We start from the raw sequence: 51,889 nt of genomic DNA, 5'->3' as shown, positions 1-51,889 counted from the left end.
GGCGCGGCCGGTCCGGGTCGGGAGCATCGGGGCGATCAACTCCCATTGGGTGTCAGAGAGCATCTGGAACCGGGACATGTCCCCAGGGTCTCAGCTGACTCGTGCATCTATTCTCAGACACGCCCTAAGTCCCTCGCGGCCCTCCACTCCCTCGCGGACCGCTGGTGGGACCACTCATTGCCCGCATTGCGAGCCGCCGATGACGAACACGCCTTGCCCTATGCGAGCGTAACGAGCGACTACAAGGCCGCGAACGTGATCTTCAGCGCCAGCGGCCCCACGGTAGTTGACCCAGACAACGGGGGCTGGGAACCGCGACTCTTCGACCTGGCCATGGCAGTAGTGCTTCTCCACAACGAGTCACCGTCAGCTCCGGCTCGGATGATGACCGCACAGGAGTGGAACGACTTCTACTCTTCCTATGCTCGACACATCTCACTCACCTCAACCGAACGGAAGCTCTGGCCCGCAGCGCTAGACCACATGGCCTGGGAAGAAGGCACCTGGGCGCTCGAGGACAACGAGGACGCGGCCTACGCAGACGCACGACAGGGCGGGTATCTCCGCGACCTGGCCACCATGCCCATGGAGCGATTCCAACTACCTGCTGCCTGACAGGCTCATCCGAACCGCCTTGCGCGCGGGCGGAATAGAGATGCGCGCCCGCGGCACATTCGGTCGTTTTCGGCCAGATGAATCTCTGCCACAACGCTCGACACCACGCCGGGCCCCTTCCCCGTTTCCCGAGCGCGTAGAAGTCGTGCCCGCAATGCCAACCGACACCCACACAGCGCTCCGAGACGCCGTCATCCTGCGCCTAGCCGACCCTCATACTGACGCCATGGCAATAGACGACTACACGCCCCTCGACCCCGAGCTGACGTCCTACGATCACGGCCTCGCCGAACTACGCGTCGACGGCCAGCTCCGCGCCTATCTGGCAGGCAGGATCACGGGGCGAGCGGGGTTCCGCGGACGCGGTGAGCCGCGACCCTCGTTCATCATGGTCTGGCCAGACGGTCGCAAGGAACCAACAGAGCACGACTACGGCCCGGGGTGGATGACTGTTCGAGAGCTGGACGCGGGAACCTTCACGGGCCCCGTCAACCCAGCACGCAAGCGTCAACTTCGGATTTTCGGCCTCTTTCCCATCACCGTAGTGGAGTTCGGCGGAGACACGATCGGGTACGACGTCTCCTGGCTTGAACCCGATCAGGCTGCGGAGTTGTGGGTACGGCTTGAGCTAACGGACTCAGACTTCTGAGCACGTGATCTGACGCCGTCAGGCGTCCGTCGCACTACCGACGAAGCGCACAATCGGTCGTTTGGGCCGCGCCCCAATCGAAGTCACAACTCTCACCAGGACAACGTCGTCCGGTTAGCGATGTCGGGATAGACGCCAGCCGTCCTCCCAGCCGTACCCCGTTAGATGAATTGCGCCACGAGGGGCACCGAGCGATGTACCTGCTCAGCGCACCCGAGGGTCAGAGCGTGGGCTTCTGTCCCCAACAAACGGCGAGCATCCCCCCGAGGTAGGACTTGGAACCGCATCCCTCGAAGCCGACTTCTTCCAGGGCCCGGGCAATCACCGCTGGAGAGTGAAACGCCAGCGAGGAGTCCTGCAAGAACTGGTAGTCCTCGGCCGTCTGCCCAATGAACCGTCCGACCAATCGCGGCCAGAAGGTTGTGGCTGATGACGCGATGCGGCCTATGATCCCGGCCGCGCCCGGTGAGGTATCCAGAGCGACCAGGCGACCACCTGGGGTAAGGACTCGGAACTGCTCGGCCAGCCCAGCATGCAAGTCCAGGTAGCGCAGGAGATAGCCGTGGGTGATGACGTCCACTGTGCTGTCGTCAAACGGAAGGGCATGGGCATCCAGACAGACCCACGCGATTGAGCTGCCCGGATGACGCTGTTTCGCGATGTCCAGCATGGCTGGCGTCAGGTCCGCTCCGATAACTTGGGCTGAGGGCTGGGCGCGCAACGCATCGACGGCCAGTTGCCCGGTCCCCGTGGCCAGGTCCAACACCACGTTGCCGGGCATCACGCGGGCTCGCCGTTGGATCTCTCGGCGCCACCGTCCGCTCATCCCAAGGGTCATCAACGCGTTTCCGACGTCGTAGCGTTTCGCCACCCGCGTGAACATCTCACGCACGCCGCTTTCATCCACAGGTCGCCCATGGGTGTACTGAGCCTTCATCTGCTGCCTACCTCTCGCTTGGATGCCACTGGGCCTCGGCCACCAACATCTTCTTTGCACAGCATCTCAGGTGCCCCGGAGATGCAGACCCACCTACTGCTCTGGCCTCATCTCACGCATAGGGAAGGAAGCCACCCAGCCTCATCCTCGGGGGCCGCGCAATCGGTCGTTTGTGGCGAGGGACCCCGCCATGCGCCGTGCGCGCCACATCCGACCCTGTCCGCCCGCCACATGACTCGCCACAACCGACCCGCCAGAGCGGCAGCCGCCCGTACGTTTCTGGCGGGCCCTGGGGCGCGCGGGAGCGCCCACCGGGACACCCAGATTTCACGCCGACCGGATCCCGCCTGATATGCGAAGAGTTCACCGCGCGTCGTGTGAACTCTTCGCTGCATCTCGACATCGGCGCTCCCCACGGCGGGAGCGGCGGTGGGCGTGTCCGCGGTCTTCGGGGTGCGCAGCGAGAGCCGGCGGGCGAGGCCGAAGCGGGGCAGCAGCAGGGCCAGCACCACGAGGGCGGCCGAGATGAGCTTCATGTCATTCGGGTTCAGGCCGGCGTTCAGAGCGAGCTGGATGATGAGGCGGTAGACCACGGCGCCCACGATCACGGCGAGGGTGGCGAGGAACACCGTGCGGCGGCCGAAGATCGCCTGTCCCACGATCACCGAGGCCAGGCCCACGAGGATCAGGCCGATGCCCATGCTGATGTCCGCGAAGCCCTGGTACATCGCCATGAGGGAGCCGCACAGGCCCACGAGGCCGTTCGAGAGCATGAGGCCGAGGATCTTCATGCGGTCCGTGGAGACGCCGTACGAGCGGATCATCTCCTCGTTGTCGCCGGTGGCCTGCAGCGCCAGCCCCAGGTCCGTGTGCAGGAACCAGTCCAGCACCAGCTTGATGAGCACGACGCCGGCGAGCAGCACGAGCACAGAGCCCAGGTTCCTGGCCAGGCCCAGGTCTGCAAGGGAGCGGAACAGCGTGTCCTCGCCCAGCAGCGGCACGTTCGCCCTGCCCATGATGCGCAGGTTGACGGAGTACAGCGCGATCATCGTCAGGATGCCCGCGAGGAGGCCGTCGATCCGGCCCTTGGTGTGCAGCAGGCCCGTGACGAGGCCCGCGAGGCAGCCCACCACGAACGCGGCCAGCATCGCCGCGGCCACGGGGACGCCGTTCGTGATGAGCACGGCGGCCGTGGCGGCGCCGGTGGTGAACGAGCCGTCCACCGTGAGGTCGGGGAAGTCGAGGATGCGGAAGGTGAGGTAGACGCCGAGCGCCATCACGGCGTAGATGAGGCCGAGCTCCACAGCGGTGATCATGGGGGTCCTTTCAGGCGGCCCGCGGGCCGGGACGAGGAGGCGGGCCGTGGACCGGCCCCGGACGCGGCGGCGTCCGGGGCCGGTGCGGCACGGCGGGAGGGGGACGACGACGGCGCCCGCCGGGGTCGTCCGGGGCGGGTCAGTCGCCGATGACCTCGTCGGCGCGGTCGACGAGCTCCTGCGGCAGCTCGACGCCGTACTTGCCCGCGGCCTCCTGGTTCAGCACCAGCTCGAGGGAGTCCTCCGCGGCGAAGCCGACGGGGATGTCGCCCGGGTTCTGGCCGTCCTTGAGGATCTTCACGGCCATCTCGCCGGCCTGGCGGCCGTGCTCCTCGTAGTCGATGCCGTAGGTGCCCAGCGCGCCGCGCTCCACCGAGTCGGTGTCCGCGGAGACGACGGGCACCTGGTTGGCCTCGCCGAAGGCGATCACGGACTCGAGGGCGGACACCACGGCGTTGTCCGTGGGCACGTAGATGCCGTCCACGCCCTTCAGGGACTCGACGCCCTGCTGGACCTCGGAGGAGTTGGTGATCGTGGCCTCCTTGATCTCCAGTCCCAGCTCCTCGCCGGCCTCCTTCGCCTGGTCCACCTGGACCTTCGAGTTGGACTCGCCGGAGTTCCAGACGATGCCGACGGTGGTCGCCTCGGGGTCCACGTCCTTGAGCAGCTGCAGCTGCTCCTTGACCGGGTTGCGGTCCGACATACCGGTGACGTTGCCGCCCGGCTTCTCCTCCGAGTCCACGAGCTGTGCGCCGACCGGGTCGGTCACGGCCATGAACACGACCGGCTTGTCGGTCACCGCGGTGGCGGTCGCCTGACCGGCGGGGGTGGCGATGGCGGCCACGAGGTCCACGTCCTAGGACGCGAAGGTGGAGGCGATCGAGGTGGCGGTGCCCTGGTCGCCCTGGGCGTTCTGCTCGTCGAAGGTCACCGTCAGACCGGCGTCCTCGAAGGCGGACTGGAATCCCGTGCGGGCGCCGTCGAGGGCCGGGTGGGAGATCAGCTGGTTGATGCCGACCGTGTACTCCTTGCCCTCTCCGCCGCCGGCGGCGGAGGAGGAGGCTCCTCCGGCGGAGCCGCCGTCACCGCATGCGGTGAGGCCGAGGAGGGCGACGGCGAGGCCGGCGGTGAGACGGAGGGTGCGGTGCTTCTGGGGTACCTCTGTGGTCCTGGTGCGGGATGCGGTCCACGGGGGCGCGAGGCCCCGTGCGATGCGCACCAGTGTGCGACGTGACGTGCACCACCCACAATTGTGACGCAGGCATCACGGAGGAACGGACTCCCCGGTCCCACCCCGGCAGACGAACTGCCGCCGAGGCGGTCGGTCAGGGCCCCGCCCTGGACGAACTGTCGCCGCAGGGCGGAGTCAGCGCCCGCCCGCGCGCCCCACCGCGATCTCGTACAGCGAGATGCCCACGGCCATGGAGGCGTTGAGCGACTCCATCTCCGACTGGATCGGGATGGACACGATCTGCTGGCAGTGCTCGCGCACCATGCGCGACAGGCCCTTGCCCTCGGCCCCCACCACGAGCACGAGCGGCTCCGAGGACAGGGCGAGGCCGGGCAGGGAGACGTCCCCGCCGCCGTCGAGCCCGAGGACGAAGTACCCCATCCGGTGCAGGTCCACGAGCGTGGAGTTGAGGTTGCCCGCCTGGGCCACCGGCACGCGCGCAGCGGCACCGGCGGAGGTGCGCCAGGCCGTCGCGGTGACGCCCACGGAGCGGCGCTCGGGGACGATCACGCCGTCCGCGTCGAACGCGGACGCCGAGCGGATGATGGCGCCGAGGTTGCGCGGGTCGGTGATGCCGTCGAGTGCGATCAGCAGGGGCGCGGTGCGCAGATGCCCCTTGGCCTGCTTCTCGATGGTCTCGCGGCCCAGCTCGAGCGCGTCCGCGTACCGGTACGGCGGGATCTGCAGCACCAGGCCCTGGTGCACGGCCTCTCCGGAGAGCCGGTCCAGCTCCGGCTTGGTGGCCTCGAGCACGGGGATGGACCCCTCGGCGCACAGACGCAGGACCTCCTTGACGCGGTCGTCCACCTCGATGCGCACGGCCACGTGCAGGGTCTTGGCCGGGATGCCGGCGCGCAGGGCCTCCAGCACGGGGTTGCGGCCCGAGACCGTCTCGTCCGTGAGCTTCACGCGGCCGCGCACCTGGTCCCGGACGGGGCCGCGCCGGGCGGCGGAGCGCTCGGCGAGCTGCTTGGCCCGGTGCGCCTTGTGGTAGACGCGGTCCTCGGCCTTGGGCGTGGGGCCCTTGCCCTCGAGCGCCTTGCGGCCGTGGCCGCCGGTGCCCTTGGAGGGGCCCTTCTTCCCCTTGGGCTTGCGGGAACCGCCGGAGCGGGGTGCGGTGGACATGGGAGGACTCCTGAGGTCAGGGGGCGAGGGGGCGGGGCGTCGGCACGACGACGTCGGCCGCTCCGCGGATCGGCCCCAGTCTAGGCGGGCCGCCCGGACGGACGCCGGGCCCCGCCGTCAGTCGGCCAGGTGCCAGGCGGCGCCCGCGGCGCCGTCCTCCACCACCACGCCGGCCGCGGCCAGGGCGTCCCGGATCCGGTCCGCGGTGGCCCAGTCCCTGTCCGCGCGGGCCTGGGCGCGGGCCTCGATCTGGAAGCGGACCAGCGCGTCGAGCGCGGCGGCCTCGGGGCCCCCGCCGGCGGCACCGGGCTCGGGGACGTCGTCGAGGCCCAGGACCGCCGTCATGGCGGCGACCTCGGCCAGGCGGGCCCGGGCGGCGTCGTCGTCCCCGGCCGCGAGCGCGGAGTTGCCAGCCCGGACGGCCTCGTGCAGGGCCGCGAGCGCCTGGGGGACGGCGAGGTCGTCCTCCAGGGCGGCACGGAAGGCGGCGGGGACGTGCTCGGCCAGCGGGGACGTGAGCTCGGGGACGCCGTGGGCGGCCGTGGCGCGCGCCACGAAGCCCTCGATGCGCTCGACGGCCGCCGCCGCCTCGTCCAGGGCGCCGGGACGGTAGTCCAGCTGCGAGCGGTAGTGGGCCTGGCCCAGGAAGTAGCGGACGGCCTTGGGGCGGGCCAGCTGGAGCATCTCCTCCGGGGAGATGGTGTTGCCCACGGACTTGGACATCTTCTCCCCGCCGTAGGTGACCAGGCCGTTGTGCAGCCAGAACCGGGCGAAGCCGTCCCCGGCGGCCGCGGACTGGGCCAGCTCGTTCTCGTGGTGCGGGAAGCGCAGGTCCAGCCCGCCGCCGTGGATGTCGAACTCCGCGCCGAGGTACTTGGTGGACATGGCCGAGCACTCGAGGTGCCAGCCGGGACGGCCCGCGCCCCACGGGGAGGTCCACACGGCGGTGGCGGGCTCGCCGTCCTTGGCCCCCTTCCACAGGGCGAAGTCGCGGGGGTCGCGCTTGCCGCGCGGGTCCGCGTCCGGGGCGTCCTGCATGTCCTCTACGCGCTGGCGGGTGAGCTCGCCGTAGCGCTCCCAGGAGCGCACGTCGAAGTACACGTCCCCCGAGCCGTCCTGCGCGGGGTAGGCGTGGCCGCGCTCGATCAGACGCTCGATCAGCGCGAACATCTCCGGGACGTGGCCCGTGGCGCGGGGCTCGTAGGTGGGCCGGCGCACGCCCAGGGCGAGGTAGGCGGCGTCGAACGCCTTCTCGAAGCGGAAGGCGAGCGCCCACCACGGCTCCGCGGCGGGGTACAGGTGGCTGGCCTCGAACCCGTCCGCGTGGGAGGCGGCGGAGCGGTCGAGGATCTTGTCGTCGATGTCCGTGACGTTGCGGACCGAGGTGACCCGCAGGCCGGTGGCCTCGAGCCAGCGGATCAGGGTGTCGAAGACGATCGCGCTGCGCACATGCCCCACGTGCGGCATCCCCTGCACCGTGGCCCCGCAGTAGTAGACCGACGCCTGGCCGGGCACGAGCGGCACGAAGTCCCGGATCTCGGCGGTGCGGGTGTCGTAGAAGCGCTGGACCATGGGGGCGCTGTCCTTCCGGACGGTCGTGGGACGGGGTCCCGCCCAGCCTAGTGGCAGGGGTGCGGGGGCGTGCGGGCCGGAGCCGGGCGGGGGCCGCCGGCGCGGGTCAGGGGATCGGGGCCACCAGCGCCGTCGCGAACCCCACGAGCCCCTCGCCCCGGCCGATGAACCCGAGCCCGTCCGTCGTGGCCGCCGAGACGGACACCGGGGCGCCGCCGAGCGCCGCGGACATGGCCGCCTCCATCTCCCCCCGCCGGGTGCCCACCTTGGGCCGCGGCGCCACCACCTGCACGGCCACGTTGCCGATCCGGAAGCCGGCGGCCTCGACCAGGCCCGCGACGTGCGCGAGCATCGCCGCGCCCGTGGCCCCGCGCATCTCGAAGCGGTCCACGCCGAAGACGGCGCCGAGGTCACCCAGGCCGGCGGCGGAGAGCAGGGCGTTGCAGGCGGCGTGCGCGGCGACGTCGCCGTCCGAGGTGGCGGCGACACCGCGCTGGTCCGGCCACTCCACGCACCCGAGCCACAGTGGGCGCGGGGCGTCCTCGGGGGCCCACGCGTGGACGTCCGTGCCGAACCCGGTGCGCGGCAGGGCGGGGACGGGCGCAGCCGCGGCGGGGAGGGCGGACTCCGCGCGCCCGGGGCCGGCGAGCCGCGCCGCGGCCGTCTCGAGGTCGCGGGGCGACGTCACCTTGAACGAGGCCTCGTCCCCGGGGACCACCAGCACCTCGTGGCCGGCGGCCTCCATGGCCATGGCGTCGTCGGTGAGGGCGGACGCGTCTGCCTCCGCCGACGTGCGGGCCAGCTCATGGGCGGCCAGGAGGAGGTCGAGGTCGAAGCCCTGTGGGGTCTGGACGGCACGCAGGGAGGACCGTGCCGGCGTGCCCGAGACGACGGGGCGCCCCGCCGGCCCCGTGACCGTCTTGATCGTGTCCGTCACCGGCAGCCCCGGGACCGCGGCGGGCGCGCCGGCCGCGAGGGCGTCCTGCACCGCGCGGAACACGGCGGGCGGGGTGAAGGCGCGGGCCGCGTCGTGCACCAGGACACGGCGCGGACCGGCCCCGGCGGCGTGGCCGGCGTCGGCCAGGGCGGCGTCCGCGGCGGCCAGGCCGGCGCGGACCGAGTCGGCCCGCTCGGCGCCGCCCGGGACGCACGTCACGGGGACGGCCAGGCCCGCCGCATGGCGCGCGACGATGTCGGCGACCCGCCGCGCGTCGGCCTCGGCGGGCGGGACGAGGACCACCACGGCGTCCAGTGCGACGCCGGCCGCCCGGGCGGCGGCGACCGACTCGAGGCAGTGGTCGAGCAGGGGGCGGCCGTCGGCGAGCGGGGCGAGGGCCTTGGGCACGCCCGCGCCGAGGCGGGTGCCGGCCCCGGCGGCGGCGATCACGAGAGCAGTGGGCATGCGGCCATCCTAGGAAGACGGACGACGGCGGGGCGGACCGTCGCCGGTCCGCCCCGCCGTCGTCACGGGACTGCGCAGCCGGGGCTCAGCCCTCGAGCACCGTGTCCAGCATGCCCTCGGCCTCCTCCTCGGTGACCTTCTTGGCCAGCGCGAGCTCCGAGACGAGCACCTGGCGGGCCTTGGACAGCATGCGCTTCTCCCCCGCGGACAGGCCGCGGTCGTGGTCGCGGCGCCACAGGTCGCGCACGACCTCGGCGACCTTGTTCACGTCCCCGCTCGCCAGCTTCTCCAGGTTGGCCTTGTACCGGCGCGACCAGTTGGTGGGCTCCTCCACGTGCTCGGCCTGCAGCACCTGGATCACGTGCTCCAGGCCCTCCGAGTCCACGACGTCCCGGACGCCGACCAGGTCCACGTTCTCTGCGGGCACCTCGATGGTCAGATCCCCCTGCGCCACCTTCAGCTTGAGGTACATCTTCTCTTCGCCCCTGATGGTGCGCGTCTTGATCTCCTCGATGCGAGCAGCACCGTGATGGGGATAGACGACAGTCTCTCCGACCTCGAAAACCATGTGAAATGCCCCTTTCCAGTCGCCCCATTCTAGCACGGGGCAGGAAACGCCGCGCGTCCGTGCAGGGTCCTCCGGCATGGATGTGGTAGTGGAGACCGTGCGTCTCGCCCCGGGCACCGACCCCCCGATGCGGTAGCCTGTCCCCGGGGTCCCCCGTGGGCCCGCCTCCGTCACCGCATCTGTAGGAGAACCTCCGTGAAGTCCGCCGCCTCCCGGCCCGCCCGGCGCCGCATCGCCGCCGGCGCTCTCGCCCTCACCGCCCTCCTGGGCGCCACCGGCTGCTCCGCCGTGAGCCCGGTGGCCACGGCCATCCCCTACAGCCCCTCGGACGGCATCGTCGTCACCCAGCCGGACCTCGTGGAGGTCCGCAACCTCGCCCTCGTCGGCGAGGGCGCCTCGGGCCCCGCGCGCCTGATCGGCACGCTGAAGAACCCCACGGACGCGGACAAGACGTACACCATCGCGCTGCAGGACGGCGGCCAGGCCACCGTCCAGGTCCCCGCCGGCCAGTCCGTGCGCCTCGAGGACGAGCAGAACAGGCAGGAGATCGAGCGCAACGTCTGGCCGGGCCAGAACGCGCAGGGCACCATCGCCGCCGACGCCGCCACTGTGGACGTCGCCGTCCCGGTCCTGTCCGCCACGCAGGAGCAGTACGCCGAGTACCTGCCCGCCGGCCAGCAGCCCTCCACCGAACACCTCGACCAGGAGACCCTGCACTACGGCGAGGGTCACTGACCCGGACGGGGCGCGCCCCGTCCCCCGCCCCGACGACGTCGGCCCGCCCCTCCCTGCGGAGGCGGCGGGCCGACGTCGTCCGGGGAGGGGCCGGTCAGGCCTCGAACTTGTAGCCCAGGCCGCGGACCGTCACGAGGTGCCGCGGATTCGAGGGGTCCGGCTCGATCTTGGAGCGCAGGCGCTTGACGTGCACGTCGAGGGTCTTCGTGTCCCCCACGTAGTCGGACCCCCACACGCGGTCGATCAGCTGGCCCCGCGTGAGCACACGGCCCGCGTTGCGCAGGAGCATCTCCAGCAGCTCGAACTCCTTGAGCGGCAGGTTCACCTGCTCGCCGCCCACGGCCACCACGTGGCGCTCCACGTCCATGCGGACCGGCCCCGCGGCCACGGTGGAGGCGATCAGCTCCTCGGGCTCTCCGCGGCGGCGCAGCACGGCACGCACGCGGGCCACCAGCTCGCGGGAGGAGTACGGCTTCGTGACGTAGTCGTCCGCGCCCAGCTCGAGCCCCACCACCTTGTCGATCTCGGAGTCCTTGGCGGTGAGCATGATGATCGGGACGTTGGAGCGCTGCCGCACCTGGCGGCACACCTCCGTGCCGGACATCCCCGGGAGCATGAGGTCCAGCAGGATCAGGTCCGCACCGCAGCGGTCGAACTCCTCGAGCCCCTCGTTGCCGTCGGCGGCGACCGCCACCTCGAACCCCTCCTTGGTGAGGAGGTAGGAGAGGGGGTCGCTGAAGGACTCCTCGTCCTCGACGATCAGGATCCGGCTCATGCGCTGTGCTCCTTACGGGACGGGTCCGCGGCGACCGCGGCGCGGCCCCCTCGGCGCTCGGTGGCCGGCGGCTCGACGGGCGCGGCCCCGCGCACGGCGGGCTCCTCCCACTCGGGCAGCCGGATGGTGAAGGTCGAGCCACGGCCGGGCTGGGACCACAGGGTCACCTCGCCGCCGTGGTTGATGACCACGTGCTTGACGATGCTCAGGCCCAGGCCCGTGCCGCCGGTCTGACGGGAACGCGCCCCGTCCACCCGGTAGAACCGCTCGAAGACGCGGGCCTGCTCCTCGGGGCTGATGCCCACGCCCTGGTCCGTGACCGTGATCTGCGCCAGCCCGTCCCTCGAGGACAGGCCGATGCCCACGGTGGTCCCGTCCGGGGAGTACCGCACCGCGTTGTCCACGAGGTTCCGGACCGCCGTCATGAGCTGGTCCGCGTCCCCGTGCACCACGGCGTCCACCCGGCCGCCGGCCTTGAGCCGGATGTCCCGCGCCTCGGCCGTCAGCCGCAGTCGGTCCACGGCCTCGGCCACCACGCGGTTCAGGTCGACGGGCCCGCCCTCGCGGACCACGTCCTTGGCCTGGACGCGGGAGAACTCGATGATGTCCTGCACCAGCGCGGTCAGGCGGGTGGACTCGATGCCCAGGCGCGTGGCGAACCGGCGGACCGCGACCTCGTCGTCGGCGGCGTCGTCGATGGCCTCGGCCAGCAACGAGATGGCGCCCACCGGCGTCTTGAGCTCATGGGACACGTTCACCACGAAGTCGTGCCGCATGGCCTCCGTGCGGGTGGCGTCCGTGCGGTCGTCCGCGAGGATGAGGATGTACTCCTCGTCCAGGGGGGCCACGCGCATCTCGAGCACCAGAGTGGACTGCGCGAGCGGGTCGCGCGGCAGCTCCACGCGGCGCTCCACGATCACCCCGTCCGTCCGCACGGAGCGGGTCAGCTCCCGCAGCGGGTCCAGGACCAGGGTGTGGCCCCGGACGAGGCCGAGGGCGTACGCGGACGGGTTCGCCCGCACCACGCCGTCCACTGCGTCCACCACCACGTACGCGCGGCCGATCACGGAGAGCACCTCGGCGGTGCCCGGCGCGAGGGTGGGCTCCCCGATGGCGAGGTCGACCGTGCGGGAGCGCTCGGACGCGCGGAAGGCCAGCATGGAGGCCACTCCGATGAGCAGTCCGACCGCGCCGCAGAGCAGGCCGATGATGACGGGATCCACGCCCCCAGGGTAGCCCGTGCGACCGCCGCCTCCCGCGGATCCCCGCGCATCAGACGGCGTCGACGCCCCGTTCACGCCGCGTTCACCTGACCCTGCGACGGTGGGATGTCCACCGACCCGGACGGCGGGCGTCGGGGAGCGTGTGAAGACCGAGGGGAGGGACCACCATGCGGGAGCTGTACCGCGCCAACCTGGCCCGACTCGGTCGCGACCTGCTGGAGATCGCCCGCCTCGTCCACCGTGCCGTGATCGACGCGCGGACCGCCCTCGAGACGGCCGATGTGCACGGGGCCGAGGGGGTCATCACGGAAGACGCCCGGATCGACCGGCTGCAGGAGGCCCTCGACGACCAGGCCGCCCGCCTCCTGGTCCTCCAGGCGCCGGTGGCCACGGACCTGCGCACCGTGCTGGCGAGCCTGCGCATGAGCGCCTCGCTCGAACGCATGGGCGACCTTGCCCGACACCTGGCGCAGCTGACCCGCCTGCGGTATCCGGAGCTCGCGATCCCGGAGGACGTGCGCCCCCTGTTCGCCGCCATGGCGGACGCCGCCGTGGAGGTGGCGCACGAGGTGGTGCTCCTGCTGGAGACCCAGGACCTCGCGCACGCGGACCGCATCCATGAACTCAACCAGGTGGTCAACGAGCACCACGTCGCGGTGTTCCGGGCCATCGCCGCCCCCACCTGGTCGGCGACGCCGTCCACCACCACGGACGTCACCCTCGCCTCGCGCTACCTGGAGCGGTTCACGGACCACGGCCTGTCCGTGGCCGCCAAGGTCCGCTACCTCGTGACGGGCGAGCAGACGCGCCGCGGGCCCGAGACCGGCTCCGCCTGAGCCGGGCCCGGGCCCGTCGGGGTCACGGGGCGCCACCGGGCGGCACCCCGTCCCCTCACTTCTTGTCGCCCTGGGCGGCCACGGCGGCGGCGCCGGCGGCGGCGGCCTCCGGGTCCAGGTAGCGGCCGTGCGCGGTGACCGGCTTCAGGTTCTGGTCCAGCTCGTAGTAGAGCGGGATGCCGGTGGGGATGTTCAGGCCGGCGATCTCGTCGTCGGAGATCCCGTCCAGGTGCTTGACCAGGGCGCGCAGCGAGTTGCCGTGCGCGGCCACCAGGACGGTCTTCCCGGCCTTCAGGTCCGGGACGATCTGCTCCTCCCAGTAGGGCAGCAGGCGGTCGATGACCTGCTTGAGGGCCTCGGTGCGCGGCGCGTCCGGGCCGATGTCGGCGTAGCGCTCCTCGCCGGCCTGGGAGAACTCGGAGCCATCGTCCAGCGCGGGCGGCGGGACGTCGAAGGAGCGGCGCCACACCATGAACTGCTCCTCGCCGAACTCCTCCTTGACCTGGGCCTTGTCCTTGCCCTGGAGGGCGCCGTAGTGCCGCTCGTTCAGGCGCCATGAGCGTTTGACCGGGATCCACTGGCGGTCGGCGGCCTCGAGGGCGAGGTTCGCGGTGGTGATGGCGCGCTTCAGGAGGGACGTGTGGAGCACGTCCGGCTCCAGGCCCTCGGCGGCCAGCAGCTCGCCGCCGCGGGTCGCCTCGGCGCGGCCCTTCTCCGTCAGCGGGACGTCCACCCAGCCGGTGAACAGGTTCTTCTCGTTCCAGTCGCTCTGACCGTGCCGCAACAGGATCAGCTTGTAGGTGTCAGCCATGGCCCCATCCTAGGGGCGGCCCCCGTGGCGGGCGCCACGACGGCGGCCTCCCCCGCGCCCTCTGGCTAGGCTGGCGCCCATGGTCCAGAAGGCGCGACGGCTCGAGGGCTCCGCGCCGACCGGCCCGCGGGGCCGGGCCCGGGGCGGCCCCCGCGGGCACGTCACCCGCGGCACCACCGCGGCGCAGCGCATGCGCCGGGTGGACCGCTGGCTCGCCGACGTCCACGGCCCGCTCCTGCGGCACACGGCGGCCCCCCTGGTCGTGGACCTGGGCTTCGGTGCCGAGCCGGTGACCGCCGTCGAGATGTTCACCCGCCTGCGCGCGGTCAACCCGGCACTCGAGCTGCTCGGCCTGGAGATCGACCCGGAGCGCGTGGCCCATGCCCGTGCCACGGCCCCCGCCCTGCCCGGCCTCCACTGGGCCCACGGAGGATTCGAGCTGGACGTGCCGCGCCCGCCCACCGTGGTGCGGGCCTTCAACGTGCTGCGACAGTATCGCGAGGAGGACGTGCCGGAGGTGTGGGCCCTGATGTGCTCGTCCCTCGCCCCGGACGGGGTGCTGGTGGAGGGCACGTGCTCGGAGGACGGCCGCCGCGCCGCGTGGGTGGAGCTGGACCGCACGGGGCCGGTCTCGCTGACGCTGGCGCTGCGGCTGGGCTCCTTCGATCGGCCCTCGGACGTGGCCGAGCGCCTGCCGAAGGCCCTGATCCACCGGCATGTGCCCGGGGAGGCGGTGCACCGCCTCCTGGCCGACGCCGACGCCGCCTGGGACGTGCACGCGCCGCTGGGGGCCTACGGGACGCGCCAGCGGTGGCTCGCCACGGTGCGCTCCCTGCGCGCGCGCGGATGGCCCGTGCTCGGCCGCGAGCGCCGCTGGCGACGCGGCGAGCTCAGTGTCCCCTGGGACACCGTGGCGCCCGGCGCGCCCTGAGCGCGGCCGGGGCGGGGGACGTCAGCGGCGCCCGCCGTAGACGTCGAGATCCGGTCGGGTGCCGGCCAGGTACACGGAGGCGACGCACACGGCGGCCAGGCCGAAGAGCCCGAGTCCGCCGCGACTGGTCAGCACACTCAGCACGCCCACGACGACGGCGATGCCCGTCAGCAGCAGCCAGAAGCTCTTGGGGCGCCCGCCGGCGCGCTCGAAGGCCTGGGGGCTGCGGCGCAGCACGTCCACGAGGGCCCACACCTCCACGAGGAGGGCCAGGACGGCGAGGGCGAGGAACAGCCAGTCACCGGCCATGACGGCGAAGGACATCGGGGAGCTCATGCCCGTCAGTCTAGGGACTCCGGCCGCCGACCGGATGCGGTGTCCGGGGCGGCGTCTACGCTCGAGGGGTGAGCCACTCCCCCCCGTCGCCGCACCGCCCCGTCCCCACCGCCGGCCCTGGCGCGCCCGCGCGTCGAGGGCTGTTCCTCGCCTTCGAGGGCGCGGACGGCACCGGCAAGTCCACCCAGGCCCGCGCCGTCGCCGCCACCCTGCGCGCCGCGGGCCACGAGACGCTCCTGACGCGCGAGCCGGGCGGGTCGCCGCTCGGCGAGGCCGTGCGCGGGCTGCTGCTGGACCCCGCGCACGGGCCCGTGGACGCGCGCACCGAGGCGCTGCTGTTCGCCGCCGCCCGGGCCGCGCACGTGGCGGCCACGGTCCGGCCGGCCCTCGAGGCCGGCGCCGTGGTGGTGACCGACCGCTACGTGGACTCCTCGGTGGCGTACCAGGGCGCGGTGCGCGGCCTGGGGACCGCGCGGGTCGCCGAGCTGAACGCGTGGGCCACCGAGGGGCTCGTACCGGACCTGACCGTGCTGCTGGACGTGGATGCGGACACGGCGGGTCGGCGCCGGGCATCCCGTCAGGCGGGGGCCGGGGACGCCCCCGACCGCATGGAGCAGGAGACCGCGGCGGCGCACGAGACCCTGCGGTCGGCCTTCCGGGCGCGCGCCGCCGCCGAGCCGGAGCGCTATCTGGTGCTCGACGCCGGGGTCGCCCCCGAGGCGCTCACCCGGACCGTCGTCGAGCACGTGCTCCCACGGCTGGGGTGCCCGTGAGCGCCCCCGCCGTCCCGACGCCGGGGCATGACACCTCCCCGGACGCCGACGTCTTCGCGGATCTCGCCGGACAGGACGCCTCCGTGGCACGTCTGCGCCGCGCCGCTGCCGAACCCGGCCCCGCCCACGCCTGGCTCTTCACGGGCCCACCCGGCTCCGGGCGGTCCTCCGCGGCCCGGGCCTTCGCCGCGGCCCTGCAGTGCGCTGAGCCGGACCCCGCACGGCGCGGGTGCGGCCGGTGCCACGCGTGCCGCACCGTGCTGGGAGGGACGCACCCGGACGTCACCGTGCTGGCCACGGAGGCCGTGCACTACCGGATCGAGGACGTGCGCGCCCTCGTGGAGGCCGCCCAGTCCACCCCCGCCACCGGCCGCTGGCGGATCTTCGTGATCGAGGACGCCGACCGCATGACCGAGCGCGCCACCAACGTGCTGCTCAAGGCCATCGAGGAGCCGCCACCGCGGACGGTGTGGATGCTGTGCGCCCCCTCCCCCGCGGACGTGCTGCCCACCATCCGCTCGCGCTGCCGCGTGGAGACCCTGCGGATCCCCCGGGTGGAGGACGTGGCCGCCCTGCTGCGGCGCCGGGACGGCCTGGATCCGGAGACGGCGGAGCTCACCGCACGGATCTCGCAGTCCCATGTGGGCGTGGCCCGGCGGCTGGCCCGGGACCCCGAGGCCCTGGCGCGCCGCGAGGACGTCCTGTCCCTGCCCCTGCAGACCACTGCCGTCTCCGACGCCATGGGCATGGCGGCGCGGCTCGCGGAGGTCTCCCACGCGGAGGCGGAGTCCTCGGCCGCGGCCCGCGACGCCGACGAGCTCGCCGCCCTGCGGCGGCAGCTCGGCCTCGCCGAGGGGGAGGCGGTGCCGCCCAAGCTCCGCCAGCAGGTCAAGCGCCTGGAGGAGGACCAGGCCCGGCGGCGCAAGCGGGTCACCCGGGACGCCCTGGACCGCTCCATGCTGGACCTGATCGGCCTCTTCCGGGACGTGCTGCGCGTGCAGCTGGGCGCGCCCGGGGACCTCGTCAACGAGCACCGCCGCGCCGAGGTGGAGCGCTACGCCGCCGGGGCCGCCGGGTCCCCCGCGGAGGTGGTGGCCCGGATCGACGCGATCGGCACCGCCCGCAAGCGCCTGGCCCAGAACGTGCCGGAGCAGCTGGCCCTGGAGGCCATGATGCTCGCCCTGCTGCCGACTCGCCTCCGCACGCCCCGTCCTCCGCGCTGAGCAGCCCGGGATGCGATTGCCGTACGTGCCCGGGACACGGTAGGGTGGTCAGCCGTGGCCGTCACGGCCGCGTGCCTCCTTAGCTCAGCTGGCCAGAGCAGCTCCCTCGTAAAGAGCAGGTCGCCGGTTCGAATCCGGCAGGGGGCTCCCCCGGACCCCGTCGCACCGTGTGCGGCGGGGTCCTCTCATCTCCGGGTCGCCCCGTGTCCGGCTCCGGGCCTCAGAGCCCGGCGGCCAGCTCGACGGCGCGGTCGACGTGCCGCAGGGTCCGCTCGGCGTGGCGTCCCACGGCCGCCGTCCCCCCGTGGCCCCGCCGAGCCATGGCGACCGCCTGCGCGGTGGCGGCCAGCTCGTGCGCGGCACGGGAGAGCTCACGGTGCACCGCCGCGGTGGCCGGCGGGATGTGCTGGTCGTCGTCGCCGGGATGGGCGGCGTGCAGGCGCACGGCCAGGTCGCGCACCACCGCGAGGCGGTCCGTCAGCTCGTTGCCCGCGTGCACCAGTCCGTTGTGCTCGGCGTCGCTCAGTGATCCCGGGGTGCGCTCGTCCAGCAGGACCTGCCAGTAGCGGTCCAGGGCCCGAGCGAACCGGTCGTGGCTGCGGCGCCAGAGGCCGGAGCCGAGCTCCCGCTCGTCCGCCCGCCGCTGCCGGAGTCGGGCGAAGGGACCCGTCACTGCCCGTCCGCCGGGACGCGCGCGTCGGCGTCGTCCGTGACGAGGAGGACCTTGCCCGTCCGGGAGGACGCCTCGAAGCGCTCCTGCGCCGCGGCGGCCTCCGCGAGCGGGAAGCGCGCGTCCACGGAGTGACGGATGCGGCCGGCGGCCACGAGCGGCCACACGGCGCGCTCCGCCGCGGCCACGACCTCGGCCTTCTCGCGGACGGGACGCGCCCGCAGGAAGGAGCCGGTCAGCCGTCCGCGCCGGGCGATGAGCCGCATGAGGTCGAAGTCCTCGGGGACCGCGCCGCCCTGGGCCGCGATCACCACGATCCGCCCGTCCATCGCCAGGGCGCGGACGTTCGGCGCGAGATAGGGTCCCCCCACGACGTCGAGGATCACGTCCGCCCCGTGGCCGTCCGTGACCTCGCGCACCCAGTCCGCGAAGGCGCCGGGCTCGGCCGCGCGGTAGTCGAAGACGTCCTCGGCCCCGAGGTCGCGCGCGTGCGTCGCCTTCTCCGGGCCTCCGGCCGTGCCGAGTACGCGCACGCCGGTCGCGGTGAGGTACTGGACCGCGAACGAGCCGATTCCGCCGGAGGCCCCGTGGACCAGCGCCACATCGCCCGTCTGGACGCCGGCCAGGCCCACGAGGTTCGCGTGCACCGTGCAGGCGACCTCCGGGAACGCGGCGGCATCCGCGAGGTCGACGCCCTCCGGGACCGCCATGAGCTGCCCCGCGGGCACGGCCACGTACTCCGCGTAGCCGCCGCCCGCCAGCAGGGCGCAGACGCGGTCGCCGACGTCGAAGCGGCCCTCGCCGCGCGCACCGACCGGCTCGCCGACCGCGGCCACGGTGCCGGAGACCTCGAGGCCCGGGATCTCCGAGGCCCCCTTGGGCGGGGGGTAGTTGCCCTTGCGCTGCGCGATGTCCGCGCCGTTGAGGCCGGCGGCGGCCACCTTCACGAGCACCTCGCCGGGGCGCGGCTCCGGGACGGCCTCCTCGCCGACCTGGATGACCTCCGTGCCGCCCGCCCCCGTGTAGCGCACCGCGCGCATCTGCTGCTGATCCATTTCCACTCCATCTCCTCGGGTTGACGTGGCGTGTTCCGGTCCATCCTCCACCCGCGCGGCGGGGCCGGGCCACCCTCGGTGGGCGACGGCGGCGCGGCCGCCGGAGCGTGCGGCCGGCGACGGCGGCGCGGCTCGGTGCCGGCCTCGATGCCGGCCCGGTGCCAGCGGATACAGTGGACCAGCGGATCCGCGCGCCCCCGGGCGCCGCGGGTCCGAGGATGGTTGTCCGAGCGGCCGAAGGAGCCGGTCTTGAAAACCGGTGCGCGGCGACCCCGTGCCGCGGGTTCGAATCCCGCACCATCCGCGTCCGAACCGGCCGGTTTACCCGTCCGGCCATCTCGCGCCCGCGCGGAGTTCACCCGCGGGCCACCCTTCTCTGGTGCAATAGGCCATATCGGGCGCCGCCCTCCGGCGTCGCCCTGTTCCGCACCGCCGCCGGCCGCCCGCGCACCCGCCGGGACCGTTGCGGCGTCGCACCCAGGGGAGTCCCATGTCCAGCCTGTTCCGCCGCCACACCCTCGCCGCCGCCGCGTGCACCACGCTGGTGCTCGCGCCTGCCACGCCGGCCTTCGCCGTCGAGACCGCGGAGGGCACGCAGACCATCTCGATCCTCTCCTTCAACGACTTCCACGGCGCCCTGTCCGCCGACTACGCCGGCACGCAGTTCGCCGACACCGTGGAGGACTACCGCTCCGCGTTCGAGGCCGAGCACGGCGAGGGCACCACGCTGCTCACGAGCGCTGGCGACCTGATCGGCGGCTCCGCCTCCGTGTCCAACGTCCAGCAGGACACCCCGACCATCGACATCATGAACGCCCTGGGGCTGGCCGCGCTGACCGCGGGCAACCACGAGTTCGACCGCGGCCTGGACGACCTGCTCGGCCGCGTCGTGCCGCGCGCCGACTTCCCGGTGATCTCCGCGAACTTCGTGGACCCGGAGTCCAAGAAGCCGATCCTCACCTCCCACGTGGTCTACGAGGTCCAGGGCGTCCGGGTGGCCGTCATCGGCACCTCCCCCAACGACCTCTACTCCTCGACCCGCGCCGCGGGCCTGCAGGGCAACCTCATCACCGACATGGTGGACTCCGTGAACACCGTGGCCGCCGAGCTCACCGCGAACGGCGCCGCCGACGTCATCGTGGCCTCCTACCACGACGGCGCCGCGGGCACCGGCGACCTCGCCGCCGAGCTGGCCGACCGTGCCGAGTTCGAGCGCATGGTCAACGCCACCGACCCGTCCGTGGACGTGATCTTCAACGGCCACACCCACCAGGTGTACCAGTACGAGACGGACAACGACGGCGTCACCCGGCCCGTGCTCCAGGCCGGCGCCTCCGGCAGCCACCTGGCTGCCGTCGAGGTCACCGTGGACGGCGAGGGCAACGTGCTCGGCACGACCTCCCGCCTGCTTGAGCGCTCGATCCAGGATCCGGCGGAGGCCGCCGGGGAGTCGGCCGTGACCGCAGAGGTGTACGAGATCGAGCAGCGCGCCGTGGCCGTCTTCGAGGACCTCCAGACCGAGGTCGTCGCCGACCTGGACGGCGACATCACGACCGACTACCAGAAGCTGCTGGACGCCGGGAAGCCGTGGAAGGCCGGCGGCACCCGCTCGGCGGAGACCACGCTGGGCAACTGGGTGGGCGACGCCATCAAGGCGGCTGCGTCCGAGGTCAACCCAGAGGTGGACCTCGGCGTGACCAACCCCGGTGGCCTGCGTTCCGAGCTGCTGGAGGACCGCCTCACGGACGGCGGCGCCCTCTCCCCGAAGCCGGAGGACCTGGTCGGCCGCCTGAGCCTCGGCGAGCTCCTGGACATGGCACCGTTCGGCAACACCATCACCCACTTCGACATCCCGGGCTCCTCCATCAAGCTGGCCCTCGAGGAGAACTGGCGGGACGGGGAGCGCAAGTACACCCTCGGCTGGTCCGAGAACCTCACCTGGACCTATGACGACTCCCGCCCGCAGGGCGACAAGGTCACCGGCGTGTGGATCGACGGGGAGCCGCTCGACATGGACGCCGTGTACACCGTCGCCTCCCAGTCCTTCCTGGCCGACGGCACGTGGGCCGAGGCCGGCGACCCGACCAAGGCCCCCGACGGCTACACCGCGTTCGCCACCGGCCGCACCGCCTACGTTGACCTCGGCCTGCTGGACTCCACCGCGATCGCCGACTACGCCCAGGCCCAGGACGCCGCCGAGGGCGCCGTGTCCCCGGACTACGCCAAGAAGGGCGTGCCGGTCACCGGCGCCCCCGCCGCCGTCGAGGCCGGCGCGCCGGTCGTCCTCACCCTGGGCGACCTCGTGATCGACTCCGACGGCGCCCCCGCCGCCACCTCCGTGGCGGTCGCCTTCGTGACGGCGGACGGCGAGACCGTCGAGCTGGGCGCCGTGGAGGTCCCGGCCGGCGAGGAGTCCGTCACCCTGTCCGGCATCACGGCCCCGCAGGCCGCCGGCACCGGTGAGCTCGTCATGACCGTGTCCTACGAGGACGGGACGACGACGGTGGTGCGCCACGCCCTGGAGGTCACCGAGGCCGCCGGCGAGGAGCCCGCCGAGCCCACGCAGCCGGCCGAGCCGACCCACCCGGTCCATCCCACGCACCCGGGCCAGCCGGCCGATCCCGCCGACCCCGCGCACCCCGGCCAGGGCCACGGCCCGGACAAGGGTGAGGACCACCCCGGCCAGGGCCACGGCCCGGACAAGGTTGAGGACCACCCCGGCCAGGGCCACGGCCCGGACAAGGGTGAGGACCACCCCGGCCAGGGCCACGGCCCGGACAAGGGTGAGGACCACGCCGACGAGGTGGAGCACACCGTTCCCGTGAAGGTCGAGACCGGCGACCAGGCGGCCTGGCCGCTGGCGTCCCTCGCCACCCTCGGCGCCGGCGCCCTGCTCGTGGCGCGCCGCCGGCTGACCGCCGCGCGCTGACCCGCCCCGTCGGCCACCCCCGGCCGTCGTCGTGCTCCGCCTCCGACCTCGCCCAGCCCCCTCCGAGAGGAACCCCATGCACGCGCCCCGCCTGCGCCTCGTCCGCACTGCCGCCACCGCGGCGGCCCTGACGCTGCTCGCCCCCGCCGTCCTGTCCGCCCCCGCCCAGGCCTCCCCGGCCGGGGACTCCCTCGTCATCAATGAGGCCTACACGAACGGCGGCTCCGCCAACGCGGTCTACACGCACAAGTTCGTGGAGCTGTACAACCCCACGGACCAGCCGATCAGCCTGGACGGCTGGTCGCTGCAGTACCGCTCCGCCACCGGCACGTCCTCTCCGAACAACACGGTGGCGCTCTCGGGTGTGATCCCGGCGAAGGGCTACTACCTGATCTCCGGCGGCTCGAACGGCACCACCGGCGCCGCGCTGCCCGAGGCGGACCTCGTGGCGGGCGGCTCGTTCAACCCGGCCGGGACGAAGGGCACCATCGTGCTCGCCGACCAGGCCGGGACCGTCGCGGGCCTGCCCGTCGGCTCGATCCTGACCGACGACGTCGCCGGGGTCGCGGACGTGCTGGGCTACGGCACCTCGAACACCTACGAGACCGCCCCGGCCGCCGCGCCCTCCGCCAACACGGACCCGAAGTCCATGACCCGCACCGAGGGGGTGGACACGGACGTCAACGCGGCGGACTTCACCCTCACCGGCACCCCGACGCCCACGAACTCCTCCGCCTCGGGCGAGCCGCCGGTGGACCCGGTCGACCCGGTGGACCCGGTGGACCCGGTGGACCCGGCGCCGACGGCCCCGGTGCTGACCGTCGCCGAGATCCAGGGCACGGGCTCCGCGACCCCCTACGACGGCCAGGCCGTCACCACCACGGGCGTGGTCACGGCGGTCTACTCCACCGGCGGATTCAACGGCTACTACATCCAGACCCCCGGCTCCGGCGGGGCCGACGACGCCACCCCCGGCGCCTCCGACGGCGTCTTCGTCTACTCCCCCGACACCGTCGGCTCCGTGACGCTGGGCGAGACCGTCACGGTCACCGGCACGGCCGGCGAGTACTACGGCCTGACCCAGATCACGGTCTCCGCCGGCGACGTGCAGACCGTGGCCGCGGCCGGCGCGGTCACCCCCCGCGCGCTGTCCTTCCCCCTGACCGAGGCGGAGAAGGAGGCCCACGAGGGCGAGCTGCTGGCCCCCGCCGGCGAGTGGACGGTCACGGACAACTACGACGTCAACCGGTACGGCTCCCTCGGCATCGTCCCGGGGACCGACCCGCTGGACAACCCGACGTCCGTGGCCCTGCCCGGCGCCGAGGCGCAGGCGGTCGCGGCCGCCAATGCGCAGAAGCTGATCGTCCTCGACGACGGCGCCTCCACCAACTTCGGCCGCTCCCCCGGCAACCAGGGCACGCTGCCGTACCTGGACGCGGGCGACCCGGTGCGCGTCGGCGCCTCGCTCGACTTCCGCACGCCGGTGATCCTGGACTACCGGTACGACGCCTGGTCATTCCAGCCGCTCGAGCAGCTCACCGACGCGAACGCCGAGCGCGTGGAGCCCGTGGACGTGGAGAACGACCGCGCTGAAGAGGCCGCCCCAGAGGCCGTCGGCGGCAACGTCAGCATGGGCAGCTTCAACGTGCTCAACTACTTCACCACCCTGGGTGAGGAGGTCGCCGGCTGCGGTGCGTACCGCGACCGTGAGGGCGATCCCGTCACCACGAACGGCTGCCTGCCCCGCGGCGCGTACGAGACCGAGGACCTCCTGCGCCAGCAGGAGAAGATCGCCACCGCGATCAACGGCCTCGACACGTCCGTGGTCGCCCTCGAGGAGATCGAGAACTCCGCGAAGTTCGGGCTCGACCGCGACCACTCCCTCGCGCACCTCGTGGACGCCCTGAACGCGCAGGCCGGCGAGGCGAAGTGGGCCTACGTCGCCTCCCCGACGGACCGCCCCGCCGTGGAGGACGAGGACGTCATCCGCAACGCCTTCATCTACCAGCCCTCCGAGGTCACCCCGATCGGCGAGTCCGTCCTCCTGGACGACCAGGTGAACTTCGACAACGCCCGCGAGCCGCTGGCCCAGCACTTCCGCGTCGCGGACGGCACGCCCGAGGGCGTCGAGGGCACCGACGTCGTGGCCATCACCAACCACTTCAAGTCCAAGGGCGGCTCCGGTGCCACCGGCGACAACGTGGACTCCGGGGACGGCCAGGGCGCCTACAACGCGGACCGCGTCGCCCAGGCCGAGGCGCTCGTCGCCTTCGCGGCGGAGATGACGGTGCGGGCCGGCACCGATCGGGTCCTGCTGCTGGGCGACTTCAACGCCTACGAGCAGGAGGACCCGATCCGCGTGATCGAGGCCGCCGGCTACATCTCCCAGGGCGCCAAGACGGACGAGTACTCGTACACGTACGACGGCGCCGTGGGAAGCCTGGACCACATCTTCGCCTCACCCGCTGCGGACGCCACCGTGACCGGCCAGGACATCTGGATGATCAACGCCAACGAGTCGATCGCCCTGGAGTACTCGCGGCACAACTACACGACCGAGGACCTGTACTCGCCCGACCAGTGGCGCTCCTCGGACCACAACCCGATCCTCGTGGGCCTGCAGCTCGACGGGCCCGCCACCGAGCCGGTGGACCCGGTGGACCCCGTGGACCCGGTGACCCCGGCGCCGGGCGAGCAGTGCGACACCGCGTTCAACGCGGCCGCGTGGATGCGCTGCGCCGGCGTCCATCCGGGCCAGGGCCACGGCGGTGACCGTGCGCCGGGCGAGCACCCGGGCCGCGGTCGCGCGCACGCGCCCGGTCAGCAGCGCTGACCGGGCGGGTCGTCCACCCAGCCCGGACGACGACGGCGGGCCGTCGGGAGCGCGTCTCCCGGCGGCCCGCCGTCGTGCCCGGAGCCTCAGCTGCCGAGCAGGACCTGGGCGGCGGCGTCGGCGTCGGCCAGGGACAGGGCGCGGTCCCGGGCGTCGGCGCCGGCCTCCGCGGCGATGGCCGTGCCCCACTGCATGCCGGACAGCTGCAGTCCGAGCACCAGGATCCGCTCGTGGACGGCGCCCTCCGCGGACCGCAGGCGGTGGGGCCGGGCGGTGACGTCGAAGCCGGTGCTGGGGCGCGGGGCGCCCTCCTCGTCCTCCCACGTGCCCGTGGCGGCGACCCCGTCGGCCAGCATCTGCCGGATCAGCGGAGCGGCCGCCGCGTCCACACGGTTGGGCGGCATCATGGCCTCCACCAGCCAGGTGCCCTCCGTGACCGCCGGCTCCACGGCGTCCTCCGCGCCGACGCGCGGACTGCGGACCCGGAAGACGCCGGCCTCGGCGTCCGCGTCCACCTGCGGCGAGGGCCCCGCCCAGGTGAGCAGGCCCGCCCGGTGCAGGGCGAGCATCTGCTCGACCCGCAGGAGCGGGGGACCGGAGGCCAGGCCCTCCACCAACGGCTCGAGCCACCCCTGGACGTCCCGGACGCGGGAGACCTCGGAGACCAGCCCCTGCGCCACCCATGTCTTGATGCGCAGCCGCCCCGCGTGCAGCGCGCCCACCGCCTGCATGAACGGGGAGTCCTCCCCGGCCGCCGCCTCCTCGCAGGCATGGCCCAGCAGCTCGGCGACCGCCCCCTGGTGCTCCGCGGCGCTCGCGAACACGGCGTCCTGGAAGGGGGCGGCCCACGAGCGGATGTCCAGGAGGCGCCGTTCGGGGGCGTAGCCCTGCAGGAGCTCCTCGGCGTGGCGGGCCGTCACGGGGGCGCCGCGGCCGGCGTCCTCGAACATGCCGACCAGCTCCAGCAGGAACCGGCCCGCGGCCACCGGTCCCCCGAGGGCCTCCGGGTGCACGCGAGCGAGCGTCGCGTAGTAGTGGCGCATCACGTCCCGGTGGAGCAGGGGCCACACGTGCTCCGCGACGTCCAGCTCGCCGTGCCGGTCCAGCAGGTCCGCGACCGCCGCGTCCGAGAGGTACTCGAGGCGCACCCTGCGGGGGACGAAGGTCTCCACCTGTGCCTTCGGGAAGTAGGGCACGCCGCGCCGGGACATCAGGTGCAGCCGCGGCTCCCGGCCGGAGGGCGCGTACTCCAGGGCCTCTCCGGGACCGGCCCCGGTGGGACGGAAGACGCCTCCCCGGCCCTCGGTCAGCCGGGCCTGGAGGTCGAACGCGTTCAACCCCATGCCGCGCACCAGCACCGTGTCCTCCGCCCCCACGGCGTCCACGTCCAGCTCCGCGGGCAGGTGCGGCCCCCGGTAGTGCAGGACGCCGGACTCCCGGGCCGTCTCGGCCAGACGCCGCTGGGCGGCGCTGAGCACCGCGTCCTGGTGGCCCAGGCACAGGACGACGGCGTCGGCCGTCAGCTCCTCGACGCCGGCCTCCACCCGCGGGGTTCCGCCCGGGTCGCACGGCCGCAGCGTCAGGCGCGCGTCGCCGTCGTCCGTCGGGTGGAGCGCGACCGTCTCCGCGCGGTGCACGACGACGTCGCCGACCTCCGGGCGCGCTCGCAGGGCGCACAGGAGGGCGTCCACCGTGTCCTCCAGGTAGCGGCCGTACACGCCGCGTGGCGGGTACTCCTCCCGCTCGAGGCCCCCCGCGGCGACGGGGTGGGCGCGGCGCCAGTCGTCGAAGGAGGCGGACACGGAGGACGGGCGCAGCCCGGGGTTGTCCGCGGCGCATGCGGTGGGGAAGAAGGCCGGGGTGTTCATGAGCAGCAGAGGGTCCTGGTCCGGGCGCCACACGCGCCCGGAGCCGACCCGGTGCGGGTCCACGAGGTGCAGGGTCCAGGGCCCCGCGCCGGCCTGGCCCGACTCGAGTCGGGCCAGGAGCCGGTCCAGCACCATGACGCCCCGTGGCCCGACCCCCACGACGGCGAGGGTGCGATGCGCCACGACGGTCCGGTCCACGGTGTACCTCCTCCGGGCGGCGGGTCCACCCTGGAAAGCACAGCCTAGTGGTTCAGGTCAAGGGATGAAGACCTCCCTGGAGGCCGGGTAACGGACCCGGTACGACGCATCCTGAACCGCGCGATTCCGCGGGTGAATGCAGTTTCCTGACAGCGGCCTGGGAATCGTCATTCGAGAGCGCCGACGCTGTTGACGCCGCGCCCCGCCGTGCGGAATGGTGATCGATGTGACGGGGTGAAAGCCCCGTGAACAAGTTCGACAATCCCGATTCAAAAGGAGCACTCATCATGGATCGCAACGCTCTCGATCAGCTGCAGAACGGCGACGTCTTCTCCACCGACGGCGACAAGATCGGCTCCGTCGGCCAGGTGTACCTGGACGACGTCACCAACGAGCCCACGTTCGTGACCGTCAAGACCGGCCTGTTCGGCGCGAAGGAGACCTTCGTCCCGCTGCAGCAGGCTCAGACCACCACCGACGGCATCACCGTCCCCTTTACCAAGGAGTTCGTGAAGGACGCGCCGAACGTGGACGCCGACGGCTCCCTCACCCCCGAGGAGGAGCAGCGCATCTACGAGTACTACTCCATGGAGTACTCGGCTGCTGACCACGACCGCGTGGACACCGATCGTTACGCCGGCACCGTGACCACCGGCACCGACCGCGTCGAGACCGAGCGTCGCGACGTCGTCGACACCGACCGCCGCACCGCCGTGGACAACGACGACGACTCGATGGTCCTGCGCGACGAGCACCTGCAGGTCGGCACCGAGCGCAAGGCCTCGGGCCGCGTGCGTCTGCGCAAGCAGTCCTACACCACCACCGAGACCGTCGAGGTCCCCGTGACCCGCGAGGAGGTCGTGGTGGAGCGCGAGTCCATCGACGCCAACTCCGCCGAGGCCCGCGTGGACGGCGACAACGAGGTCTCCGTGACCACCTACGAGGAGACCCCGGTCGTCAACAAGACCGTGGACGCCGAGAAGGTGTCCCTGGGCAAGCGCCAGGTGCAGGAGACCGAGACCGTCTCCGAGGAGCTGCGCCACGAGGACGTCGAGATCGACCGCGACGGCGACGTCCGCAACGATCGCGACGGCCTGCGCTGATCGCACTGAGGCACCGCGCGGCTGACGCCGTGTGATCTCACCTCGAAGGGCCCCGGATCCGTGTCGGATCCGGGGCCCTTCGTCATGCGCTCTCGCAGGGCGGAGTCCTCGGGCCCCCTTTGCCCGGGGTGCCACGTGCGCGGTAGGCTGATCCGGTCCGCCGCGCCTCGTCGCGAGGCGGTGCGGACGGAGGGAGACGTGCCAGAGCGGCCGAATGGACTTCACTGCTAATGAAGGGCTCGCCGAAAGGTGGGCCGGGGGTTCAAATCCCCCCGTCTCCGCGAGAGAGGGCCCCGGATCCATGACGGATCCGGGGCCCTCGACGCGTCCGGGGCTGCGGCTCTGTGAGGCAGCGGGTCCCACTCCGGTCCGGTCGACGTCCTTTCGCGGGGTCGCCCGGAACCAGGGCGACCCCGCGAAAGGACGTCGACCCGGCGGGACTCAGCCCCCGCCGTCCCGACGTTCCTTCATGCGGCGGAGCAGCTCGAACGCCTCCGGGACGGACAGGCTCGAGTGGCTCGAGAGCTGCACCGCCGCTGACTCCAGGTTGCCGTCGCGGATCATGGCGGAGAGCTGGTCCCGCAGCCAGGGCGGCAGGTCCTCCGACGCCAGGCGCACCGACTCGTCCCCGCGCATCACCTCCACCTCGAAGTGCGGCTCCTCCGGGGTCGGCGCCGCGGTCCAGTGGTCGGGGATGGTCAGCGAGGTGAGCTCCTCCCGCTCCGCGGAGACCGGGGGGATGACAGGGCCGCCCGCGACGTCGTCGACCGCCAGCCCCTCCTCGGAGGCCCCGGCGACGGGGTCCGCGGCGTGCGCGCCGTGCGGACGCTCCGGACCGACGGGGCGGTCCTCGCCCACCGACGGGGCCCGGTCCTCGGCCTCGTCGTCCACGGCCGGCCCCTCCTTCGAGGGCGCCACCGACGTGTGCGACGTCGGCTCCTCCTCCGGTGCGGGCAGGGAGTAGACCTGCGGGTGCAGGGTCAGGGACTGGACGTCCAGGAGGGCGTCGCGCACGGAACGGCCCGTGTGCCGGCGGTAGTCGCGCACGGCCTCGAAGGGTCGCCCCTGGGCGATGTGCCCGTACACGGCCCGGTGGGTCTCCTCGTCCAGTCGCCGAGCGGCCGCCCGGGCGCGTTCCGGTGTGGCCTCCCGCGAGATCTCCGGGGCGCCGGGGGAGGCCTCCGCGGCCGGGGACGGACGGCCGGAGAGCCAGCGCGTGACGAGCAGGGTGAGGACGCCGATCACCACCACGGCGAGGATCGGGACAAGGTATTCCATGGACCCGAGTCTAGGCGGGGTGGCAGGCCTCACTCCGGCCCGACCGACCACGACCGGGCCGACCCGATCCTGTGCGCGTACAGTGAGGGGGCCGGAGGACCACGTCCGGGATCCGCGCCCACCCGTCCCGACGGATCGGCCGTGCCCCCACGGACGTCGGCCTCCTCGGAACCGCCTCGATACGACGCACACGAGCCGCAGACCTCGCAGACCTGACGGCGGAAGGACACCATGCCGCACCTCGCACGCCCCGCCCCCGGATCCTCCCGGACCGGACGCCGGCTCGCGCTGACGACCGGCCTCGCACTGGTGCTGACCGCCTGCTCCGCGCCCGCGGAGGACGGCCTCACCGCGGTCTCGTCCCCCGCAGCGTCCGCGACGTCGGCCCCCACCACCGCGGACCCGGCCCCCGCCACGCCCTCCTCCTCAGCGGCCGCGGCGCCGTCGTCCGACGTCCCCCTGACGGCCCGCTCCCAGGAGGAGGTGCCCATGCGCGCCTTCACCGCGGACGAGCAGCCCCCGCAGTTCATCCTCTACTCCTTCGACGGCGGCTACCAGAACGACCGCTGGGACTACTTCCAGGACGTCGCGGAGGAGGCGGACGCGAAGTTCACCGTGTTCCAGTCCGGCATCCACCTCTTGGCCGACGAGAACCGGGAGTACTACCAGGCGCCCGGCAACAAGCCCGGCTACGTCAACAAGGAGCTCGGCGGGGACGAGGCCGAGATCGCGGCCCGCGTCACCAACATCAACGAGGCCTACGCGCAGGGCCATGAGATCGGCACCCACATGAACGGGCACCTGTGCGCCACCGCCGACTACGGCGGGGACAAGTGGTCCACCGAGGAGTGGCTGGACGAGCTGGGCCAGTTCCAGGACATGTTCGCGGACCCCCGCGGGGTCAACGGCTACGGCGACGACTTCCCGGAGATGGAGGTGCCGCTCTCCGCGATCCAGGGTACCCGGCTGCCGTGCCTGGACGGCACGTGGAAGGAGCTCGTCCCGGCGTTCGACGAGGTCGGCATCGAGTACGACACCTCCCGCGGCACCGGCAGCGTCGGCGTGTCCTGGCCCTACCAGGACGACGGCATCTGGGAGTTCGAGATGCCGATCGTCTACTCCCCCACCCTCGCGGACAGGGGCCACGACTCCCCCGTGGTGATGGCCATGGACTACAACTTCTGGATCTCCGGCAACGGGGGCGAGGAGGCCGACACGGCGGAGCTGCGGCAGTTCCAGCTGGACACGTACCGGTACATGTACGAGTCGGCGTACCACGGCAACCGTGCCCCGCTCGTGTTCCCCAACCACTTCAACACCTGGGCGGGCAACGCCTTCAACCCCGCCGTGGCCCAGTCCATGCGCGAGTTCTGCGCCGAGGCGGACACCCACTGCGTGACCTACCAGCAGCTGATCGACTGGCTCGAGCTGCAGGACCCCGCGGTCCTCGCGGCCTGGCAGGAGCGCGGCGCGTCCGCGACCGGCGAGGACGCCGCCGAGCTCGGCTGGTGACCGGCCGCGCGTCGTGACGACGCGCCCCTCAGGGGCGGGCCTCGGGATGGCCTCGCAGCACCGCGACGGCGACGGCGAGCGCTGTCAGCGCGAGCGCGACGACGAGGAGGACGGTGCCGGGCCACCCGAATGCCTCGTGGCCCAGGCCGCCGAGCCATCCGAACAGGCTCGAGCCGGCGTAGTAGGCCAGGTTGTAGAGGGACGTGGACTGGGCCCGGCCGGTGGTCGCGGCGGTGCCCGCCCAGCCGGAGGCCACCGCGTGGGCCGCGAAGAAGGACCCCGTGGCCACGACGAGCGCGGGCACCAGGACCGCCGGATGGGGCACGAGGGTGAGGGCCACGGCCGCCGCCATGAGCCCCGCGGACCCCGCGAGGACACGCAGCCGGCCCACGCGCATCGCCAGCCGTCCGGCCCACGGGGAGGACCAGGTCCCGGCGAGGTAGGCCAGGAAGACCAGCCCGGCGGCGGTGGGCGGCCAGGAGAAGGGTGGGGCCAGGAGCGTGTAGCCCACGTAGTTGTAGAGGGCCACGAACCCGCCCATCAGCAGGGCGCCCTGCAGATAGAGGGCCACGAGCGCGGGCGTGGCCAGGTGGACGCGGACCCGCCGCGCGGTCTGCGCCACGGACGCGCGCACCGGCCGAAAGCGGCGCGCGCGGGGGGTGACCAGGAGGAACCCGAGGGTGCACGCCACGCCCACGGCCGTCACGGCCAGCATGCCGGCCTGCCAGCCCGCTGCCTCGGCCACGGGCAGGGCGAGCAGCCGACCGGAGAGCCCGCCCAGCGTGGTCCCGGCGACGTACGTCCCGGCGGCGGCGGGCACGACGCGCGGGGCCACCTCCTCGGCCAGCAGGGTCACCGCGAGCCCGGCCACGCCGCCGTGGGCCATCCCCTCCAGCAGACGCATCCCGAGGAGCAGCTCGAGCGAGGGCATCAGCACGCCGGCGACCGCGAGGGCGGAGGCGGTGACCAGGGAGGCGGCCATCACGGGACGGCGGCCCCAGCGGTCCCCGGCCAGCGACCACGGCACCACGGACACCGCGAGCCCGAGGGTTGCGGCGGCCACGAGCAGCGCCGCCCGGTGCGCCGGGACGCCCAGGTCCGCGCTCACGAGCGGCAGAAGGCCCTGGGGCGAGTACAGCTGGGCGAACGTGGCCACGCCCGCGAGGAACAGGCCCGCCAGCAGGCGCCGGTAGGCGGTCGAGCCCGGCTCGGCGGGAGCGGGCAGGTCGTCGGTCACACGGCCACTGTAGTGAGGTGTCGGTATCATCGACCGGGTGACTACTGCACCCGGCGCCATCGACCTGCACGACTCCTTCAAGGCCTACGACGTCCGCGGGATCGTCGGCGAGACGATCACCGCCGAGACGGTGCGCGCCGTGGGCGCCGCGTTCGTGGACGTGCTCGGCCTCGCCGGACAGACGGTGCTGGTGGGCGGGGACATGCGCCCCTCCTCCCCGGAGTTCATGACCGCCTTCGCCGAGGGCGCCACCCGCCGGGGTGCGGACGTGCTGCGCCTGGGCCTGATCTCCACGGACATGCTCTACTACGCCGCCGGCGTGCAGGACGCCGCCGGCGTGGTGTTCACCGCATCCCACAACCCCGCCGAGTACAACGGCATGAAGATGGCCCAGGCCGGTGCCGTGCCCGTGTCCTCGGACACGGGCCTCTACGAGATCCGCGACGCCGCCCAGGCCTACCTCGACGCCGGGGAGATTCCCGCCGCGGGCGAGCCGGGCGCGGTCGAGGAGCGGGACATCCTGCCGGCCTACGCCGAGTACCTGCGGTCCCTCGTGGACCTCTCCGGCATCCGGCTGCTGAAGGTCGTGGTGGACGCCGGCAACGGCATGGCCGGCAAGACCACCCCCGCGGTCCTCGGAGACGCCGCCCTCGAGGCGCTGCCGCTGACCATCGAGCCGCTGTACTTCGAGCTCGACGGCACCTTCCCCAACCATCCGGCCAATCCGCTGGAGTCCGAGAACCTGCGGGACCTCCAGGCGGCCGTGCGGGAGCACGGCGCGGACATCGGCCTGGCCTTCGACGGCGACGCGGACCGCTGCTTCGTGATCGACGAGCGCGGCGAACCCGTCTCCCCGTCCGCTGTGACCGCGCTCGTGGCGCGCCGGGAGATCGCCCGCGCCAAGGCCGACGGCGACGACGTCCCCGTGGTCATCCACAACCTGATCACCTCCCGGGCCGTGCCCGAGCTGGTGGCCGCCGACGGCGGACGCGCCGTGGAGACCCGCGTGGGCCACTCCTTCATCAAGGCCGTCATGGCCGAGGAGGGCGCCGTGTTCGGCGGCGAGCACTCCGCGCACTACTACTTCCGTGACTTCTTCAACGCCGACACCGGCATGCTCGCGGCCATGCACGTGCTGGCCGCCCTCGGCGAGCAGGAGCAGCCGCTCAGCGAGCTCGCGGAGGAGTACGAGCCGTACTTCGCCTCCGGGGAGATCAACTCGCAGGTGGCGGACAAGGACGCGGCGGTCGCGGCCGTGCTGTCCCAGTTCGCCCCTGAGGCGGCCGCAGGCGGGACCGGCGCGGCCTCCGCCGCCCACGAGGACTTCGCCGGGGTGGCCACCACGGTGCAGCGCATGGACGGCACCACGGTGGCCGCCGCGGACGGCTCCTGGTGGTTCAACCTGCGCCCGTCCAACACGGAGCCCTTCCTGCGCTACAACGGTGAGGCCCGCACGCCGGAGACCATGGCGGCGATCCGGGACGCCGTGCTGGCGATCGTGCGCGCCGAGCGCTGACTCGCCGCGCGGCTCAGCCGTTCTGGGCGAGGACGAACGGCAGGACGCCCTGCGCTCCGGCTCCGCGCAGGACGCGGGCGGCCTCGGCCAGGGACCACCGTGAGTCCACGAGGTCGTCCACCAGGAGCACCGGGCCGTGCTGCCCGGCCTCGGGCGCGGTGCGGAGCATGTGCTCCATGGCCTCGGGCACCGCGAACCGGCCGTGGACCGAGGCCAGCCGGTAGGCGCTGTTGCCGCCGGGTCCCGCCGTGGGTCCGCCGCCGACCGTCTCCAGCGCACCGAGGAACGGCAGCCGTCCCAGCCGTGCGATTCCGCGGGCGAACGAGTCCACCAGCTGCGGCCGTCCCCGGGAGGGCATGGCTACGACGGCGATGGGACGGGCCTGCCACCCCCACGCGGCGAGCACGGCCACGGCCCCCTGCAGCACCTCCTCGGGCAGGGGGGCGTCCTCTGCGGCGAGCAGCTCCCGCAGGCGGGAGCCCCAGCCGAGGTCGGTGAGACGCGCCAGGGCCCGTCCCTCCTCCGCCTGCTCCCCCTCGGCGATGCGGCCCTTCACCGGCACGCCGAGGCGGTCCATGTTCGAGGGCCACATGCGCCGCGGCTCGATCGGCACGCCCGTGCGCCGCAGCGCCTGGTCCGCGCGCTCCCGCGCGGCCCCGTCCCAGCCCGTGGGGAACCAGGGGCCCGCGCACACGTCGCAGCGCCCGCACGGGGCGGCGGTGGGGTCGTCCAGCGTGCGGGCCAGGAATTCCATGCGGCACGTCTGCGTGGTCTGGTAGTCCAGCATGAGCCGTTCCTCCGCGCGGCGGGCCTCGGCCACGCGGGCGTAGCGTTCGGCGTCGTAGGTCCAGTCACGCCCTGTGGCGCGCCATCCGCCGCCCACGCGCTCCACGGCACCGTCCACGGCGAGGACCTTGAGCAGCAGCTCGAGGACGGTGCGCTTGACGGACACCACCGGCTCGAGGGCCGCCACGGACATCGCCCCGCCGGACTGCTGGAGCGCATCCAGCACGGCGCGGGCCTGGGCCTCGTCCGGCATGGAGGCGGTGGCGAAGTACTCCCAGATGGCCCGGTCCTCCTGGCCCGGCAGCAGCAGGACGTCCGCGTGGTCCGTGCCGCGGCCGGCGCGGCCGACCTGCTGGTAGTACGCCACCGGCGAGCTCGGGGCGCCCAGGTGCACCACGAAGGTCAGGTCCGGCTTGTCGAACCCCATGCCCAGGGCCGAGGTGGCCACCACCGCCTTGACCCGGTTGGCCTTGAGGTCCTCCTCGATCCTCTCCCGCTGCTCCGGGTCCGTCCGGCCCGTGTAGGCCACCACCTCAACGCCGGCGTCCCGAAGCGCCCGGGCGGTGTCCTCCGCCGCGGAGACGGTGAGCGCGTAGACGATCCCCGAGCCCGGCAGCTCCTGGAGGTGCTGCAGCAGCCACGCCAGCCGCGCGGCGGGGCTGGGCAGGCGCAGCACGCCCAGGCGGAGGGACGCGCGCGCCAGAGGACCGCGCAGGACGAACACCTCCTGCCGGGACTCGACGTCCAGCTGCTCCACGACGTCCTGCACCACGCGGCCGTTGGCGGTGGCGGTGGTCGCCAGCACCGGCACGGCCCGCGGGCCGGAGGAGGGCAGCTGCCCGATCAGGTCCCGGATCCGCCGGTAGTCCGGCCGGAAGTCGTGCCCCCAGTCGGAGATGCAGTGCGCCTCGTCCACCACCAGCAGGCCCATGCGGGAGACGAGGTCCGGGAGCTGCTCGTCCCGGAAGCGGGGGTTGGTCAGGCGCTCGGGAGAGATCAGCAGCACGTCCACCTCGTCCGCGGCCAGGGCGCGGCGCACGTCCTCCCATTCGGTGGCGTTGGCCGAGCTCACGGACACGGCCCGCACGCCGGCGCGGGCGGCCGCGGCCACCTGGTCCCGCATCAGCGCCAGCAGCGGGGAGACGATCAGCGTGGGCCCGGCGCCCCGGGCCCGCAGCAGCAGGGAGGCCACGAAGTACACCGCGGACTTGCCCCAGCCGGTGCGCTGGACCACGAGCGCGCGGCGCCGGTGGGCCACGAGCGCCTCCACTGCCTCGTACTGGCCCTCCTTGAACTCGACGTCCGGGCGGCCCACGAGGTCCCGCAGGACCTTCAGCGCCTCGGCGTGCAGGGCCGGGTCCTCGACGGCGGGCGAGGGGCTCGGGGCGGTGGAGGCCTGGGGGGTGCTCATGTCGGCCAGTCTGCCAGCGGGGGCGGACGCGGTACCGGGCCCGGCCGTCCGCAGGGGACGACGCGCGCACCTCGGAGGGCCTGTGCAGGAGCCGTCCGACCTGGTGCGCCGCACCGCGCCCCGCGCGACCGGGAAATGTCGTAGGGGCGGGTGGGACAATGGGCCCATGAAGCTCAACGCGTTCACCGACGTCTGCCTCCGGGTCCTGATGACCCTGGGTCGGGACGCGGGCACCAAGCTCACCACGCAGCAGATCGCGGACCGGATCGCCGTGCCCTACAACCACGTGGTCAAGGCCGTGGGCGAGCTGCGCCGTCACGGGCTCGTGGACGTCGCCCGGGGGCGCACGGGCGGCGCCGTCATCACGGAGGCCGGCCTGGACCAGCGCATCGGCCGGCTGGTGCACGAGCTGAACACCCGCCCGGAGATGGTGGACTGCACCGGCCTCGAGAGCGGGGTCCCCTGCCCGCTGCGGGACGGGTGCGGGCTTCGCCTGGCCCTGGCCCGCGCCCGGGACGCGTTCTACGCGGAGCTGGACCAGTATCGGGTCCGGGACCTCACCGCCCACAACGAGACGTTCCTGGGCCTGCCGGCGGTCGGCCGCCCCGCGCCCGGAAGCCCGGCGGACCGACCCGACGCGATTCCCGCATGACCGCCGCGGAGCGCCTGTACTCCCGCCTGGTCCGGCGCGACGCCGACGCCGAGTCCGCCCTCGACCCCACGGTGCGCACCGACCTGCCGGCCAACGGCGTCCGGCTGGTCACCGCGCAGGCGCTGCAGTCGGCCGGGGACCAGACCGTGAACGCGTCCACGGTGCTCACCTGGCTCTTCCACGCCCTCGGCGTGCCAGTGGGACTGGCGGGCCTGCTCGTGCCGATCCGCGAGTCCGGATCCCTGCTCCCCCAGGTGTTCCTCACCCCGCTCGTGATGCGCGTGCGCGGACGCCGGCACGTCTTCGCCGCCGGCGCGGGGGTGCAGGCGGCGGCGGTGGCGGCCATGGCCCTCACCGCGGCGGTCGGCACCGGGCTGACGGCCGGCGTCGTGATCCTGGCGGCGCTCGCCGTGGCGGCGCTGGGGCGATGCCTGTGCTCGATCGCCTCGAAGGACGTCCAGGGGCGCACCGTGCCCAAGGGCGAGCGCGGGCAGATCACGGGCGTGTCCACCATGGTGGCCGGCGTCGTCGCGCTCACGCTGGGCCTGGGGATCCGCCTGCTGGGCGGAGACGCGCCGGGCACGGGGGTCCTGGCGGCCCTGCTGGGCCTGGGCGCCGCCCTGTGGACAGCCTCCGCCCTCGTGTACGGCCGGGTCCGCGAGCCCGAGCCGCCCGCCCCCACCGCGGACGACGACGGCGCCCCCGACGTGGCCGCCCGCCTCACCTCCGCGTTCCGGGACGACCCGCAGTTCCGCCGGTTCGTCACGGCCCGCTCGCTGCTGCTGGTCTCCGCGCTGAGCCCGCCGTTCATCCTGGCCCTCGCCCTGGCCGCCGGGACGTCGGGGCTGTCCGGGCTGGGCGGGTTCATCCTGGCCTCCGGCCTGGCCGCGCTGCTGGGCGGCCGGGTGTTCGGGCGCCTGGCCGACCGCTCGTCTCGCCTGCTCATGACCGGCACCGCGCTCGCGGCCAGCCTCGTCCTGCTGACCCTGCTGGGCGTGATCGCGCTCGCCGGCGGGCCCGCGGCGATGGGGCCCAGCCCGGCCACGGAGGCGCTCTTCGTGGGCGCGTACTTTCTGATCGCGCTCATCCACACGGGCGTGCGGGTGGGGCGCAAGACCTACGTGCAGGACATGGCGGAGGGGGACCGACGCACGCTCTACGTGGCCGCCGGCAACACGACCCTCGGGGTCGTGCTCCTGGTGGTGGGCGGGATCAGCTCCGCCCTGGCTGCCGTGGACCCGCAGTGGGCGGTGCTGTTCCTGGCCCTCCTGGGCCTGGCCGGGGTGGTCACCTCCTGGAGCCTGCCGGAGGTGTCCCGGGGCTGACGCGGCGCGCAGTGCCGCCGCGGCGGCGCCCTATGGCGGTGGTCCGCCCTCCGATGTAATCTCGCATATAAAATGCCAGTTATTTCGACCAGGAGGCCCTCGTGCTGTCCGAGAAGTCCCGCCCCGTGATCGAGGCGACGGCCGCCGTCGTCGCGGAGCACATGCCCGAGATCACCCCGAGGTTCTACGCCCACATGTTCGAGGCCCACCCCGAGCTCATGGACGGCACCTTCTCCCGCGCCAACCAGCGCAACGGCGAGCAGGCCCAGGCCCTGGCCGGCTCGATCGTGCACTTCGCCGTGCACCTGCTCGAGCACCCGGACACCCTCCCCGAGACGGTCCTCGCCCGCATCGCGCACAAGCACACGGCGCTGGGCATCACCGAGGACCAGTACCAGATCGTCTACGAGAACCTCTTCTGGGCCATCGCCCAGGTGCTCGGCGACGCCGTCACCCCCGAGGTGGCCGAGGCCTGGACCGAGGTCTACTGGCTCATGGCGGACGCCCTCATCAAGCTGGAGAAGGACCTGTACGCGAAGCAGGCCAACGACAAGATGTGGACGGACTGGAGGGTCGCCTCCAAGGAGCCGACCGGCAACGCCGCCGTCACGTTCCGCCTCGAGCCGGCCGACGACACCCCGCAGACCCCCGGCCGGCCCGGCGGCTACGTCTCCGTGCGCATCAAGGTCGCCGACGGCCTGCGCCAGGCCCGCCAGTACTCGCTCTCCGGCGACGCCGCGGCCACCGACCACCGCCTCATCACGGTGAAGCTGGACGAGGCCGGCGAGGTCTCGCCCGTGCTCATCCAGAGCGTGGAGGTCGGCGACGTCGTGGAGGTGTCCAACCCCTACGGCGACATCACCCTGCAGGACTCGGCCGCCCCGCTGGTGCTCATGACCGCCGGCATCGGCATCACCCCGGCCGCCGCGATCCTCTCCGCCCTGGCCGAGCAGCGCTCCGACCGCACCGTGCGCCTGATGCACGGCGACGCGTCCTGGGACTCCGTGGCCCTGCGCGACCAGGTGCTCGAGGCCGTCCAGGCCCTGCCGGACGCGCAGGCCGACCTGTGGCTGGGCGTGGTCCCGGAGCAGGCCCCGGAGGGCGTCACCGTCCACGAGGGTCAGGTGGACGCCTCCCAGGTGGAGCTGCCCGCCGGCGCCGAGTACATCCTCTGCGGCCCGCTGGCCTTCATGCAGTCCGCGCGCTCCTCCCTGATCGACGCCGGCGTGCACGCCACCTCCATCCGGTACGAGATCTTCGGCCCGGACCTCTGGCTGGCCGCCTGAGCGGCCTCAGCGTCCGCTCGACGACGTCGGCCCCCGCCTCCACGAGGGACGCGGGAGCCGACGTCGTCCGCGGTCCAGGCCGCCGGATCAGGCCTGCGCGAAGCGCTCCTTCTGGGCGGCGAAGCGGTCCCGGATGGACTGCGGCAGGGAGTCGCCGAACTGGCCGAGCCACTCCTCGATCAGCTCGTTCTCCTTCTCCCACTCCGCCGGGTCCACCTTGAGGGCGTCCTCGAGGTCCTCATCCTTCACGGTGATGCCGGTGAGGTCCAGGGAGTCCTTCGTGGGGGTCACGCCGATGGGGGTCTCGACGCCCTCGGCCTTGCCTTCGAGACGCTCGACGACCCACTTGAGCACGCGGGAGTTCTCGCCGAAGCCGGGCCAGGCGAAGCCGCCGTCGCGGTTGCGGCGGAACCAGTTCACCAGGTAGATGCGGGGCAGCTTCTCCGGGTCCGCCTTGCCGGACTCCTCGGCCCAGTGGGCCAGGTAGTCGCCGGCGTCGTAGCCGAGGAAGGGGAGCATGGCCATCGGGTCGCGGCGCACCACACCCACCGCGCCCGCCGCGGCGGCGGTGGTCTCGGAGGAGAGGGTGGCGCCCTTGAGGATGCCGTCCTCCCAGTCCAGCGCCTCGGTCACCAGCGGCACGGTGGTCTTGCGGCGACCGCCGAAGAGGATGGCGTCCAGCTTCACGCCCTCGGGGGCGAAGTACTCGTCCGCGAGCATGTCCGTCTGGTCGATCGGGGTGCAGAAGCGGGAGTTCGGGTGGGCGGCCTTCGTCTCGGACTCGGGGGTCCAGTCGTTGCCGCGCCAGTCGATGAGGTGGTCGGGGGTGTCGTCCGTCATCCCCTCCCACCAGACGCCGCCCTCGTCCGTGAGCGCCACGTTGGTGAAGATCGAGTTGCCCTTGGAGATCGCGCGCATGGCGTTGGGGTTGGTGGACCAGCCGGTGCCGGGGGCCACGCCGAAGTAGCCGGTCTCCGGGTTGATGACGCGGAACTCGCCGTCCTTGCCGGCGCGGATCCAGGTGATGTCGTCGCCCAGGGTCTCGGCCTTCCAGCCCTCCACCGTGGGGTCGATCAGCGCGAGGTTGGTCTTGCCGCACGCCGAGGGGAACGCGCCGGCGATGTGGTAGGCCCTGCCCTCCGGAGAGGTCAGCTTGAGGATCAGCATGTGCTCGGCGAGCCAGCCCTCGTCCCGCGCCATCACGGACGCGATGCGCAGGGCGTAGCACTTCTTGCCCAGCAGGGCGTTGCCGCCGTAGCCGGAGCCGTAGGACCAGATGGAGCGCTCCTCCGGGAAGTGCACGATCCACTTGGTGGGGCTGCACGGCCACGGAACGTCCTCCTGGCCCGGCTCCAGGGGGGCGCCCACGGAGTGCACGGCGGGGACGTAGAAGGCCTGCTCGCGGGACATCTTGTCGAGGACCTCGGTGCCGATGCGCGCCATGATGCGCATGGACATCACCACATAGGCGGAGTCGGTGACCTCGACACCGTACTTGGGGTCCTCGGCGTCGAGGTGGCCCATCACGAAGGGGATGACGTACATGGTGCGGCCACGCATCGAGCCGGCGAAGGCGTCGTCCAGGATGCCGTGCATCTCGTCCGGGTCCATCCAGTTGTTGGTGAACCCCGCGTCCTCCTCCTTCTCGGAGCAGATGAAGGTGCGGTCCTCCACGCGGGCCACGTCGGCCGGATCGGAGAACGCGGCGTAGGAGTTGGGGAACTTCTCCTCGTTCAGCTTCGTCAGCGTGCCGGCCTCGACGAGCTCGGCGGCGAGACGGTCGTACTCCTCCTGGGACCCGTCCACCCAGTGCACCGCGTCCGGCTGGGTGAGCTCGGCGATCCCGGCGACCCAGTCGCGCAGCCGCGCGTAGTCCGTGGGCGCGTCCTGCGTGGCGAGATCCGCGAACGAGGTGATGGCGTTGTCGTCAGCCATGGTGGGGTGTCCTCCCATTGGGGTCCTGGGCCGTCCCGTACCCACCACGGGCTGTGCGCACCCGTGGCGGGTGCACCACGTCCTTGTGGTCGCACGGTCTGGGGCCAGAGTACCCGAGGCAGGCGTAGAATCCCCCGTCGCGAAGCGCACGACGACGGCGCAGCGACCCCGATTTGCATCGCCCCGCAGGGGGTGTGTACAGTTCTACGAGTTCGAGCCGCTCCGGCGGATCGGCATCAGCGCCCATAGCTCAGCTGGATAGAGCGTCTGTCTACGGAACAGAAGGTCAGGGGTTCGAATCCCTTTGGGCGCACCACAGCGAAGGCCCCCTCCTCATGGAGGGGGCCTTCGTCGTCGTGCATGGTCAGCCGTGGGGCAGGAGCCGCCGCCAGGTCACGGGGCCCACGAAGCCGTCCGCCACGATCCGCTCCGCACGCTGGAAGGCGACGACGGCGGCCCGGGTCCGCGTCGCGAACGTGCCGGTGTCCGGCACGGGGTGCCCGGCAGAGGTCAGCAGGCGCTGGGCGCGCCGGACGTGGCGCCCGCGGCTGCCCGGGCCCAGCACCGGCAGTGAGGCCGCCTCCTCCGCCGGCGCGCGGCGCGCCCCCGCCGGATGCCCGGGGAGCCGGGAGACCGACAGGACGCCGGAGTCGAGGGTCCGGGCGACGTCGCGGCGCAGGGTGTCCAGCTGCGCATGGAAGGCGTCCCCGGGGCATTGGGTGGCCCGGTGGTCCCGATGACCGCTGATGGCAGAGGGGCGGATCCCGTACCGCCGGCAGATGTGGGCGGCCAGCTGCACGAGCGCACGGTACTGCGCCGGGGTCGGCAGGGCCGTCGTGTAGGTGCCCTCGCACTCGATGCCGAGCTTCCCGGTGTTGGCGCCGCCCACGTGCGCACCCTTGACGTAGGCGTCCCCCGCCCGCAACGCCGCGAGCGAGCCGGTGCGTCCCTCCAGGCAGTGGCCGCCGCGTGTCACGGTGAAGTGCTGGCCGGAGTCGTCGAAGCCGGCCCGGTCCATGTGGTCCGCCTGGCATTGCCGGGCCAGGGCGAACGCATGGTCCAGGGACGTGGCGGACGTGTTCGGCGATGCCATGTGGTGGATCACCAGCTCCGTGGGCCGCCCCGGGGTCCGCGCGGTGCGGACGCGGCGGGCCCCCCACGCCGCGGTCGTGTGCACCACGGGCCCGGCGAAGGCGTGGGCCGGGGCAGCGGCGGCGGCCGTCCCGGCGGCTACGACGGCGGCCATCGCCCCGGCCAGGGCGGTGCGGCGTCCCGCCGGTGCGGGGCCGGCGGCCCGGTGACGGGGCAGGGGTGCGGGGCCGGCGCCGAGGGCGTGGCGCGGGCGGTGCGCGGGGCGGGGGGCACGGGTCATGGTCGGGACTCCCGGTGGGTCGACGGCCGTCAGCGACCGGGGACGGCGAAATGGGTCAGGGTCGCGTCGCGACCGTCCAGCTCGGCCCAGGGCGTCTCCACCCGGAACACCTGGAGGCCGAGGGTGGGCAGGTGCTCGCTCATGCTCAGGGCGGCCTCCTGGTCGGAGTCCAGGCTCATGAGCCGCATGCCCAGGTCCTGGAGCCACGGCATGTGGCCCACCACGATCAGGCTCCGCACGGTCTCCTCGGTCTCGTTGACCACGGCCAGGGCCCGTGCGGCGTCGGCGGAGTACAGGCGACCGTCGAGATAGGGGGTGGGGGCGGCTTCGCCGAGCCGCTCGGCCACCCACACCCACGTCTGGCGGGTGCGGAGGGCGTCGGAGACCACCGCCGCCTCGGGCACGATCCCGTGCTCGAGCAGCCACTCGCCGGCGCCGGGCGCCTGGCGATGGCCGCGCTCGGCCAGGGGCCGGTCGTGGTCGTCCACGCCGCCCGGCCACCCCGCTGTGGCATGGCGGAGCAGGACGAGGGTCTTCGCGTCGAGGCCGCTCATGGAGCCCAGGCTACTGACGACGTGCCCGCCGCGGGGACCGGGACGGGGCGGATCAGATGGAGTACTCCGGAGCAGCCCATACCACGACCTCGGGGTGGCGATAGAAGCGGTAGCCCTGGCCCCGCACGGTGCGCACGGTGTTGGCCAGCCGGCCGAGCTTCGCCCGGAGGCGGCGGATGTGCACGTCGATCGTGCGCTCGTTGGGGACCTCGTCCGAGTTCTTCCAGAGGCTCTCCAGCAGCTCCTCGCGGCCGACCGTGCGCTCGCCGTTCTCCACCAGGTAGGTGAGCAGCTCGAACTCCTTGAACGTGAGGTTCAGCGACTCGCCGTCCAGCTGCACCTCCCTGCGGGACAGGTCGATCAGCACACCCGGCTGACGCGTGGACACCGGCGCGGGGGCCTGCGCGAGGTCGGGGCGGACGGCACCCTGCACGGTGGGGTCGCCGAGCACCTGGCGGACCACCTCGAGGTCCCGGCCGGAGGCGCCCGCGGGGGCCAGCGCCACGGCGGCGTGGGACTCGGAGCCGGGCACGAGCGACTCCACGTAGTGGCGCAGCTCGTTCGCCAGCCGGGTCAGGGAGGTGCCGGCCGCGGAGGCCATGAGCTCGTCCATGCCGACGTAGATCACGAAGCCGCGGGCCTCGTTCTCCCGCGCCACCGCCTGGGGGCCCGGCACGCCGTTGGGTGCCAGGACGGGGGTGGGGGCGGTGTGCGTGGACTCGGGCTCCTGGGCCAGGCGCAGGTCGCCGCGGCGGGCACGGGAGTGGTGGGCCCGGCGCTGCGCATGGCGCACCGAGATGTGGACGTAGCCGGCGGTCTCACCCATGACCCTCACTCCTCCTGCGATGGCTGCCCCGCCCTGGCACCGTTCGCCGGGCGTCGGCGTCATGTGACAACAATGTGACGCCACGCGGCGTCACGCAAACCGGGCAGGTAGGAACGTCTCACCATGTGGGCAGATCGGCCATTTTTGTGAGACATATCACTATTCCGTGACCCGAATGGAGCTCGGAGACCCCGGTCACACTTCCCACCTCGAGTGGGGCCAGCGCCACGCCGGGCGGCCCCCCCGGTCAGCTCTTCGGAATATTTATGCGCCCCGTCTTGCATATCCGCCCCTCCGTGTCGACGACGCAGCCCGCGACGTCGGCGATGGGGGACGGCTGTTCCATCAGGTGGAATGACACCGCCGCAGTGTGAAGGTGGCGGTGGTCACTCCGCCAGCCCGTAGAGGCGGTCGCCGGCGTCGCCGAGCCCCGGGACGATGTACGAGCGCTCGTCGAGGCGCTCGTCCACGGCGGCGAGGTAGAGGTCCACGCTGTGCTCGCCGAGCGCCTCCTCGAGCCGGGCCACACCCTCGGGCGCCCCGAGCAGGCAGAGGCAGGTGACGCGCTCGGCGCCACGCTCGTAGAGGAAGCGGATCGCCTCGATGAGGGTGCCGCCCGTGGCGAGCATCGGGTCCAGGACGAACACGTGGCGGCCGGTGAGGTCGGTGGGCAGGCGCTCGGCATAGGTGACGATGTCCAGCGTCTCCTCGTTGCGCGCCATGCCCAGGAAGCCCACCTCCGCCGAGGGGGCCATCTTGGTCATGCCCTCGAGCATGCCGAGGCCGGCGCGCAGGATCGGCACGATCAACGGGCGCGGCCGGGCCAGGGTGGTGCCCGTGGTCGTCGCCACGGGGGTCTCGACCTCCACCGACTCCACGGCCACGTCCCGAGTGGCCTCGTAGGCCAGGAGCATCACCAGCTCCTCGGCCAGCTGGCGGAAGATCATGGAGGGGGTCCGGCGGTCGCGCAGGACGGTGAGCTTGTGGGCCACGAGCGGGTGGTCGACGACGTGAAGGCGCATGGCGCCCACGGTACCGCCCGCCACGGCACGTAGCCTGGGCATGTGTCCGTTGCCCCCTCCCCCGCGCCCACCGCCGAGCAGGAGCACGCCTGGATGGGCCTGGCCCTCGAGGCCGCCCGCGCCGCCGGAGCGGCCGGGGACGTGCCGATCGGCGCGGCCCTGGTGGGCGAAGACGGGGAGGTGCTCGCCGTCGTCGCGAACGAGCGGGAGCGGCACCACGACCCGACCGCCCACGCCGAGGTGCTCGCCCTGCGCCGTGGCGCCGAGGCCCGCGCCGCCGCAGGGGCCGGAGACGGGTGGCGGCTGTCCGACTGCACCCTCGTGGTGACCCTCGAGCCGTGCCCGATGTGCGCCGGGGCGCTGCTGCTGGCGCGCGTGCCGCGCCTCGTCTTCGGTGCGTGGGACCCCAAGGCCGGAGCGTGCGGGTCCGTGCTGGACGTGGTGCGGGACCCCCGCCTCAACCACGACGTCCATGTGCGCGCGGATGTGCGCGGGGACGAGTGCGCCGCCCTGCTGCGGGAGTTCTTCGCGGCCCGCCGCGGCGAGGAGGCCGGGACGGCCGCAGGCGACGACGACGGCGCCCGCCCCGCCTGAGCGGGACGGTTTGGGGGCGGCCGCGGCGCTCGGGTAGGCTGTGCCGGTCTGGTGACGTGTCCGAGCGGCCGAAGGTGCAGCACTCGAAATGCTGTGTACGGTAACCCCGTACCGTGGGTTCAAATCCCACCGTCACCGCCAGATGTGAAGCCCGGGAGCCTCGTGCTCCCGGGCTTCCGCCATGCCGGGGCGGGACGGGGCGCGCTCAGCCGGGCATGACCGCGTCCAGGAACGCGGCCACCGCCGCCCAGGACACGGTGGCGTGCACCGCGGTGCGCGGCAGGTGTGCGCGCAGCACGTCCGTGGGGCCCAGGCGGCGCGTCATCATGCCCAGGTCGTGGCCGGCCCCCGCCACCGAGTAGAGGGCCGTGGGCAGGCCGCGCTCGGCGAACACGGAGTAGAGCCCGCGGCTCTGCAGGTAGGGGACCTCGTGGTCGTCCCGGCCGTGGATCAGCAGGGTGGGCGGGGAGTCCGGGGTCACATGCACCTCCGGCCGGGCGAGCCGGGCCAGCTCGGGACGCGCCATGACGGGCGCCCCCAGCATGCGGGACTTGGTGCTGGCCTCGTCCAGATGGCAGTGCTCCAGCCTCTGCCGCCGGTTGAGGGCGGCGCACGCCCCGCGGGGCATCTGGACGTTCATCTGCAGGAAGTCGACGGGCGCGGCGCACTCCACGATCGCCTGCACCGCGTCCTCGGGCGGGATGGCGTGGCCGCCCGCGGGGACCTCGGAGCCGGGGAAGGGGACGCGGGAGCGGTCCAGGTCCCGGCCCCCGGTGAGCCCGGCCATGAGCGCGTTCCACCCGCCCGAGGAGTTGCCGCCCACCGCGATCCGGCCGGGATCCAGCCCGAACTCGGCCGCGTGGGCGCGCACCCAGCGCACCGCCGCCGTCGCGTCCAGGACCTGGGCGGGGAAGGTGCCCTGCGAGGAGCTGCGCACGGAGAAGGCCGCCACCGCGTAGCCGGCCGGGACCATGCCGCGGGCCACGTCCCGGCCGCCCTGGAAGCCGCGGTCGGAGCGCCATCCGAAGCCGTCGTTCCACACGAGCACGGGGAACGGGCCGGAGCCGGGCGGGGTGTGGACGTCCACGCGGCCGGCCGCGCCGGGCAGGTCCGCGTACGTGTGCCCCAGGCTCGAGCGCATCCCGAACAGGGCGGCCAGCCGGTCCTCCACCGTCGCGGGGGCCAGGGACGTGTCCCGCTCGAACAGGACGGCCGTGAGGGCCACGCCGGCGGCCCCGAGCCCCAGTCCCAGGGCGGTGCGCCGACCGAGGCGGCCGCCGTCGTCGTGTGTGCCCGCGTCCATGTCCACCCCCTCGTCTCCGGTGCCGCCGAGCCTAGTGGAGGGGCGGGACGTATCCCGTCCGCCCCCGGTGCCATGATGGTCGGCATGTCAGTGCGGGTGTTGGCCATCGGCAAGAAGCACGAGTCCTGGGTGTCCGAGGGGATCACCCGCTACGAGCGGCGCCTGAAGCGACCCTACGACCTCACGTGGCAGCTGCTGCCGCACTCCTCCCGGCAGGAGGAGGCCGCGCGCGCAGAGGAGTCCGAGCGGATCCTCGCCAAGGTGGGCGCGGACGAGCACCTGATGCTGCTGGACGAGCGCGGGAAGGGGTTCGACTCCCCCGGCCTGGCCGCGCACCTGCAGGGGAGGTTCAACGCCGGCACGCCCGTGACCATGGTGATCGGCGGGGCCTATGGGGTGGACGAGCGCGTGCACGCCCGCGCGGACCGCGTGTGGTCCCTCTCGGGACTGGTGTTCCCCCACCAGCTGGTGCGCTTGATCCTGGCCGAGCAGGTCTACCGCGCGCAGGAGATCTCCGCGGGACGGCCGTACCACCATGCCTGAGGCGGGCGGCGGGGCCCCGCAGACCACCCCCACGCCCGAGGCCGGGGCCGTCCTGGCCCGGTTCAGCGAGCCCACGCGCCGCTGGTTCACGGGCGCGTTCGCGGGGCCCACGGCCGCACAGCTGGGCGCGTGGGACGCGATCTCCTCCGGCCGGCACGCCCTGGTGATCGCCCCCACCGGCTCCGGCAAGACCCTCTCCTCCTTCCTGTGGGCGCTGGACTCGTTCGTGCGGGAGCCCGCGGACTCGGAGGCCGCCGCCACCCGCGTGCTGTACGTGTCCCCGCTCAAGGCCCTCGGCGTGGACGTGGAGCGGAACCTGCGCGCCCCCCTGATCGGCATCACCCAGACCGCGAAGCTGCTGGGCAGCCCCGTGCCGGAGGTGCGGGTGGGCGTGCGCTCGGGGGACACGCCCGCAGCCGAGCGCCGGCGGCTCCTGCAGGACCCGCCGGACATCCTCATCACCACGCCCGAGTCCCTGTACCTCATGCTCACCTCGAAGGCCCGCTCCGCACTGAAGGGCGTGCGGACCGTGATCGTGGACGAGGTGCACGCGGTGGCCGGCACCAAGCGCGGGGCGCACCTGGCCGTCTCGCTCGAGCGTCTGGACGCGATCCTGGACGCCCCGGTCCAGCGCATCGGCCTGTCCGCCACGGTGGAGCCGGCCTCCGAGGTGGCCCGGTTCCTGGGCGGGATGCAGCCGGTCAGCGTGGTGCGGCCCGTCTCCGCCAAGCGCTGGGACCTCACCGTCACCGTGCCCCTGCCGGACATGACGGACCTGGCCACCCCGCCCGCGAGCGCGGCTGCCACGGCGCAGGCCGGCGGGGAGCCGACCACGGGCGGATCGATCTGGCCCCATGTGGAGGAGCGGATCGTGGACCTCGTGTCCCAGCGCCGCTCCACACTGGTGTTCGCCAATTCGCGGCGTCTGGCCGAGCGGCTCACGGGCCGGCTCAACGAGATCTGGGAGGCCCGCCGGGAGGCCGCCGAGGCCACGCGGGACCCGGACCTGGCCCCCGGGTTCCGGGACGCCCCGGACGCCCCCCGGGACGGGGCCGCCCAGGACCTGGGCCCCGACGACGTCGCCACGCCCCCCACCGCGGGCGACCTCGTCTCGGCGTGGTTGGGCTCGGCCGCCGGGGAGGCCCCCGGCGCCCCGGGCGCAGGGCAGCGCGCGGGGCGCGGGCCGGCGTCGTCCCCCGCGCAGGTGGCCGGGCAGACGGGCACCGGCTCGGGCACGGTGTCCGACTTCGCGCGCGCCCACCACGGCTCGGTGTCCAAGGAGCAGCGGGCGATCGTGGAGGAGGCGCTCAAGACCGGTCAGATCCGGTGCGTGGTGGCCACGAGCTCGCTCGAGCTGGGCATCGACATGGGCGCGGTGGACCAGGTGGTCCAGGTGGAGTCCCCGCCGTCCGTGGCCAGCGCCCTGCAGCGCGTGGGCCGCGCCGGCCACCAGGTGGGCGAGATCTCCCGCGGCGTGTTCTTCCCCAAGCACCGCGGGGACCTCGTGGACACCGCCGTGGTGGCCGAGCGCATGGCCGCCGGGCGCATCGAGTCGCTGCGCATCCCCCAGAACCCTCTGGACATCCTGGCCCAGCAGACGGTGGCCGCCGTCGCCCTCGAGGACGTGGACGCGGAGGAGTGGTTCGACCTCGTCCGCCGCTCCGCCCCGTTCTCCGCGCTGCCGCACAGCGCGTACGAGTCCGTCCTGGACCTGCTGGCCGGGCGCTACCCCTCGGACGAGTTCGCCGAGCTGCGCCCGCGCATCCTGTGGGACCGAGAGCTCGGGGAGCTCTCCGGGCGTCCCGGGGCGCAGCGGCTGGCCGTGACCAGCGGCGGGACCATCCCGGACCGCGGCCTGTTCGGCGTGTTCCTGGCCACCGAGTCCGCCGGGGAGTCCGGCGCCGCCGCCTCCGCCGGGGACACCGGCGAATCCGCCGCCGACGCCGGGTCGAAGCGCTCGGGCGGCCGGCGCGTGGGCGAGCTGGACGAGGAGATGGTCTACGAGTCCCGCGTGGGGGACGTGATCCTGCTGGGCGCCACGAGCTGGCGGATCGTGGACATCACCGCGGACCGCGTCCTCGTCCTGCCCGCCTACGGCCAGCCCGGCAAGCTGCCGTTCTGGCGCGGGGACGCGGCAGGCCGGCCCGCGGAGCTGGGCGACGCCGTCGGGCGCTTCCGGCGCGAGCTGGACGCGGACCCCGAGGCCGCCCGCGACCGCCTGGCCGCCGCCGGCCTGGACGAGTGGGCGCGGGACAACCTGCTGAAGTACCTCGCGGACCAACGCGAGGCCACGGGCCGGCTGCCCACCGAGCAGACCCTGGTGGTGGAGCGGTTCACGGACGAGCTCGGCGACTGGCGCGTGGTGCTGCACTCCCCCTACGGCATGGCCGTGCACGCGCCGTGGGCGCTCGCCGTGGGCGCGCGCCTGGCCCAGCGGTACGGGCTGGAGACCGGCTCGGGGGCGGCCATGGCGGCCGACGACGGCATCGTGCTGCGCATCCCCCTGATGGACGCCGAGCCGCCGGGGGCGGAGCTGTTCGAGTTCACGGCGGAGGAGCTGGACGAGATCGTCACGGCGGAGGTCGGCGGGTCCGCGCTGTTCGCCGCCCGGTTCCGCGAGAACGCCGCCCGCTCCCTCCTGCTGCCCCGGCGCAACCCGGGCCGGCGCACGCCCCTGTGGCAGCAGCGGCAGCGCTCGGCGCAGCTGCTGGACGTGGCCCGGAAGCACCCGCAGTTCCCCGTGATCCTGGAGACCGTCCGCGAGGTGCTGCAGGACGTCTACGACCTCCCGGCGCTCAAGGACGTGGCCGGGCGGATCGCCTCGCGCGCCATCGGCATGGTGGAAGTCACCACCTCCGCCCCGTCCCCGTTCGCCCAGTCCATCCTGTTCGGCTACGTGGCGCAGTTCATCTACGAGGGCGACTCCCCGCTGGCCGAGCGTCGCGCCGCCGCCCTCTCCCTCGACCCCGCGCTGCTGAGCGAGCTGCTGGGCACCGAGGAGCTGCGCGAGCTGCTGGACCCCGCCGTGATCGCCCACGTGGAGGAGGAGCTCCAGCGCCTCACCCCGGACCGGCGCGTGCGCGGGGCCGAGGGGCTCGCGGACCTGCTGCGGATCGTCGGGCCGCTCACCGTGGCCGAGGCCGCCCGCCGCACCGAGCGGGCGCCGGGCGCCGGGGCGGACGGGGCGGACGGGGCGGAGGCCGACGACGACGCCCACCAGTCCGCCGTGGCCGCCCACCTCACGGAGCTGGAGCGCTCCGGCCGGGCGTTCCGGTTCCGGCGCGAGGGCGAGGAGGCGTTCGCCGCCGTCGAGGACGCCGCGCGCCTGAGGGACGCGCTCGGCGTGCCGATCCCCATGGGCGTGCCCGTGGCGTTCCACGAGCCCGTGGAGGACCCACTCGGGGACCTCGTCTCCCGCTACGCCCGCACCCACGGGCCCTTCACCGCCACCGAGGCGGGCACCGCGCTGGGCCTGGGCGGCGCCGTCGTCCTGCCGGTGCTGCAGCGGCTGGCCGCCGAGCGGCGCGTCTCCCAGGGCGCCTACCGCCCGGACGGGACCCCCGGGGCCACCGGCCTGGAGGCGGAGTGGATCGAGGCGGACGTGCTGCGCAAGGTGCGCCGGCGCTCGCTGGCCGCGCTGCGCGCCGAGGTGGAGCCGGTGGAACAGGCCGCCTACGCCCGGTTCCTCGCCGACTGGCATCACCTGCGCCCGCGGCCCGGCCGGCCGTCCCCGGCCACGCTCGAGGGCGTGGACGGCGTGGCCACCGTGCTGGACCAGCTGGCCGGAATGCCCCTGCCCGCGAGCGCGTGGGAGTCCCTCGTGCTGCCGGCGCGCGTGAAGGACTACCGGCCCGGGCTGCTGGACGAGCTGCTCGCCACGGGCGAGTACGTGTGGTCCGGCACCGCGGAGGGCTCCCGCAACGACGGCTGGGTGGCCCTGCACCCCGCCGACGCCGTGGACCTGACCCTGCGGGTGCCTGAGCCGCGCACCGAGGACGTGCCCGCCGCGCGCCTGGCCCTGCGCGAGCACGTGCTGACCGTGCTGGCCGGCGGCGGCGCGTGGTTCTTCCCGCAGCTGGTGGAGCGGGTGCGGGCCGAGGCGGCGCGCGCGGCCGAGGGCGAGCCGCCGCGCGCGCCCGAGGTGCTCGCCGCCCTGTGGGACCTCGTGTGGGCCGGGCGCGTGGGCAACGACACCTTCGCCCCCCTGCGCGGGCTGCTCTCCCTCGGGAAGACGGCCCACCGGACCGGCCGGCAGACCCCGCGCGCCCGCACCGCGCGCACGGGAGCGGGCCGGGCCGGGGGTGGACGCGGGCTCGGCGGCCGACTGGCCGGCGTGCGCGGCCGGGGTCGGTACGCCGGGCTGGCCGCGGCCGACGGCGGCACGTCCGCCGGCCTCGGCGCTCCGGCCCCCGGCATGAGCGGACTCTCCGCCACGGAGGAGGCCCGCGCGGCCGGGCGCTGGACGCTGCTGCCCTCCCCCGAGCCGGACCCTACGATCCGCGCGCACGCCGCCGCCGAGGTCCTGCTGGACCGGTACGGCGTGATCACCCGCGGCTCCGTGGTGGCCGAGGAGGTCCCCGGCGGGTTCGCGGGCCAATACCAGCTGCTCACCCGCATGGAGGACGCCGGGCAGGTCCGGCGCGGGCACTTCGTGGACCGGCTCGGCGGCGCGCAGTTCTCCACGGGCGCCGTGGTGGACCGGCTGCGCTCGTTCCAGCGGGACGAGGACGGCGGCGCCGACGCGGCGGCGGACGGCACGCCCGACGACGCCGCGCCCGAGGCTGCCCCCGAGGCCGCCCCCGAGGCCGCCCCCCGCCTGGACGCGTTCGGCCTGCCGATCGCCGAGGGACCCCGCACCGACTGGTCCACGTGGACCCCCGAGGGCGGCGCCGCCCCCAAGGCGTGGCCTCCGCCGGTGCACGACGCCTCCCCCGGACACGGCGGCCGCCCCGGCGGCCCCAGCGCACCCGGCGGGCCCGGCGCACCCGGCGGGCCCCGCGAGGACCCGCCGCCTCGGAAGAGC

Annotated in this window: 39 protein-coding genes, 5 tRNA genes and 3 pseudogenes; 24 read left to right on the top strand and 23 right to left on the bottom strand. The window is 73.7% G+C overall.

Features of this window, described 5'->3' with window-relative positions:
* Positions 1-45: 45 nt before the first annotated feature.
* The 3 genes and pseudogenes from MA879_RS12670 to MA879_RS09760 all read left to right on the top strand — a co-directional run.
* Positions 46-372, top strand: a pseudogene (locus tag MA879_RS12670) (phosphotransferase); the annotation flags it as partial.
* Between the two features lie 111 nt (positions 373-483).
* On the top strand, positions 484-615 hold the full coding sequence (locus MA879_RS12445; protein WP_282447807.1) for a hypothetical protein: 132 nt from the start codon (positions 484-486) through the stop codon (positions 613-615).
* A 226-nt stretch (positions 616-841) separates the two neighbouring features.
* A complete protein-coding gene (locus MA879_RS09760; protein ID WP_248125728.1) occupies positions 842-1,264 on the top strand; it encodes a hypothetical protein in 423 nt (140 codons plus the stop codon).
* Positions 1,265-1,484: 220 nt separating this feature from the next.
* Here the strand turns inward: MA879_RS09760 and MA879_RS09755 are convergent, their stop codons facing one another.
* The 7 genes and pseudogenes from MA879_RS09755 to MA879_RS09725 all read right to left on the bottom strand — a co-directional run bounded on the left by MA879_RS09755 (position 1,485) and on the right by MA879_RS09725 (position 9,415).
* Positions 1,485-2,156 (bottom strand): class I SAM-dependent methyltransferase, encoded by a 672-nt coding sequence (locus MA879_RS09755; protein ID WP_335342049.1) that lies wholly within the window; start codon positions 2,154-2,156, stop codon positions 1,485-1,487.
* A 461-nt stretch (positions 2,157-2,617) separates the two neighbouring features.
* Positions 2,618-3,517, bottom strand: a pseudogene (locus MA879_RS09750) (ABC transporter permease); the annotation flags it as partial.
* Positions 3,518-3,656: 139 nt separating this feature from the next.
* Positions 3,657-4,667 (bottom strand): annotated as a pseudogene (locus MA879_RS09745) (ABC transporter substrate-binding protein); the annotation flags it as partial.
* Positions 4,668-4,883: 216 nt separating this feature from the next.
* Positions 4,884-5,873: a 23S rRNA (guanosine(2251)-2'-O)-methyltransferase RlmB gene (gene rlmB, locus MA879_RS09740; protein WP_248125725.1), complete on the bottom strand. Its 990-nt coding sequence runs from the start codon at positions 5,871-5,873 to the stop codon at positions 4,884-4,886.
* A gap of 117 nt (positions 5,874-5,990) precedes the next feature.
* The gene (cysS, locus tag MA879_RS09735; protein WP_248125722.1) at positions 5,991-7,445 is read right to left on the bottom strand and encodes a cysteine--tRNA ligase; all 1,455 of its coding nucleotides are present in this window, start codon (positions 7,443-7,445) and stop codon (positions 5,991-5,993) included.
* Positions 7,446-7,551: 106 nt separating this feature from the next.
* Complete coding sequence (ispF, locus tag MA879_RS09730; RefSeq protein WP_248125719.1) at positions 7,552-8,847, bottom strand: 2-C-methyl-D-erythritol 2,4-cyclodiphosphate synthase; 1,296 nt, start codon at positions 8,845-8,847, stop codon at positions 7,552-7,554.
* A gap of 85 nt (positions 8,848-8,932) precedes the next feature.
* Positions 8,933-9,415: a CarD family transcriptional regulator gene (locus MA879_RS09725; protein ID WP_248125716.1), complete on the bottom strand. Its 483-nt coding sequence runs from the start codon at positions 9,413-9,415 to the stop codon at positions 8,933-8,935.
* A gap of 195 nt (positions 9,416-9,610) precedes the next feature.
* Between MA879_RS09725 and MA879_RS09720 the strand changes: the two genes are divergently transcribed.
* Positions 9,611-10,150, top strand: a complete 540-nt coding sequence (locus MA879_RS09720) for a hypothetical protein (protein WP_248125701.1) — start codon at positions 9,611-9,613, stop codon at positions 10,148-10,150.
* 94 nt (positions 10,151-10,244) lie between these two features.
* Here the strand turns inward: MA879_RS09720 and MA879_RS09715 are convergent, their stop codons facing one another.
* Positions 10,245-10,925 (bottom strand): response regulator transcription factor, encoded by a 681-nt coding sequence (locus tag MA879_RS09715; RefSeq protein WP_248125697.1) that lies wholly within the window; start codon positions 10,923-10,925, stop codon positions 10,245-10,247.
* Positions 10,922-12,148: a sensor histidine kinase gene (locus MA879_RS09710; protein ID WP_248125695.1), complete on the bottom strand. Its 1,227-nt coding sequence runs from the start codon at positions 12,146-12,148 to the stop codon at positions 10,922-10,924. Before MA879_RS09710 ends, MA879_RS09715 begins: the two co-directional genes overlap by 4 nt.
* 167 nt (positions 12,149-12,315) lie before the next feature.
* Between MA879_RS09710 and phoU the strand changes: the two genes are divergently transcribed.
* The gene (gene phoU, locus MA879_RS09705) at positions 12,316-12,984 is read left to right on the top strand and encodes a phosphate signaling complex protein PhoU (RefSeq protein ID WP_248125692.1); all 669 of its coding nucleotides are present in this window, start codon (positions 12,316-12,318) and stop codon (positions 12,982-12,984) included.
* A 55-nt stretch (positions 12,985-13,039) separates the two neighbouring features.
* On the opposite strand, the gene MA879_RS09700 is transcribed toward phoU, so the two are convergent.
* Positions 13,040-13,795, bottom strand: a complete 756-nt coding sequence (locus tag MA879_RS09700) for a phosphoglyceromutase (protein ID WP_248125689.1) — start codon at positions 13,793-13,795, stop codon at positions 13,040-13,042.
* Between the two features lie 79 nt (positions 13,796-13,874).
* On the opposite strand from MA879_RS09700, the gene MA879_RS09695 reads away from it, so the two are divergent.
* Positions 13,875-14,726: a class I SAM-dependent methyltransferase gene (locus tag MA879_RS09695; protein WP_248125686.1), complete on the top strand. Its 852-nt coding sequence runs from the start codon at positions 13,875-13,877 to the stop codon at positions 14,724-14,726.
* A gap of 21 nt (positions 14,727-14,747) precedes the next feature.
* Here the strand turns inward: MA879_RS09695 and MA879_RS09690 are convergent, their stop codons facing one another.
* Entirely contained in the window at positions 14,748-15,062 is a 315-nt protein-coding gene (locus MA879_RS09690) for a DUF2516 family protein (RefSeq protein ID WP_248125683.1), read from the bottom strand.
* A gap of 140 nt (positions 15,063-15,202) precedes the next feature.
* On the opposite strand from MA879_RS09690, the gene tmk reads away from it, so the two are divergent.
* The 3 genes from tmk to MA879_RS09675 all read left to right on the top strand — a co-directional run bounded on the left by tmk (position 15,203) and on the right by MA879_RS09675 (position 17,205).
* Positions 15,203-15,835 (top strand): dTMP kinase, encoded by a 633-nt coding sequence (tmk, locus tag MA879_RS09685; RefSeq protein WP_248125741.1) that lies wholly within the window; start codon positions 15,203-15,205, stop codon positions 15,833-15,835.
* Entirely contained in the window at positions 15,832-17,058 is a 1,227-nt protein-coding gene (locus MA879_RS09680; RefSeq protein WP_248125680.1) for a DNA polymerase III subunit delta', read from the top strand. The genes tmk and MA879_RS09680 overlap by 4 nt, the downstream gene beginning before the upstream one ends.
* A 73-nt stretch (positions 17,059-17,131) precedes the next feature.
* Positions 17,132-17,205, top strand: a tRNA-Thr gene (locus tag MA879_RS09675).
* A 73-nt stretch (positions 17,206-17,278) separates the two neighbouring features.
* On the opposite strand, the gene MA879_RS09670 is transcribed toward MA879_RS09675, so the two are convergent.
* Both MA879_RS09670 and MA879_RS09665 read right to left on the bottom strand, forming a co-directional pair.
* Complete coding sequence (locus MA879_RS09670; RefSeq protein WP_248125677.1) at positions 17,279-17,731, bottom strand: hypothetical protein; 453 nt, start codon at positions 17,729-17,731, stop codon at positions 17,279-17,281.
* A complete protein-coding gene (locus tag MA879_RS09665; protein ID WP_248125674.1) occupies positions 17,728-18,783 on the bottom strand; it encodes an NAD(P)H-quinone oxidoreductase in 1,056 nt (351 codons plus the stop codon). Before MA879_RS09665 ends, MA879_RS09670 begins: the two co-directional genes overlap by 4 nt.
* A gap of 216 nt (positions 18,784-18,999) precedes the next feature.
* Here MA879_RS09665 and MA879_RS09660 point away from each other — a divergent pair.
* The 3 genes from MA879_RS09660 (at position 19,000) to MA879_RS09650 (ending at position 24,545) form a co-directional block, all read left to right on the top strand.
* Positions 19,000-19,087, top strand: a tRNA-Ser gene (locus MA879_RS09660).
* A 186-nt stretch (positions 19,088-19,273) separates the two neighbouring features.
* Positions 19,274-21,712: a bifunctional metallophosphatase/5'-nucleotidase gene (locus MA879_RS09655; RefSeq protein WP_248125671.1), complete on the top strand. Its 2,439-nt coding sequence runs from the start codon at positions 19,274-19,276 to the stop codon at positions 21,710-21,712.
* 76 nt (positions 21,713-21,788) lie between these two features.
* The gene (locus MA879_RS09650) at positions 21,789-24,545 is read left to right on the top strand and encodes an ExeM/NucH family extracellular endonuclease (protein WP_282447805.1); all 2,757 of its coding nucleotides are present in this window, start codon (positions 21,789-21,791) and stop codon (positions 24,543-24,545) included.
* Positions 24,546-24,631: 86 nt separating this feature from the next.
* Here MA879_RS09650 and MA879_RS09645 read toward each other — a convergent pair whose 3' ends face one another.
* A complete protein-coding gene (locus MA879_RS09645; RefSeq protein ID WP_248125668.1) occupies positions 24,632-26,611 on the bottom strand; it encodes an FAD/NAD(P)-binding protein in 1,980 nt (659 codons plus the stop codon).
* A 287-nt stretch (positions 26,612-26,898) separates the two neighbouring features.
* Here MA879_RS09645 and MA879_RS09640 point away from each other — a divergent pair, with 287 nt between their 5' ends.
* Complete coding sequence (locus tag MA879_RS09640; protein ID WP_248125665.1) at positions 26,899-27,714, top strand: DUF2382 domain-containing protein; 816 nt, start codon at positions 26,899-26,901, stop codon at positions 27,712-27,714.
* A 192-nt stretch (positions 27,715-27,906) separates the two neighbouring features.
* A tRNA-Ser gene (locus MA879_RS09635) sits at positions 27,907-27,995 on the top strand.
* 160 nt (positions 27,996-28,155) lie between these two features.
* On the opposite strand, the gene MA879_RS09630 is transcribed toward MA879_RS09635, so the two are convergent.
* Positions 28,156-28,992: a hypothetical protein gene (locus MA879_RS09630; protein WP_248125662.1), complete on the bottom strand. Its 837-nt coding sequence runs from the start codon at positions 28,990-28,992 to the stop codon at positions 28,156-28,158.
* 231 nt (positions 28,993-29,223) lie between these two features.
* Between MA879_RS09630 and MA879_RS09625 the strand changes: the two genes are divergently transcribed.
* On the top strand, positions 29,224-30,504 hold the full coding sequence (locus tag MA879_RS09625; protein WP_248125657.1) for a polysaccharide deacetylase family protein: 1,281 nt from the start codon (positions 29,224-29,226) through the stop codon (positions 30,502-30,504).
* A gap of 28 nt (positions 30,505-30,532) precedes the next feature.
* Here MA879_RS09625 and MA879_RS09620 read toward each other — a convergent pair whose 3' ends face one another.
* A complete protein-coding gene (locus MA879_RS09620) occupies positions 30,533-31,741 on the bottom strand; it encodes an MFS transporter (protein WP_418001241.1) in 1,209 nt (402 codons plus the stop codon).
* Between the two features lie 37 nt (positions 31,742-31,778).
* Here MA879_RS09620 and MA879_RS09615 point away from each other — a divergent pair, with 37 nt between their 5' ends.
* Positions 31,779-33,257 carry a phosphomannomutase/phosphoglucomutase gene (locus MA879_RS09615; protein WP_248125654.1) on the top strand — a complete coding sequence of 493 codons (1,479 nt, stop codon included), beginning with the start codon at positions 31,779-31,781 and terminating at the stop codon, positions 33,255-33,257.
* A 13-nt stretch (positions 33,258-33,270) separates the two neighbouring features.
* Here MA879_RS09615 and MA879_RS09610 read toward each other — a convergent pair whose 3' ends face one another.
* On the bottom strand, positions 33,271-35,454 hold the full coding sequence (locus MA879_RS09610; RefSeq protein WP_248125651.1) for a RecQ family ATP-dependent DNA helicase: 2,184 nt from the start codon (positions 35,452-35,454) through the stop codon (positions 33,271-33,273).
* A gap of 166 nt (positions 35,455-35,620) precedes the next feature.
* On the opposite strand from MA879_RS09610, the gene MA879_RS09605 reads away from it, so the two are divergent.
* The 3 genes from MA879_RS09605 to MA879_RS09595 all read left to right on the top strand — a co-directional run bounded on the left by MA879_RS09605 (position 35,621) and on the right by MA879_RS09595 (position 38,717).
* Complete coding sequence (locus MA879_RS09605) at positions 35,621-36,106, top strand: RrF2 family transcriptional regulator (protein ID WP_248125648.1); 486 nt, start codon at positions 35,621-35,623, stop codon at positions 36,104-36,106.
* On the top strand, positions 36,103-37,431 hold the full coding sequence (locus MA879_RS09600) for an MFS transporter (RefSeq protein WP_248125645.1): 1,329 nt from the start codon (positions 36,103-36,105) through the stop codon (positions 37,429-37,431). Before MA879_RS09605 ends, MA879_RS09600 begins: the two co-directional genes overlap by 4 nt.
* Positions 37,432-37,532: 101 nt before the next feature.
* Positions 37,533-38,717 (top strand): globin domain-containing protein, encoded by a 1,185-nt coding sequence (locus MA879_RS09595; protein WP_248125642.1) that lies wholly within the window; start codon positions 37,533-37,535, stop codon positions 38,715-38,717.
* 87 nt (positions 38,718-38,804) lie between these two features.
* Here MA879_RS09595 and MA879_RS09590 read toward each other — a convergent pair whose 3' ends face one another.
* The gene (locus MA879_RS09590) at positions 38,805-40,652 is read right to left on the bottom strand and encodes a phosphoenolpyruvate carboxykinase (GTP) (protein ID WP_248125639.1); all 1,848 of its coding nucleotides are present in this window, start codon (positions 40,650-40,652) and stop codon (positions 38,805-38,807) included.
* 239 nt (positions 40,653-40,891) lie between these two features.
* Here MA879_RS09590 and MA879_RS09585 point away from each other — a divergent pair.
* Positions 40,892-40,968, top strand: a tRNA-Arg gene (locus MA879_RS09585).
* Positions 40,969-41,016: 48 nt separating this feature from the next.
* On the opposite strand, the gene MA879_RS09580 is transcribed toward MA879_RS09585, so the two are convergent.
* From MA879_RS09580 to upp, 4 genes are all read right to left on the bottom strand, one after another.
* A complete protein-coding gene (locus tag MA879_RS09580; protein WP_248125636.1) occupies positions 41,017-42,024 on the bottom strand; it encodes a peptidoglycan recognition protein family protein in 1,008 nt (335 codons plus the stop codon).
* A 29-nt stretch (positions 42,025-42,053) separates the two neighbouring features.
* Complete coding sequence (locus tag MA879_RS09575; protein WP_248125633.1) at positions 42,054-42,578, bottom strand: SixA phosphatase family protein; 525 nt, start codon at positions 42,576-42,578, stop codon at positions 42,054-42,056.
* Between the two features lie 52 nt (positions 42,579-42,630).
* Positions 42,631-43,404, bottom strand: coding sequence for a winged helix-turn-helix domain-containing protein (locus MA879_RS09570; protein ID WP_248125630.1), 774 nt, complete (start codon positions 43,402-43,404; stop codon positions 42,631-42,633).
* A 386-nt stretch (positions 43,405-43,790) separates the two neighbouring features.
* On the bottom strand, positions 43,791-44,426 hold the full coding sequence (gene upp, locus MA879_RS09565) for a uracil phosphoribosyltransferase (RefSeq protein WP_248125627.1): 636 nt from the start codon (positions 44,424-44,426) through the stop codon (positions 43,791-43,793).
* 42 nt (positions 44,427-44,468) lie between these two features.
* On the opposite strand from upp, the gene tadA reads away from it, so the two are divergent.
* Positions 44,469-45,020 (top strand): tRNA adenosine(34) deaminase TadA, encoded by a 552-nt coding sequence (gene tadA / locus MA879_RS09560; RefSeq protein WP_335342048.1) that lies wholly within the window; start codon positions 44,469-44,471, stop codon positions 45,018-45,020.
* 50 nt (positions 45,021-45,070) lie between these two features.
* Positions 45,071-45,161: transfer RNA gene (locus MA879_RS09555), tRNA-Ser, on the top strand.
* A gap of 64 nt (positions 45,162-45,225) precedes the next feature.
* On the opposite strand, the gene MA879_RS09550 is transcribed toward MA879_RS09555, so the two are convergent.
* Entirely contained in the window at positions 45,226-46,323 is a 1,098-nt protein-coding gene (locus MA879_RS09550) for an alpha/beta hydrolase (RefSeq protein ID WP_248125624.1), read from the bottom strand.
* Positions 46,324-46,407: 84 nt separating this feature from the next.
* Between MA879_RS09550 and MA879_RS09545 the strand changes: the two genes are divergently transcribed.
* Both MA879_RS09545 and MA879_RS09540 read left to right on the top strand, forming a co-directional pair.
* Positions 46,408-46,866: a 23S rRNA (pseudouridine(1915)-N(3))-methyltransferase RlmH gene (locus tag MA879_RS09545; RefSeq protein WP_248125621.1), complete on the top strand. Its 459-nt coding sequence runs from the start codon at positions 46,408-46,410 to the stop codon at positions 46,864-46,866.
* A partial coding sequence (locus MA879_RS09540) for an Lhr family ATP-dependent helicase (protein WP_248125618.1) occupies positions 46,859-51,889 on the top strand: 5,031 nt, incomplete at its 3' end. The genes MA879_RS09545 and MA879_RS09540, both read left to right, overlap by 8 nt.

Source organism: Micrococcus lacusdianchii, assembly GCF_023155805.1.
Lineage (GTDB): Bacteria > Actinomycetota > Actinomycetes > Actinomycetales > Micrococcaceae > Micrococcus > Micrococcus lacusdianchii.
Note: the sequence above shows the minus strand (reverse complement) of the source record. Positions and strands in the feature narration are given on the sequence as shown.

Bases quoted from the DNA above. Each gene is read 5' to 3' on its own strand.
- MA879_RS09625 (WP_248125657.1), top strand. From the start codon at position 29,224: ATGCCGCACCTCGCACGCCCCGCCCCCGGATCCTCCCGGACCGGACGC.
- rlmB (WP_248125725.1), bottom strand. From the start codon at position 5,873: ATGTCCACCGCACCCCGCTCCGGCGGTTCCCGCAAGCCCAAGGGGAAG.
- ispF (WP_248125719.1), bottom strand. From the start codon at position 8,847: ATGCCCACTGCTCTCGTGATCGCCGCCGCCGGGGCCGGCACCCGCCTC.
- MA879_RS09545 (WP_248125621.1), top strand. From the start codon at position 46,408: ATGTCAGTGCGGGTGTTGGCCATCGGCAAGAAGCACGAGTCCTGGGTG.
- MA879_RS09690 (WP_248125683.1), bottom strand. From the start codon at position 15,062: ATGAGCTCCCCGATGTCCTTCGCCGTCATGGCCGGTGACTGGCTGTTC.
- MA879_RS09630 (WP_248125662.1), bottom strand. From the start codon at position 28,992: ATGGAATACCTTGTCCCGATCCTCGCCGTGGTGGTGATCGGCGTCCTC.
- MA879_RS09725 (WP_248125716.1), bottom strand. From the start codon at position 9,415: ATGGTTTTCGAGGTCGGAGAGACTGTCGTCTATCCCCATCACGGTGCT.
- MA879_RS09700 (WP_248125689.1), bottom strand. From the start codon at position 13,795: ATGGCTGACACCTACAAGCTGATCCTGTTGCGGCACGGTCAGAGCGAC.
- MA879_RS09600 (WP_248125645.1), top strand. From the start codon at position 36,103: ATGACCGCCGCGGAGCGCCTGTACTCCCGCCTGGTCCGGCGCGACGCC.
- MA879_RS09590 (WP_248125639.1), bottom strand. From the start codon at position 40,652: ATGGCTGACGACAACGCCATCACCTCGTTCGCGGATCTCGCCACGCAG.
- MA879_RS09570 (WP_248125630.1), bottom strand. From the start codon at position 43,404: ATGGGTGAGACCGCCGGCTACGTCCACATCTCGGTGCGCCATGCGCAG.
- upp (WP_248125627.1), bottom strand. From the start codon at position 44,426: ATGCGCCTTCACGTCGTCGACCACCCGCTCGTGGCCCACAAGCTCACC.
- MA879_RS09550 (WP_248125624.1), bottom strand. From the start codon at position 46,323: ATGGACGCGGGCACACACGACGACGGCGGCCGCCTCGGTCGGCGCACC.
- MA879_RS09575 (WP_248125633.1), bottom strand. From the start codon at position 42,578: ATGAGCGGCCTCGACGCGAAGACCCTCGTCCTGCTCCGCCATGCCACA.
- MA879_RS09640 (WP_248125665.1), top strand. From the start codon at position 26,899: ATGGATCGCAACGCTCTCGATCAGCTGCAGAACGGCGACGTCTTCTCC.
- MA879_RS09605 (WP_248125648.1), top strand. From the start codon at position 35,621: ATGAAGCTCAACGCGTTCACCGACGTCTGCCTCCGGGTCCTGATGACC.
- MA879_RS09760 (WP_248125728.1), top strand. From the start codon at position 842: ATGGCAATAGACGACTACACGCCCCTCGACCCCGAGCTGACGTCCTAC.
- MA879_RS09715 (WP_248125697.1), bottom strand. From the start codon at position 10,925: ATGAGCCGGATCCTGATCGTCGAGGACGAGGAGTCCTTCAGCGACCCC.
- MA879_RS09695 (WP_248125686.1), top strand. From the start codon at position 13,875: ATGGTCCAGAAGGCGCGACGGCTCGAGGGCTCCGCGCCGACCGGCCCG.
- MA879_RS09650 (WP_282447805.1), top strand. From the start codon at position 21,789: ATGCACGCGCCCCGCCTGCGCCTCGTCCGCACTGCCGCCACCGCGGCG.
- MA879_RS09580 (WP_248125636.1), bottom strand. From the start codon at position 42,024: ATGACCCGTGCCCCCCGCCCCGCGCACCGCCCGCGCCACGCCCTCGGC.
- MA879_RS09610 (WP_248125651.1), bottom strand. From the start codon at position 35,454: ATGAGCACCCCCCAGGCCTCCACCGCCCCGAGCCCCTCGCCCGCCGTC.
- MA879_RS12445 (WP_282447807.1), top strand. From the start codon at position 484: ATGGCCTGGGAAGAAGGCACCTGGGCGCTCGAGGACAACGAGGACGCG.
- MA879_RS09655 (WP_248125671.1), top strand. From the start codon at position 19,274: ATGTCCAGCCTGTTCCGCCGCCACACCCTCGCCGCCGCCGCGTGCACC.
- phoU (WP_248125692.1), top strand. From the start codon at position 12,316: ATGCGGGAGCTGTACCGCGCCAACCTGGCCCGACTCGGTCGCGACCTG.
- MA879_RS09665 (WP_248125674.1), bottom strand. From the start codon at position 18,783: ATGGATCAGCAGCAGATGCGCGCGGTGCGCTACACGGGGGCGGGCGGC.
- cysS (WP_248125722.1), bottom strand. From the start codon at position 7,445: ATGGTCCAGCGCTTCTACGACACCCGCACCGCCGAGATCCGGGACTTC.